Raw genomic sequence first — 57,304 nt, 5'->3', positions numbered from 1 at the left:
GCGGACACGCGGTCAGAGGGCGTCGTGGAAGGCGTGCAGTTCTGAGTTGGGTAGCGGGAGTCCTCGGCCGTCATCGCGACAGTCCTCTGGCTGATGTGGCCTCGTCGTACGTGCTTCAGCATGCGGGGGCGCTCATACCGCTCCGATGATCTTGCGACTCCGGCAGAGTTTCGACCGGTCGTCGCGGTCTCCCGTTGGGCCTGGCAACCGCCTCGCTTCAGCCGCCGTGCTCGCGCAGAAGCTCGATCATGTTGCGGAGCATCGGTATCGCCGAGTCACCGGCCTTGTCCTTATCGTTGAAATGCATCAGCTCGTTGCGGAGCTCACGCAGTTCATCAAGGCGCGCGACGAAGGACTTGCGGTCCAACGGCCAGCCCAGCTTGTCCCACTGCTTTTGATTGCCCAGGACCTGCTGGTAGTCACCGTAGGAAAGCTGATCGAAGGCGGAGAGCTTCCGGAGTCCGTCAGGATCGCAAAGGGTGATCACTTCCGTCAGATCCAGACCCTCCGAGATGACTCGGCGCAGTTGCCGGTCGAGGTCCCCGATGAGCAGGAAAGGCCGGGCCGTGGCGCCGTATTCCGCGGCCACGTCGGCCACCGTGATGATGCCGGCGATCTGGTTCGTCTGGTCCTTGACCAGGAGGAAGCCGAATCGTTCCAGATCGGGCAGCACGTCGATCAGGTGCTCGTCATAGCTGACCGCGTGGGCGGCGACTATGGCTTCGGAGAAGGGTGCCTCGGAGTCCGCGTAGCGCGCTCGTGCGATGGATTCCCAGGTGACGGCACCCCGCAGGTTCCGAGGTCCGTTCAGCACCGGCAGTTGTGAGTACCCGTTGAGGCGCATCTTGGTGAACACTTCCTCGAAGCTCGCCGAGGAAGACACCGACACCACTCCCTTGAGCGCGGAGGGCAGGTTGCCAACCGTCTGGCCCTGAATCGGGTCCTCTTCGTCCTCGTCGCCGCTGGAGGTGGGGACAGGCCCTGGTGTACCGGCCTCCCTGGGCTCTTCCTGCCCTGCCGTCGGCCTCTGCTCGGCCGCCTTCCCCTCATGGTCCTCGTCGTCCCCGGAAGGGCTGGTCAAGGTGACTCGGTCGTCGATCCCGACGGCTGCGAAGTCCGGCACAGTGGACAGGCCATGGTTGGCGAGTTCCGCGGCTACCTGCTCGGTGACCAGGTAGCCGCGGCGGGACGCCCCCCACCAGCCCAGGAGATCCCGAACGGTGACGGTGACCGGCGTGTCGGCGTCCGCCTGCCTCCGGGCGTCCTTCAACCGCGCGTGCCGGGCGGCGGAACGGTGCGCGGTGACGTCACCGGAACGGGGCAACTCCGCCACCGTGTCCAGAAGCTTCTGCCTCACGACGTCCAGCAGGGTCCCGTCGTCCAGTGCCCAGGCGGTCCACCCGTCGTAGGGACCGCGCCCTGTGGCGGCGGCTGCCGCCGCTGAAGGGGATCTGAACCGCTGGCCGTCCTTGAGCTCGATCCTGCCGTCCGAGGTCACCTGAGCAAGGTGCTCCTGCCCGGACCGCCGCTGCCGGAAGGTGAGGCGCGTCCCCGGGTCCAGAAGGCTGGCACGTACGAGGTCAGAGACCAGTACCCGCCGCCCCTCGAACAGATATGAGGCGCGGCCCAGAGGCTCGTCAGCGCTGCCGTCAACTGTGCACTCAGCCATTGATCCCCCCGGTCAACCTGCCTTGGAACGCGGTGATCATCGCAGAGTCGAGCCCGGCCCGGGTGTGGATTCCCGGAAATCGCCTTGCCATGGGTGGTCAGGGACGGTTGGGCCGAGTCACGGTCTCCGGTGCGGAGAACTCCGTGGACCGGGGGCAGTGTGAGCCCACGGCTTCTCGGGCGCTTGCGCCGGTCGGCTGAGCCACGTGAAGGGACCCCTACATGTCCCCAAGGTCGACCGTGAGGGCGAAGGGCGCGGTGGCCTTCACCGTGCCGGTGAACATCTCGCCCTCCCGGTACGCCTTGGTGGCGGGGTCGAGGACGTAGGTGTAGATGATCGGGACACCGGTGACGGCCTGCTCGACGCGCCAGTAGAAGGGGATGCCGGCCTTGGCGTACTGATCCACCTTCACGATCCGGTCCGTGGTCTCCGAGCCGGGTGACACGACCTCGACGACCAGGAGGACGTGCTCGGGGCGAGTGGGCGTGACGTCGATGGTCTCCGCGCGGTAGACCGTGACGTCCGGGCGGCGGTTGGTGAGCGGGACGTCCTGGAGACGCACGTCGAAGTCCGTGTCCGCGTTCCAGTCGGGGCCCGCGGCCGCGTCCAGAGCGTTGGCCAGGATGCGGGCCAGCCGGTTGTGGCGCTTGGAGGCGCTCGGGCTCACGACGACCATCCCGTCCACGATCTCGACGCCGTCACACTGCTCCTCGGACCAGGAGTCGTACTGCTCCGCGCTGATCTGGGTGTGCATCCACGCGGGCGCCACCATCTCGGCGGTCATGGGGTACCTCCTTCGAGGAGCCTCGGCAGGTCCGGCGCTGCTGCGCCCAGCGTACTGTTCCGGTGCTTCGGAGCGTCCGACCAGAAGGGGCATCGGGAGGGCTTCGGCGTCCGGGCCCAGGGAGAAGAACTCACGCCTCCGGCCGGGCGAGGCGGGCTCATGCGGTTTCGGCGGTCGCGGCGGGTGCTGTGAGAGGCTGGATCGCATGAACCGGTTGGCTGGTGTGACCTCCCCGTATCTGCTTCAGCACGCGGACAACCCCGTCGACTGGTGGCCGTGGGAGCCCCAGGCGTTCGAGGAGGCCCGGCGGCGGGATGTCCCCGTCCTCCTGAGCGTCGGGTACAGCGCTTGTCACTGGTGCCACGTCATGGCCGCGGAGTCCTTCGAGGACGAGGCCGCTGCCGCCTACCTGAACGAGCACTTCGTGGCCGTCAAGGTCGACCGCGAGGAGCGTCCCGATGTGGACGCCGTCTACATGGAGGCCGTGCAGGCGGCGACCGGGCAGGGGGGCTGGCCCATGACCGTGTTCCTCACGCCGGACGCCGAGCCCTTCTACTTCGGCACCTACTACCCGCCCGAGCCCCGGCACGGGATGCCGTCATTCCGGCAGGTGCTCCAGGGAGTGCACCAGGCCTGGGCGGAGCGGCGGGACGAGGTGACCGACGTCGCCGGGAAGATCGTGCGGGACCTCGCGGGGCGGGAGATCTCCTACGGCGACGCGCAGGCGCCCGGCGAGGAGCAGCTCGGGCAGGCGCTGCTCGGGCTCACCCGGGAGTACGACCCGCAGCGGGGCGGGTTCGGCGGGGCGCCGAAGTTCCCGCCGTCCATGGTGGTCGAGTTCCTGCTGCGCCACCACGCCCGCACCGGCGCGCAGGGCGCGCTCCAGATGGCGGGGGACACCTGCGAGCGGATGGCACGCGGCGGGATCTACGACCAGCTCGGCGGCGGTTTCGCGCGGTACTCCGTGGACCGTGAGTGGGTGGTGCCCCACTTCGAGAAGATGCTGTACGACAACGCCCTGCTGTGCCGGGTCTACGCGCACCTGTGGCGGGCGACCGGCTCGGACCTCGCCCGCCGGGTCGCCCTGGAGACCGCCGACTTCATGGTGCGCGAGCTGCGCACCGCCGAGGGCGGCTTCGCCTCCGCGCTGGACGCGGACAGCGACGACGGGACGGGGCGGCACGTCGAGGGCGCGTACTACGTGTGGACGCCCGCGCAGCTCACCGAGGTGCTCGGCGCCGACGACGCCGCGCTCGCCGCCCGGTACTTCGGTGTGACCGAGGAGGGCACCTTCGAGCACGGCTCCTCCGTGCTCCAGCTGCCGCAGCAGGAGGGCGTGTTCGAGGCGGAGCGGATCGCCTCGGTCCGGGAGCGGCTGCTGGCCGCCCGGGAGCAGCGCCCCGCACCGGGCCGGGACGACAAGGTCGTCGCCGCCTGGAACGGCCTGGCGATCGCCGCGCTCGCCGAGACGGGCGCCTACTTCGAGCGCCCCGACCTGGTGGAGGCCGCCGTCGCCGCCGCCGACCTGCTGGTGCGGCTGCACCTCGACGAGCAGGCGCGGCTCTTCCGTACCAGCAGGGACGGCCGGGCGGGCGCCCACGCCGGGGTGCTGGAGGACTACGCCGACGTGGCGGAGGGCCTCCTCGCGCTGGCGTCGGTCACCGGGGAGGGCGTCTGGCTGGACTTCGCCGGGCTGCTGCTCGACCACGTCCTCACCCGCTTCACCGACGACTCCGGCTCCCTCTACGACACCGCGGCCGACGCGGAGCGGCTGATCCGCCGCCCGCAGGACCCCACGGACAACGCGACCCCGTCCGGTTGGAGCGCCGCCGCCGGGGCCCTGCTGTCCTACGCCGCCCACACCGGTTCCGCGCCCCACCGCACCGCGGCGGAGCGCGCCCTGGGCGTCGTGAAGGCGCTCGGTCCGCGGGTGCCGCGTTTCGTCGGCTGGGGGCTGGCCGCCGCCGAGGCGCTGCTCGACGGGCCGCGGGAGGTGGCCGTCGTGGGGCCGGCCCCGGACGACGGTGCGACGCGGGGCCTGCACCGCACGGCGCTGCTGGGGACGGCTCCCGGCGCGGTCGTGGCCGTGGGCACGGTGGGGAGCGACGAGTTCCCCCTGCTGGCCGACCGGCCGCTGGTGGACGGGGCGCCGGCCGCGTACGTCTGCCGGAACTTCACCTGCGACGCCCCGACGACCGATCCGGAACGGCTGCGTGCGCGGCTGAACAGCTGAAAGGGCGCAAACGGAAACGATCGGAACGGATCTCGACGGCATTTTGTTCAGACCCGGTCCTCATGGTGAGGAAACACCCTCTTCATCGAAAGAGCTGATGAGCTTCACGAAAACCCCCTAACCTCGTCACCGTGCCGCGGCGGAGTGGCCGCCCGATTCTGGGTGCGCCGCCGCGGCCGGGGGATTTCAAGATCTGGGGGGATCTGTGCTGACGTCCGTCTTCATCGCTGCCGTTTCCCTGGCGCTCTTCTGGATGGCGGCGTTCACGCTGTGGTGGCAGATGCACGCCTGGCGTACGCCGGAGGTTCTCGCCTCCACCCGGTTCAGCAGTCCGGACGGGGACGAGCACGTGTCGTTCTCGCTGCTGCTGCCCGCACGGCACGAGCAGGCCGTGCTCGACCACACCATCCAGCGGCTGCTGACCTCGTCCCACACCGACTTCGAGATCATCGTGATCGTCGGGCACGACGACCCGGGGACCACCGCCGTCGCCGAACGGGCCGCGGACCGTGACCCGCGGGTGCGGGTCGTCGTCGACACCCACGAGAAGAAGAACAAGCCGAAGGCCATGAACACGGCGCTGCCGCACTGCCGCGGCGACGTCGTCGGGGTCTTCGACGCGGAGGACCAGGTCCATCCGGAGCTGCTCGCCCACGTCGACCACGCCTTCCGCACCACCGGCGCCGACGTCGTGCAGGGCGGGGTCCAGCTGATCAACTTCCACTCCAGCTGGTACAGCCTGCGCAACTGCCTGGAGTACTTCTTCTGGTTCCGCTCCCGACTGCACCTGCACGCGCAGAAGGGGTTCATCCCGCTCGGCGGCAACACCGTCTTCGTGCGCACGGACGTGCTGCGGGCGGCCGACGGCTGGGACCCGGACTGCCTGGCCGAGGACTGCGACCTCGGCGTACGGCTCTCCAGCATCGGCAAGAAGGTCGTCGTCGCCTACGACTCCGACATGGTCACCCGTGAGGAGACCCCGGGCACGCTGGTCTCCCTGCTGAAGCAGCGCACCCGCTGGAACCAGGGCTTCCTCCAGGTGTACCGGAAGAACGACTGGCGGCAACTGCCCACCTTCACCCAGCGGCTGCTGGCCCGCTACACCCTGATGACGCCGTTCCTCCAGGCCTTCACCGGTGTGATCATCCCGCTCAACGCGGCGGTCGCGCTCTTCCTGGACGTGCCGGTCGGCATCGCCTTCGTCACCTTCCTGCCGGCCGTCACCGCGCTGGTCACCTTCGTCTTCGAGGTGGTCGGCCTGCACGACTTCGGCAAGCAGTACGGCCTGCGCATCCGCTTCACGCACTACCTCAAGCTGATCGTCGGCGGCCCCTTCTACCAGGTCCTCCTCGCCGGGGCCGCCGTCCGCGCCGTGTGGCGCGAGCAGCGCGGCCGCAACGACTGGGAGCTGACCAGCCATGTCGGCGCACATCTCACGCCCGTGGACCGAGAGGACGTTCCCGCGTGACCTCCACCCTCCCCGCGGCGACCGGCACCAAGGTCCCCGCGCAGCGCAGACCTGCCCACGACACCGGTCCGGCCACCGCACCGGGCACGCCACCGGGCCGTCTGCGGTCGGCCCGCCCGGACCTGCTGCTGTGCGGCACGCTCCTGGTCGCGATCATGATCGTGCAGGGCTGGAACATCTCCGACTACCCGACCCTGAGCGACGACGAGGGCACCTACCTCGCGCAGGCCTGGGCGGTCCAGCAGGGTGAGGGCCTGGCCCACTACACCTACTGGTACGACCACCCGCCGCTCGGCTGGATCCAGATAGCCGTGCTGACCTGGATACCCGCGCTGATCAGCCCCGAGTCGATGACCGTCGGCGCCATGCGCGGCGTGATGCTGCTGATCAGCGCGGTCTCCGCGGTCCTCGTCTACGTCATCGCCCGCCGGCTGTCCCTGCCGCGCTGGGGTGCCGGGCTCGCCATGGTGCTCTTCGGGCTCTCCCCGCTCTCCGTGGTCCTCCAGCGGGAGATCTTCCTCGACAACCTCGCGGTGATGTGGACGCTGCTGGCGTTCGCGCTGGCCGCCTCGCCGAGCCGGCACCTGTGGCACCACTTCGGCGCGGGCATCGCGGCCGCGACGGCCGTGCTCACCAAGGAGACGATGCTCGTCGTCCTGCCCGCCCTGTTCGTCACCGCCTGGCGGCACAGCCACCGGGACACCCGGAAGTTCGCGCTGACCGGCGCCGTCACGGCCTGCGCGCTGATCGGGTTCTCGTATCCGCTCTTCGCCCTGCTCAAGGGCGAGTTGCTGCCGGGCAGCGGGCACGTCTCGCTGTGGGAGGGCGTCGAGTACCAGCTCACCCGGCCCGGCTCCGGGTTCATCCTCGACGAGGGCTCCGGCTCGTGGGGCGTCCTCCAGTCCTGGCTGTACTACGACCGCGTCCTGCCGCTGGGCGGTCTGGCCGGGGCGCTGCTCCTGCTGGCCACCTGGCGCTGGTCGGTCACCGCGCGGGCGCTGGCCGGCCCGGCCCTGACGGTGGGCATCCTCGCCGCCCTCGCCCTGCGTCCGAGCGGCTACCTGCCCGCGATGTACGTCATCCAGGCGCTGCCCTTCCTCGCCCTGGTGCTGGCCGGCGGCACCGCGAGCGTCGCCCACGCCGTGCTGCGCAGACACCGCACCCGCTCCGAGAGACGGGGCCTGACACTCGGCCGGTACGCCGTCGCGGGCGCCCTTGCGCTGGCGGCCTGCGCCTACGTCGTCCCCCGCTGGTACGACGGGGCCCGCACCGCCGTCACCGCCGACGCCAACGCCCCCTACGAGGCCGCCGCGGACTGGCTGGACACCGAGGTGGCGGACCCGGCCGGCACCCGCGTGCTGGTCGACGACGCGCTCTGGCTGGACCTGGTGCACGCCGGGTACGAGCCGGGGCTCGGCGTCATCTGGTTCTACAAGGCCGACCTCGACCCGGCCGTGACGAAGACGATGCCGGGCGGCTGGCGCGACATCGACTACGTGGTCGCCTCCCCGACGGTGCGGCGCGACGCGGTCGACCTGCCCAACGTCCGGGCCGCCATGAACCACTCGACCCCGGTCGCCGTCTTCGGCACCGGCGCGGACCGCATCGAGATCCGCCGCGTCCAGTCCTCCGGAGGCGCCCGATGAGTCACGAGTACACCGTCCCCGGCGAGCTGGGCCATCCGGCCGTCGGCGCCTCGGAGGTGCCCGAGCCGGGTGCCGTCACCATCGTCGTACCGACCTTCAACGAGTCCGGGAACGTACGGCGGTTGCTGCACCTGATCACGGAGTCCGTGCCCGCCCGGCTGCCCTGCGAGGTCGTCTTCGTGGACGACTCCACCGACGACACCCCGGACGTGATCCGCGCGGCGGCGCTCGACTGCCCCTTCCCGGTCACCGTCCTGCACCGCGAGGAGCCGTCCGGCGGGCTCGGCGGCGCGGTCGTCGAGGGCATGAAGGCGGCCGGGTCGGACTGGATCGTCGTCATGGACGGCGACTGCCAGCACCCGCCTTCCCTGGTGCCGGAGCTGGTCGCGACCGGCGAGCGGGCGGGCGCCGGGCTCGTCGTCGCCTCGCGCTACATCAAGGGCGGCAGCCGCGCCGGGCTGGCGGGCAGTTACCGGATCGCGGTCTCCCGGGCGGCGACCTGGCTGACCAAGGCGCTCTTCCCGCGCCGGCTGCACGGCGTCAGCGACCCGATGAGCGGCTTCTTCGCCATCCGCCGCAGCGAGGTCACCGCCGAGGTGCTCAAGCCCCTCGGCTACAAGATCCTCCTCGAACTGGCGGTGCGCAGCCGCCCCCAGACGGTCACCGAGGTGCCGTTCGTCTTCGAGGAGCGGTTCGCCGGCGAGTCCAAGTCCTCGGCCCAGGAGGGCCTGCGCTTCCTGCGCCACCTGACCGGACTGCGCACCGCCTCGCCGCTGGCCCGCATGGTCGTCTTCGGGCTGATCGGCCTGAGCGGTTTCGTGCCGAACCTGGCCGCCCTGTGGGCGCTGACCGAGGCCGGGGTGCACTACCTGCCCGCCGAGGTCCTCGCCAACCAGTTCGGCGTGGCCTGGAACTTCCTGCTCCTGGAGCGGCTGCTCTTCCGCGACCGGCGCCGGCACCGGCACTGGGCCGACCGGACCCTGCGGTTCACGCTGATCGCCAACGCCGACCTGGTGCTGCGCATACCGCTCATCGCCCTGCTGGTCGGGCAGTTCGGGCTGACCGTGCTGCCGGCCACCGCCCTCGCGCTCGTCATCACCTTCGTCCTGCGTTTCGCCGGGACGGAGGCGCTGGTGTACCTCCCGCGCAGGCGTCGTACGTCAAGGAGTGCCGCATGAGAAGAACCCGAAGGAGAAGCTCCGCCCTCCTGGCGGTGTCCGCCCTCACGGGCGGCCTCCTGCTCACCGCACCGCAGCCCGCCTCCGCCGCCAACCTGATCACGAACCCGGGCTTCGAGACCGCCGGCACCGGCGACATGCCGTACTGCTGGTCGAAGTCCGGCTGGGGGGACAACGACTTCACCTTCGAGACGGTCGCCGACGCCCACTCCGGCGACAAGGCGATGAAGGTCGAGCTGACCCGCCGGGCCGACGGCGACCGCAAGGCGCTGATCACCGAGTCCACCGCGTGCGCGCCGGTGGTGACGGTGGGCAAGCAGTACGACCTCTCGCTCTGGTACAAGACGACGACCCCGGACGCCTCCCTCACCCTCTTCCGGCACGACGCCACCGCCGGCTGGCAGTACTGGACGGACCTGAAGACCCTGGACCTGGCGGCCGACTGGACCGAGGCGAGCGTCCGCACCCCCGAGGTCCCGGCCGGCACCGACCGCATCAGCTGGGGCGTCTCGGTCTACGGCACCGGCTCGGCGACCACCGACGACTACACGATGGAGCAGGTCGCCGACCCCGTCCCGGTCCCGGGGTGCACCGGGACCGCCGACGAGTGCGCGAACGGCCGCTGGGACGTGCTGCCCACGCAGAACCCGGTGCGTTCGATGCACTCGGTCGTCCTGCACAACGGCAAGGTGCTGCTGATCGCGGGCTCCGGCAACGACCCGGAGAAGTTCGAGGCGGGCACCTTCACCTCGGCCGTCTACGACCCGCAGACCGGCACGTACGAGACGATCCCGACGCCCAAGGACATGTTCTGCGCCGGGCACGTGCAGCTCAAGGACGGCCGTGTCCTCGTCATGAGCGGCAACAAGGGCTACCCGTCGGCTGACGGCACGGTCGGCTACCAGGGCTACAAGGACTCGTACGTCTTCGACCCGGAGACCGAGACGTACACGAGGACCAACGACATGAACGACGGCCACTGGTACCCGTCGGCGACGATCCTCGGCAACGGGGACGTTATCTCCTTCGGCGGCCTGCGCGAGGACTCCACCGGTTCGGTGACGGCCGAGCGGTGGTCGGACGAGCAGCAGAAGTGGCTGCCGACCTGGCAGGTCAACCAGACCTGGTCGTACTGGGGTCTGTACCCGTCGATGATCCTGATGCAGGACGGCCGGCTCTTCTACTCGGGCAGCCACGTCTTCGGCAACAACATCCCGGGCACCGGATCGGCGATCTACGACTACGAGGGCAACACCATCACGCAGGTCCCGGGCCTCCAGGACAAGGACGTGCGGGACCAGTCCGCCAGCGTGCTGCTGCCCCCGGCGCAGGACCAGAAGGTGCTGACGGTCGGCGGCGGCAACATCGACTCCAACCCGGCCGCCAACCGCCTCACCGACATCATCGACCTCAAACAGCCCGACCCGGCGTACGTCGCCGGACCGCCGCTGCCGCAGGGCACCGTCGACCTGGGCAACGGCCCGGTCCCGCAGACCGGCGGCCAGGGCAAGATGTACCTGTCCACGGTCCTGCTGCCCGACGGGAAGGTGCTGGAGACCGGCGGCGCCCTGCACAACCGGGCGGACCCGGTCTACGAGACCTCGCTCTTCGACCCGCAGACCGAGACCTTCGACCCGGTCGCCCCCGACCCGGAGGCCCGCGGCTACCACTCCTCGGCCTTCCTGCTGCCCGACGGCCGCGTCATGACCACGGGCGACAACCCGGGCAACGGCTCCTGGAACCACGACGTGTCGGTCTACACCCCGCCCTACCTGCTCAAGGGCGAGCGTCCGGCGATCACCTCGGTCATCGACACCGAGTGGACCTACGGTGACACCCAGCGGATCACCGTGGACCGGCCGATCGCCAAGGCGGAGCTGATCCGCCCGGCGGCCGTCACCCACTCCTCGGACCCGAACCAGCGGTTCGTGGACCTGCCGCTGTCGGTGGACGGCGCCAACGTCGACCTCAACGTCACCAGCAACCCCAACCTCGCCCCGCCCGGCTGGTACATGCTCTTCGCGGTCGACGCGAACGGGGTGCCCTCGGTGGCGAAGTGGGTGCACCTCGACGGGCCGCGGGCGCTGAGCACCAAGGACGCCTCGGCGCACGTGCACTCCTTCGCCGACGCCCCGCGGGGCAAGGTGTCGAAGCCCGGCAGGAAGCGCGCCTCGCAGCCGGTCGCTCCCACCGTCTCTGGCTGCGACCGCCACTACGGTTCCGCCAACGTCTGCGTGCCGACCGTCTTCCCGGCCGAGGTGAAGAAGACGACGGCCGCCCGCTGCGACTGGCTGAAGCGCAACGAGTACGGCCGCCTCGCGGTCAACGGCAAGGACGATCCGCTGCGCCTGGACCCGAACGGGGACGGCGTCGCCTGCGGCAAGGGGGACGTGCCCGGGAAGCGCCGCTAGCGCCCCTGGGCGAACTCGGCGAGGGCGCGCTCCACGACGGCTTCCAGCTGCTCGTGGTGCGCGCCCTTCCAGTAGGCGCGTCCACAGGCGCGGCACCGCGCGAACACGTCGTACGACCGTTCGGTGCCGCCCTCGAGCTGGTCGGCCACCTCCTCCTTGGTGGCCTCCTCCAGCAGGCCGTTGCAGGCGGTGCACCGGGTCCACGGGCGCAGCTCGGGCCGGAACCGGGACAGGACCTCCCGAAGCTGCTCCTCGGGGCGGGTGCTGTAGACGTAGCCGCCGGCCCACAGCTCACGGCGGCGCAGCAGGCCGCGGTCGCGGCTGAGCAGGACCCGCTTCTCTGCCGCCGACAGCGCGGCGAGCGCCGGGTCGCCGAGGTCCGTCGACTCGTACGCCGTGTCCACGCCGAGCAGCCGCAGCCGGCGGGCGAGAGTGCCGAGGTGCACGTCGAGCAGGAAACGCAGGGGAGCGCCTGGGACCTTCTGCGGGTGCTCGACGGGCCGTACGCTGACCGACTCGCCGCCCCTGGGGACGTGTCCGGGCGCCACCTCGCGGCCGTCCACGAGGAGCGCGCCCACCTCGGTCAGCGGGACGCCGAGGGACTCGACGACGTGACCGAGCGTGGAGACGCCGTCGGTGGCGGCGCGGGCGGTGCCGGTGGGGCGGGCCCTGGGGACGAACAGGCGCAGCTCGGGGGCGAATTCGACGTCGATCTCGGGTCCGTTCACCCGGTCAGGATGCCACGGCGCGAGGCCGTGGCCTCAGCTTTTCCCGGGGGCGGGCAGGCCGTGCTCCAGGACGTCCAGGGCGCGCTCCACCAGGTCGGCCAGGTCTTCCTCGTGGCCGTGCTCGGCCCAGTACCGGGTGACCTCCGTGAGGCCACCGGCCAGGGACATCGACAGGACCCGCACCTCCAGCCCTTCCGGGTCGAGACCGGTGCGGTCGGCGAGGGCGCGGCCGAGCAGCCGTCCCGTGACCGACATGCTCTCCAGCATCCGCGCGCGTACGGCGGGCACTTCGGCCAGCAGCCGGGTCCGCAGCCGGGTCAGCTCGGCCTCCTCGCCGACGCCGTGTTCCACGGCCCTGCGCAGGGCGTGCCGCAGGGCGGTCGGCCACGGCTCGTCGCCGGGCCGGGCGGCCAGCTCCGCCGCCAGCACGGGGTCGTACGCGTCCGTGAGGACGATGTCCTCCTTGACCGGGAAGTAGCGGAAGACGGTCGACGGCGACACCTCGGCCCGGTCGGCGATCTGCTCGATCGTCGTCGCGTCGTAGCCCTGCTCCCGGATCAGCCCGTAGGCCGCGGCGCGGATCGCCTGGCGGGTCCTGGTCTTCTTGCGCTCCCGCAAGCCCGGTCGGGGGCCGTCGGCGCGGGAACGGGGGGATGGTGCGGCCGTCATGGGGTCATTGTCGGCCACACCGTCCCGCGGGGGAGCGGCCCGCCTAGTAGGCGACGAGCGAGATCCCCACGTAGTGCGCGATGAAGGCGGCCAGGGTGAAGGAGTGGAAGACCTCGTGGAAGCCGAACCAACGGGGTGAGGGGTTGGGCCGCTTGAGGCCGTAGATCACGCCGCCCGCGCTGTAGAGGAGGCCGCCCACGATCACCAGGACGAGCACCGCGACGCCGCCGGCCCGCATGAACTCGGGGAGGTAGAAGACGGCGGCCCAGCCCATGGCGAGGTAGCAGGGCGTGTAGAGCCAGCGCGGGGCGCCGACCCAGAAGACGCGGAAGAGGATGCCGGCCACGGCGGCGGCCCAGATGCCCCACAGCAGCCACTGGCCCTTGGCCTCGGGCAGCAGCAGCATCGTCAGCGGGGTGTAGGTGCCGGCGATGATCAGGAAGATGTTGGCGTGGTCGAGGCGGCGCAGGATGCCGTCCATGCGCGGGCTCCAGTCGCCCCGGTGGTAGAGCGCGCTGACGCCGAACAGCAGACAGGCCGTCACGACGTAGACCCCGCAGGCGATGCGGGCCTCGGACGACTCGGCGAGGGCGGTGAGCACCAGGCCGGCGATGAGCACGGCCGGGAACATGCCGAGATGCAGCCAGCCGCGCAGCTTCGGCTTGACGGGGTGCGGCAAGGAGAGCGCCACCGGGCCGTGGCCTGCGGCCTGCGTGTCCCTGGGCGCGTCGGAGGCGGACGCAGTCATGCACTCATCGTACCTACGGAACCGTAAGTTACGCATCAGTACGGGTGCTTGCCGACAGGGAGTGGCCAGCATCTCACGGGGGGTCCCGTCCCGCATCCCGATCTTCCGGACGTGGCGATCCTCACGCCGCTCAGGTGTGACGCCCTCTGGACAGATGGGCGCTCTCGTCGGATGATCAAATGAGTGCGGTCGACACCGGATGAGCGCCCAAGAGGACGACGTCACGCATCCGGGTCGCAGCCCCCACGGGGCCTCCCAACAAAAAACCCCTCATTTAGGAGCAATCGTGGCGCGCGACATCGCTGCTCCCCCCGTCCCCACCGACCATCAGGAGCTGATCTCGTGGGTGAACGAGATCGCCGAACTGACCCAGCCGGACGAAGTGGTCTGGTGTGACGGATCCGAGGCCGAGTACGAGCGCCTGTGGGAGGAGCTCGTGGCGAAGGGCACCTTCCGCAAACTCGACCCCGTCAAGCGCCCCAACTCCTACTACGCGGCCTCCGACCCCTCCGACGTCGCGCGCGTCGAGGACCGGACCTTCATCTGCTCCGCCAAGGAGGAGGACGCCGGCCCGACCAACCACTGGAAGGACCCCGCCGAGATGCGGGAGATCTTCCGGGGCACGGGCGGCGAGGGCGGTCTGTTCCGCGGCTCCATGCGCGGCCGGACCATGTACGTCGTGCCCTTCTGCATGGGCCCGCTCGGCTCCCCGCTCTCCGCGCTCGGCGTCGAGATCACCGACTCCGCGTACGTCGCCGTCTCCATGCGCACCATGACCCGCATGGGACAGCCGGTCCTGGACGAACTCGGCGACCAGGGCTTCTTCGTCAAGGCCGTGCACACCCTCGGCGCCCCCCTCGCGGAGGGCGAGGCGGACGTGCCGTGGCCGTGCAACAGCACCAAGTACATCTCGCACTTCCCCGAGGACCGCGAGATCTGGTCCTACGGCTCCGGCTACGGCGGCAACGCCCTGCTCGGCAAGAAGTGCTACGCCCTGCGCATCGCCTCCGTCATGGCCCGCGACGAGGGCTGGCTCGCCGAGCACATGCTCGTGCTGAAGCTGACCCCGCCCACCGGCGCGCCCAAGTACGTGGCCGCCGCCTTCCCGTCGGCCTGCGGCAAGACCAACCTCGCCATGCTGGAGCCCACGATCTCCGGCTGGACGGTGGAGACCATCGGCGACGACATCGCCTGGATGCGCTTCGGCGAGGACGGCCGCCTGTACGCCATCAACCCCGAGGCCGGCTTCTTCGGCGTCGCGCCCGGCACCGGTGAGCACACCAACGCCAACGCGATGAAGACCCTGTGGGGCAACTCGGTCTTCACCAACGTCGCCCTCACCGACGACAACGACGTGTGGTGGGAGGGCATGACCGAGGAGACGCCCGCCCATCTCACCGACTGGAAGGGCAACGACTGGACGCCCGAGTCCGGCACCCCGGCCGCGCACCCCAACGCGCGCTTCACCACGCCCGCCGCGCAGTGCCCGATCATCGCGCCGGAGTGGGAGGACCCGAAGGGCGTGCCGATCTCGGCGATCCTCTTCGGCGGACGCCGCGCCACCGCCGTACCGCTGGTCACCGAGTCCTTCGACTGGAACCACGGCGTCTTCCTCGGCGCCAACGTGGCCTCCGAGAAGACCGCCGCCGCCGAGGGCAAGGTCGGCGAGCTGCGCCGCGACCCCTTCGCCATGCTGCCGTTCTGCGGCTACAACATGGGCGACTACATGGGGCACTGGGTCGACGTGGCCAAGGACAAGGACCAGTCCAAGCTGCCCAAGATCTACTACGTCAACTGGTTCCGCAAGGACGACGAGGGCCGCTTCGTGTGGCCCGGCTTCGGTGAGAACGGCCGCGTCCTGAAGTGGATCGTGGAGCGCCTGGAGGGCACGGCGGACGGCGTCGAGACCCCGATCGGCGTGCTGCCGACCAAGGAGTCCCTCGACACCGACGGCCTCGACCTCGCCGACGCCGACCTGGACTTCCTGCTCAGCGTCGACAAGGAGGTCTGGCGCGAGGAGGCGGCGCTCGTCCCCGAGCACCTGAACACCTTCGGCGACCACACCCCCACCGAGCTGTGGGACCAGTACCGGGCGCTGGTGCGGCGCCTGGGCTGAGTCCGCACACCGCCAGACTCCGTGGCCGGTCCGACTAGCCCTGACCCGCGAAGTCGTCACGAAGGCCGGTCACGAGGGGGGCTCCCCGCGCTCCAGTAGCTCGCAGTACCCCGGAGCGCGGGAGGTTCCCGCTCGGGCCGGGTCACCGCACAACGGCGTGCGGAGGACCCGGCCCTTCGGCATGTCCCGCCCGCGACCCCACCGGACAGAACCCGCCGTTCCTCTTGCGCCACGCCGCGGAAACCACGCCGTGTCGCCGGGTGGGCCGGGGTACGCTCCCGATCTTGCACGACCCGAACGGCTGTTCCCCGCCCTGCGGGGGAGGGGGTGCCTGCCGTGGTCCACCGGGTCGCCGACACAGCCTGTGGGGGGCACAGTTGAACAGAGTCCGGAGCACCAGAGCCACCGCACGTCTCGCGGCCACGCTGCTCACCGCCGCGCTCGCGGCCGGCGGGCTGACCGTCGCCGCCGCACCCGCCGCGCACGCGGCGGCCTCCGACGTCGTGGCCAAGCTGCCGATCTCCTCGTTCTCGGCGCTGACCATCGACTCCGCGCACCAGCGCGTGTACGTCGCCGACAGCAACCTGGGCTACTACGAGAACAAGGGCATCGTCGCCGTCTACGACTTCTCCGGCGAGCGCGTCACGACCATCACCACCCAGCGCCACGTCTCCGGCCTCGCGCTGAACGCCGACGGCAGCGTGCTGCACGTCGGCGGCCGGGACGGCATCCTGCGGTACGACACCAGCACCTACCTGCCGGTCAGCTCCGCGGTGGCGGGCACCGACACCTGCGGCCGCAGCATGGCCTTCGCGGGCGGCAGGGCGTACCACACCACGCCGTACGCCAACAGCATGTCCGACTGCGAGACGACGCTCACGTACCTGGACTACAACCAGGCCGACAACACCTGGCAGCGCAGCGGCTGGCAGGACCAGGGCAAGCTCCAGCTGGAGGCGGGGCCCGGCGACCGGCTGATGATGGGCCAGCCGTCGAACGCCAAGGCCGCCGACCCGTTCCTCGCGGTGTTCGACGCGAGCGGAACGACCCTGGTGCGCACGGCCGAGCGCCGCTTCGCCGACGCCGAGGGCAAGGGCGCCCTGAACTTCAAGGACATGGCGTTCTCCGCGGACGGCACCAGGATCGCCGTCGCCGACGCGGCCGCCGGCACCCGGCTGCTGGACGGCGCCGACCTGTCCGACGCCGAGACCGGCTACCCGGCGCTGCCGTCCGGGGCCACCGCCTCCGCCGTCGCCTTCAGCGGTGACGGGAAGTACCTCGCGCGCGGCGCCTCGGCCAGCGGCGCGACGCCCGACCTGCTGCTCTCGCCCGCCGACCCGGCCGACGCGACCCCCGCGCTGGAGTTCGCCTTCGAGGGCAGCCTCGACGGCGACCGGGTCGCGCCGCGCGGACTGGAGTGGTCCGCCGACGGCTCCCGGCTGTTCGCGGTGACCACCAACGCCACCGGAGGCCAGTACTGGCTGCACGTCGTCCAGCCGCCGGCGGTCCAGTACGACACCCGCTTCACGGGCGGTCTGGCCCACAGCCCCGCCCAGGCCGTCGCGGGTGAGGCGCTGGCCGTACGCGGCAGGCTGGAGCTGGACGGACCGGCCCCCGCCGAGCCGCTGAGGGTGACGGCGACCCGCACCGACGCGAGCGGCACGCACCGGCTCGGCACGGCGACCGTCAAGGCGGACGGCACCTTCAGCGTGCTCGACGAGCCGGACCTGGTCGGCGAGGCCGCGTACACCGTGTCGTTCCTCGGCGACCTCACCCACCGCCCGGCCACCGACGTCACCCACACGGTGTCCGTCGGCAGGGCGGCCAGCTCGATCACGCTCACCGGGCCGGCGGAGGCGCCGAAGAACGCCGGTGTCCACCTCACCGGCACCTTCACCGCGCAGGGGAAGGCGCTGCCCGAGCGGGCCGTGCTGAAGGTGGAGCGCACCGACCGGCTGGGCACGGGCACCCTCTCGTCGGTGACGGTCTCCGCCGACGGTACCTTCACCATCGACGACCTGCCGCGCACCCGCCGGAACACGACCTACACGGTCAGCTGGCCCGGCGACGACCTGCACCTGGGGTCCACCGCGTCGGCGACGGTCCGCATCACCGCCTGATCACGCGCCTGCGTGCCGGGGCTCCGCGGGCAGCACGCCCACGGGGCCCCGAGCACGGGCCGCGGTGAGTGGCGCCCGGTCCGCGCGTCGCTGCGGGTGCGCGCGGACCGGGGCCGTACGGGAGAGCCCGGAGGGCTCAGCGGGACGCCAGCTCGCGCGGCTCCAGGGCCGCGGCGTGCGCGTCCATGCGCTCGGCGGTCAGGATCGCGACCGCCGTGTCGGCGTTGGAGGCCGCCACCACCAGGGCGCGGCTCGCCAGGGTGTGCGCCCGCCGGTGCAGGGCCGTCGGGTGCGGCCCGGAGTGCGCGGCGGTCAGCGGCGCGCGGACCGGCGCCCGGCCTCCCCGGAGCCGGGCCACCTGCTCGGCGAGCCGGTCGGCGGCGGTGTCCAGGTCGGGGGAGGGGGCCAGCGCGCGCAGCTCGTCCGTGGCGGTGAGCAGCGCCGCGAGGTGGCCCGCGAGCTGGATGTCCAGCTCCTCCTCCCGGGACCGGTGGGGGAAGTCCGAGGTGCTGCCGCCCGTCGTGGTGTGGACGGACCTGGTGCGGATCGGTTCGTACATGGGACGGCCTCCAGAGTGCTTCAGGAAACCATCCTACATTGGATTCAATCTAAAGTTGAGAAGGATCGGAGTCTGGCTCGGTTCGACCTCAGTGCTGGCCGTAACCGTCCAGGAAGTTCCCGATCCGGCCGACCGCCTCGCGCAGGTCCCCGGCGGTCGGCAGGGTCACCACCCGGAAGTGGTCGGGTTCGGGCCAGTTGAAGCCGGTGCCCTGGACGACCATGATCTTCTCCTGGCGCAGCAGGTCGAGGACCATCCGCCGGTCGTCCTTGATCTTGAAGACCTTGGGGTCCAGCCGCGGGAAGAGGTACAGCGCGCCCTTGGGCTTCACGCAGGTCACCCCCGGGATGCTGGTCAGCGCCTCGTGGGCGGCGTCCCGCTGCTCCCGCAGCCGCCCGCCCGGGAGCACCAGCTCGTTGATGGTCTGCCGCCCGCTGAGTGCCGCGACCACGCCGTGCTGCCCCGGCATGTTGGCGCAGAGCCTCATGTTCGCCAGGACCGTCAGGCCCTCGATGTAGGACTCGGCGTGCGCGCGCGGCCCCGAGATCGACATCCACCCGACCCGGTAGCCGGCCACCCGGTACGCCTTCGACATGCCGTTGAAGGTGAGCGTGAGCAGGTCCGGGGCGATCGCGGCGGTCGGGGTGTGCGTGGCCTCGTCGTACAGGATCTTGTCGTAGATCTCGTCGGAGCAGATCAGCAGGTTGTGCCGGCGGGCGATGTCGGTCAGCCCGCGCAGCATCGCCTCGTCGTAGACCGCGCCCGTCGGGTTGTTCGGGTTGATGATCACGAGCGCCTTGGTGCGGTCGGTGATCTTCCGTTCGACGTCGGCCAGGTCCGGCATCCAGTCGGACTGCTCGTCGCAGCGGTAGTGCACCGCCGTGCCGCCGGACAGGGAGACGGCGGCCGTCCACAGGGGGTAGTCGGGCGCCGGGACGAGGACCTCGTCCCCGTCGTCCAGCAGGCCCTGCATCGCCATCACGATCAGCTCGGAGACGCCGTTGCCGATGAAGACGTGCTCGACGTCCGTCTCGATGCCGAGGGTCTGGTTGTGCATGACGACGGCCCGGCGCGCCGCCAGCAGGCCCTTCGCGTCGCCGTAGCCGTGGGCCGTCGACACGTTGCGGAGGATGTCCTCCAGGATCTCCGGCGGGCACTCGAAGCCGAAGGCGGCCGGGTTGCCGGTGTTCAGCTTGAGGATGCGGTGTCCGGCCGCTTCCAGCCGCATCGCCTCCTCGAGCACCGGGCCCCGGATCTCGTAACAGACGTTGGCGAGCTTGGTCGACTGGATCACCTGCATGTCCGTGAGCTTACGACCCGGTGCCGTGCGGCGGGCCGTGTCTTCCGCCACGTGAGACGTGTGGTTCGGGTGGATTTCCCCGAGCCGCCGCGGAGGCGGCCGGGGAAACCACCCGGGAGGGTCACGGGAGGTCCACGGAAGGACGACGGGAGGACCGTCGGAGGATGCCGGAGGGCTCCCGGGTGGCTGTCGGACGGCTGACGGGGGCTCCCGGGTGCCTACCGGGGGGTCCGCCGCACCGAGCGCCCCGCCAGCACGTCCGTGCGCCGCCCGTCCCGCATCACGAACCGCCCGTCGACCAGCACGTGCGGGATGCCCGTCGGCAGCACGCGCGGGTCCTCGTAGGTGCTGCCGGCCGCGACCGTCGCCGGGTCGAAGAGGACCAGGTCGGCCCGGTACCCCTCGCGGACCAGCCCGCGGTCGGGCAGCCGCAGCCGGGCCGCCGGGCGCGAGGTGAGGTGGGCCACGCACTCCTGGAGGGAGAGCACGCCCAGCTCGCGTACGTAGTGGCCGAGGTAGTGCGGGAAGGTGCCGTAGGCGCGCGGGTGCGGCTTGGTGCCCTGGAGGATGCCGTCCGAGCCGCCGGTGTGCACGCGGTGGCGCATGATCGCGCGCACGTTCTCCTCGTGGCCGACGTGCTGGAGGATGGTCGGCGCCAGCCGGTCGGCGAGCAGGAGGTTTCGGGCGACCGTCCACGGGGTCTCGCCGCGCCGCCGGGCCGACTCCAGGACCGTACGGCCCACGTACTCCCCGAACGCGGGGTCGCCCGTGCCGGAGATCTCGATCGTGTCCCACTCCATGCGGACGCCGTGGCAGCCGTCGGAGCCGATCTCCTCGATGTGGTGCCGGATGCGCTCGGCGGTGTCGTCGTCCGCCAGCCGCTTCATGATCTGCTCCGGGCCGCCCTCGCTCGCCCAGCTCGGGAGCATCGCCACGAGGGTGGTGCAGCCGGGGGTGTACGGGTACGTGTCGAGGGTGATGTCGGCCCCGGCGGCCAGCGCGTCGTCGAGCAGCGTCAGCAGTTCGGGGGCCTTGCCCTTGTTGACGCCGAAGTTCATGGTGGCGTGCGCCAGGTGCAGCGGGCAGCCCGCGTCCCGGGTCAGCTCGACCATCTCCTCGTACGCCTGGAGCGCCCCGGCACCGTACGAGCGGTGGTGCGGGCAGTAGTAGCCGCCGTAGGACGCCACCACCCGGCACAGCTCGGTCAGCTCCGCGTCCTTGGCGTACATGCCCGGCGTGTAGGTCAGGCCGGACGACATGCCGACCGCGCCCTGCTCCATGCCCTCGGCGACCAGCCGTCGCATGTGCTCCAGCTCGGCCTCCGTCGCCTCCCGGTCGTCCCAGCCGACGGCGAGGGCGCGGACCGTGCCCTGCGGGATCAGGTAGGCGGCGTTGACGGCGATGCCCCGGTCGAGGCGGTCCAGGTACGCGCCGACCGAGCGCCAGTCGAAGTCGATGTCGTCGCCGGGGCCGTTCCACCCGGCGATCGCGCGGCGCACCTCGGCGAGGGTGCGGTCGTCGACCGGGGCGTACGACAGCCCGTCCTGGCCGATGACCTCCAGCGTGACGCCCTGCGCGGCCTTGGCGCTGTGGTCGGGGTCCCGCAGCAGCGCCAGGTCGCTGTGGGCGTGCATGTCGATGAAACCGGGGGAGAGGACCAGGCCCTCGGCGTCCAGCTCCTGCCGGGCCCGGGGGCGCTGGCAGCCCGCGGCCGCCGCCTCCTTGACGATCGACACGATCCGGCCGCCGTCGATCACGACGTCGGCGCGGTAGGAGTCGGCGCCGGAGCCGTCGACGACGTCCGCGTCCCGGATGACCAGCTCTTCCATGGCAGACCTCCTAGAAGAACGTACGGATGTAGTCGACGACCGTCCCGTCCGCTTCCGCGACCGGGATCAGCTGCCACTTGTCGAAGGACGTGCACGGGTGGGACAGGCCGAGCCCCACCCAGTCGCCGACCTCCAGCTCCGCCTCCGGGGCGGTGCGCAGCCAGGCGTGCTGGTCGGACAGGCCGGTCACCGTGATGCCGGCGGCCGGGCGCTCCGGCCCCCCGTCGGCCGGGCGGACCGCCTGGGGGAAGGGCAGGTCGAGGTCGTAGGCCGCGTCCCGCTTGCCGGCGTTGGCGAAGGCCTGCTCGGCGGAGGGGCGGGAGACCACCTGGGTCCACAGCCGGAAGGCCGGTTCGAGGGCGCCCTCGGCGGGGACGCGGTTGAAGGGCGTCACCTCGCGGTAGTGCCCGTCGTCGTGCGAGACGTACGCGCCCGAGCGCAGCAGCTTCAGCACGGGCAGCGAGAGGTCCGGGACCTCGGCGAAGACGTCGGCGACCGCGTCGAACCAGGCGCTGCCGCCCGCGCTCAGCACGATCTCCTCCAGCCCGGCGAAGCGCCCGGCCCTGTCGAACTCCACGGTCAGCGCGACCAGCCGCCGCAGCCACGCGCGCACCTTCTCCGGGTCGGCGTCCGGTACCTCGCCCTCGTACCCGGCGACCCCGGCCAGCCGCAGCGTCCGCGTCCCGGCCACCGCGTCGGCGACGGCGGCGCACTCCGCCTCCGTGCGCACCCCGGTGCGGGCGCCCTCACCGGCGGCCAGCTCGACCACGACGTCCACCGGGCGGCCGGCGCCCGCCTCGGTCAGCGCCGCGTCCATCAGCGCTACGCCGCGCACGGAGTCGACGTAGCAGACGAAGCGGAAGTCCGGGTCGGCGTCCAGCTCCGCGGCGAGCCGGCGCAGCGCCGCGGGGTCGACCAGCTCGTTGGCGAGGAAGATCCGCCGGACGCCGAAGGCCCGCGCGACCCGCACCTGGTGCGGCACCGCCAGGGTGATGCCCCAGGCGCCGCGCTCGATCTGGCGGTGGAAGAGCTGGGGGGCCATGGAGGTCTTGCCGTGCGGGGCGAAGGCGAGGCCGTGCCGGGCCGCGTACGTCTCCATCAGCGCGAGGTTGTGCTCCAGGCGCTCGGCGGACAGGGCCAGCACCGGCGTGGTGAAGCCGCCGGTGAAGAGGTTGCGGCGCTGACCGGCCAGCTCGGCGACGGTCAGGCCGTCGGCATCCGGCGGCAGGCCCTTGAAACGGTGGTCGACGTGCTCCTCGGCCAGACGGGCGAGGGCTTCGGTGCCGGTGTCGAGGGCCATGGAGCCTCCATGAGGTGCGGTGTCGCGTCGGGTGCCGCGACAGGTGGAGCGGCGGGGGAGCGTCGGGATACGCCGTACGTTGCATTGTGTGCAACGGGCATTGCGTATGTCGCTTACTGCTGTCTAACATCTCGGCCAACGCGGGGTCAACGGATCCGCCGGGGCCCGCGAAGAGCCGCAAGGGAGCCCTCACCATCGTGACCGCCACCGGACCCACCAGCACCGCCCCCGGCGTCGTGGACGTCGTCGCGCTCGGCGAGTCCATGGTCACCTTCCTCCCCTCCCGTCCCGGGCGGCTCGCCGACGTCCCCTCCTTCGACCGGGGCATCGGCGGCGCCGAGTCCAACGTGGCCTGCGTCCTGGCCGCCGCCGGCCACTCCGCGCGCTGGGCCGGCCGGGTCGGCGCCGACGGCTTCGGCGACCACCTCGTCGAGGCGATCGGCGCCTACGGCGTCGACGTCTCCGCCGTGCGCCGCGACCCCGACCGCCCGACCGGCGTGTACTTCCGCACCGCCGGGGACCGGGCCACCGACGCCCACGAGGTGGCGTACTACCGGGCGGGGTCGGCGGCCTCCGCGATGTCGGTGCGGAACATGGACCTCGACGCGATCCGCGCCGGACGCGTCCTGCACCTCTCCGGCATCACGCCCGCCCTCTCCGCCGACTGCCTGGACCTGATGCGCGAGCTGACCGCCCGCCGCCCCGGCCGGCCCCTGGTCTCCTTCGACGTCAACCACCGCCCCGGGCTGTGGCGCGGGCAGAGCGACGGCTCCCGGGTGCTGCTGGAACTGGCCCGCGGCGCCGACCTCGTGTTCGTCGGCGACGACGAGGCCTGGGGCCTGGACGGCCCCGAGGCCGTGCGCGCCGCACTGCCCGAACCCGAACTGCTCGTCGTCAAGCAGGGCGCGACCGGCGCCACCGCCTTCCACGGCACCGAGGTCACCTCGGTCCCCGCCCTCACCGTCGACGTCGTCGCCGCCGTCGGCGCGGGCGACGCCTTCGCCGCCGGGTTCCTCTCCGCCACCCTGCGCGGACTGCCCGTGCGCGAGCGCCTGCGCCACGGCCACCTGATGGCCGCCGCCGCCCTCACCGTCCCCGGCGACCTCGCCATCCCCCCGGCCCGCGACCACGCCGACCGCCTCGCCGCCCTGGACGACGCCGCGTGGGGGAGACTGCGACTCGGCCCCGGCTGGACACAGGCCGCCGAGAGGGCCGAGGAGGAGGTACGCACACCATGAGCCAGACCGTCGACCGCGCGCTGAGCATCCTGCCGCTGCTCGCCGAGGGCCCCGCCGACCTGGGCCGGGTCGCCGACCGCCTCGGCGTCCACAAGTCCACGGCGCTGCGCCTGCTGCGCACCCTCCACGAACACGGCTTCGTCTACCGCCAGTCCGACCAGCGCTACCGCCTGGGCGCCCGGCTGATCGCCCTCGCCCAGGAGGCGATGGAGAACCTCGACGTCCGCGAGATCGCCCACGCCCACCTCGTACGCCTCAACGAGAGCTGCGGACACACCGTCCACCTCGCCGTCTACGAGGAGAACGAGGTCCTCTACATCGACAAGGTGGAGAGCCGCTACCCGGTCCGCATGTACTCGCGGATCGGCAAGCCCGTCGCCATCACCGTCGCCGCCGTGGCGAAGCTGCTGCTGGCCGACCTCCCCGAGAACGAGCGCCGCGCCCTCGCGGAGAAGCTCGACTACCCCCTGTACACGGCCCGTTCGACGCCGAACGCCGACAGTTTCGTCAAGGAGCTGGCCAAGGTGCGCGAACAGGGCTGGGCCACCGACCTCGGTGGCCACGAGGAGTCCATCAACTGCGTCGCCGCGCCCATCCGGGGCGCCGACGGCCGGGTGGTCGCCGCGATGTCGGTCTCCGCGCCGAACGTCGTCGTCACCGCCGACGAACTCCTCACCCTGCTCCCGCTGGTGCGCCGTACGGCGGACGCGATCAGCGGCGAGTACTCCGGCAGGACCCCCGTGCAGCACCCCGAGCACCACCCCGAGAAGGACACGGTATGACCGACAAGACCGCCCTCACGCCCGCGACCCACACCGTCCCGCCGGCGAAGTTCTCCCACGGCGTGCGGAAGGGCAACATCCTCCAGGTCGCCGGCCAGGTCGGCTTCCTCCCCCACGAGGAGGGCAAGGCCCCCACCCCGGCCGGCCCGACCCTGCGCGAGCAGACCCTCCAGACCCTCGCCAACGTCAAGGCGATCCTGGAGGAGGGCGGCGCCTCCTGGGACGACGTGATGATGATCCGCGTCTACCTCACGGACGTGGACCACTTCGCCGAGATGAACGAGATCTACAACGCCTACTTCGAGGAGCAGGGCCTCACCCAGGCCCCCGCCGCGCGCACGACCGTCTACGTCGGTCTGCCCGCCGGCCTCCTCATCGAGATCGACGCGCTGGCCGTCCTGGGCTGACCCCTCCCCGGTCGCCCTCTTCGTTCCGTCTGCCTGTCTGTCGCACGGCACGGTGCCCCCACCCCCTCCGGGGGCACCGTGCCGCGCCCCGCCCTGCCCGAAAGCAGTATGTGTTTACCCAGAGGACCCCCGTATGTCCTACCCGTCCCTCCAGCTCGCCGCCTCCGCTCCCGCCGAGACCCCACCGCACACCGGAGGCCTGCTCCACCTGATCGACGGCACGGCGGGCCTGCTGACCGTCGCCGCGATCGGCATCGGGCTCCTGCTCTTCCTCATCATCAAGGTGCGGCTCCAGCCCTTCGTCGCGCTGCTCGCCGTCTCCATAGCCGTCGGCCTGCTCGCCGGCCTGTCGGTCACCGAACTCTTCGGCACCGTCCAGAAGTCCGACGCCGTCTCCACCATCGAGTCCGGCATGGGCGGCATCCTCGGCCACGTCGCCATCATCATCGGCCTGGGCACCATGCTCGGCGCCATCCTGGAGGTCAGCGGCGGCGCCCAGGTCCTGGCAGGCCGCCTGCTCGGCCTCTTCGGCGAGAAGCGCGCCCCGCTCGCCATGGGCCTGACCGGCCTCATCTTCGGCATCCCGGTCTTCTTCGACGTCGGCATCTTCGTCCTCGCGCCGATCGTCTACGCCGCCGCCAAGCGCTCCGGCAAGTCGATCCTGCTCTACTGCCTGCCGCTGCTCGCCGGCCTGTCGATGACCCACGCCTTCCTGCCGCCGCACCCCGGCCCGGTGGCCGCCGCGGGACTGCTCCACGTGGACCTCGGCTGGGTGATCCTCATGGGCGTGATCTGCGGCGTCCCGGCCGTGCTCGCCGCCTGGGTGTTCTCCGCCTGGATCGGCCGCCGCATCTTCGTGCCGGTGCCGCAGGACATGGTCGAGGCGGCCGAGGAGGCCAAGCAGGCCGTCATCGACGAGCAGTCCAAGGCCGGCGTCGCCCCGCACGAGAGCCCGGTCGCCCTCGGCACGGTCATCGGCATCATCGGTACCCCGCTGGTCCTGATCCTCGCCGCGACCTTCTCCTCCATCGCCCTGGACCCGTCCACCCTCCGCTCGGTGATCGAGTTCTTCGGCAACCCGTTCGTCGCGCTGACCATCGCCCTGTTCCTCGCCTACTACCTGCTCGGCATCCGGCGCGGCTGGTCCCGCAAGTCCCTGGAGACCGTCTCGACGGCCTCGCTGAAGCCGGTCGGCAACATCCTGCTGGTGGTCGGCGCGGGCGGCGTCTTCGGCGCCGTCCTCAAGGCCAGCGGCGTCGCCCAGGCACTCTCGGACACCTTCAACGACGTCGGCCTGCCGGTGATCGTCCTCGCCTACCTGATCTCGCTGGTCCTGCGGGTCGCCCAGGGCTCGGCGACGGTCGCCATCGTGACGACCGCGGGCATCGTGGCGCCGCTGCTGGCCGAGGGGGACCACTCGCAGGCGTTCGTCGCCCTGGTCATCATGGCCATCTCGGCGGGCTCCATCTTCGCCTCGCACGTCAACGACGGCGGGTTCTGGATGGTCGCGAAGTACTTCGGCATCAGCGAACGGGACACCCTGAAGACGTGGACGGTGCTGGAGAGCGTGCTGTCGGTCGCCGGCTTCGTGGTCGCGGCGCTGCTCAGCCTGTTCGTGTAGGCGACTCGTGCGGGCGCCCGTGCGGGCGCCCGCACGAGCGCCCGCACGGACGTCTCGTGTAGGCGTCTGATAACGAAGTTGGGGCTGGCTGTGTCCGGCACAGGATCGTCGACCATACTGCCCGCTGTGGAGCAGCGCAGAGGATCGACGAGCCAGCCCCTGGAAGGCGCCGGATTCGACCCGGCCTTCATCCCCGGGCTCACCGCGCCCGTGACCCGTGAGCCGGAGGACGCGAAAGCGGACGAGCCGGAGGCGGAGTCCGGGACGGGGCCCGGGGAGGTCCGCGACGCGGCGGAGGCCCCGGTCGGGGACCCGTCCGCCGCGGAGCCCGCCGGGGAGTCCGCCGAGCAGTCCGGTGAACCGGACGAGGAGGTCCCCGACGGCCCCGTCTTCGAGGCGTCCGACCGCCGCGCCAGGATCGTCGCCGACCACAAGGGCGTACGCCTGTCCCTCGACGACCAGAGCTGCGAGTTCCGCTGGGACGAGGTCGGCGCGGTGGAGACGGAGACGGGACGCTTCGGCAAGCGGTTCACGGTGACGGTGCACACGCCCGACCGCCGCTGGTACCCGATCGAGATCGAGGCGAAGTCCAGGAGCCTCTTCCCCGAGTGGGAGTCCGCCCTGGACGAGGTCCTGGACGCGTACTTCGAGGACGACGCGACGTCCGACGCGCAGGACGACGCGGAGCCTGACGCGAAGTCCGACGCGCGGGACGACGAGAAGTCCGACGCGACGTCCGACGCGCAGGGTGACGCCAAGCCCGATGCCCAGGCCGGTGCGGAGCCCGATGCGCAGAACGGCGCCAAGGGCAAGGCCGACAGCGACGAGTAAGCGCATCGGGTGAAGATCCGCGCACGCCCTCTTGTCCCACCGGCGGTCATCGGCTTGGTTGGCCCGCATGGCGGACACCACGGGCAACATCGCAGACACCGGCGGGCCGGGCGGCACCGACGCGGCTCCCCGTAAGTCCAGTTGGCGCTACATCGGCCCCGGCATCGTCGTGGCGGCGACCGGCGTGGGCGCCGGCGACCTCGTCGCCACCCTCATCGCGGGCAGCAACTTCGGCTACACCCTGCTGTGGGCCGCGGTCCTCGGCTGCCTGGTGAAGATCTCGCTCGCGGAGGCCTGCGGCCGGTGGCACCTGGCCACCGGCCGCACGCTCTTCGACGGCTGGGCGAGCCTCGGCCGCTGGACCACCTGGTTCTTCGGGGTCTACACCGTGATCTGGGGCTTCGTCTACGGCGCGGCCGCGATGTCGTCCAGCGCCCTGCCGTTGCAGGCGCTGTTCCCCGACGTGATCGACCTGGAGTGGTGGGGCATCGCGTGCGGCCTGGTCGGCCTGGTCTTCGTCTGGTTCAACAAGTACGCGGTCTTCGAGAAGGTCATGACCGTCCTGGTCGGCGTCATGTTCGTGGTGACGGTGTACCTCGCGATCCGGGTGACGCCCAACCTCGGCGACGCCTTCGCCGGCCTCCTCCCGGTCCTTCCCGACGAGAAGGACTCCATCCTCAACACCCTCGGGCTGATCGGCGGCGTGGGCGGCACCATCACGCTCGCCGCGTACGGCTACTGGGTCAACGCCAAGGGCTGGACCGACACCGGCTGGATGAAGGTGATGCGCCTGGACAACCGGGTCGCCTACGCCACCACCGGCATCTTCGTCGTCGCCATGCTCTTCGTCGGCGCGGAGCTGCTGCACTCGGCGAACATCGCGATCGCGAGCGGGGACAAGGGCCTGATCCAGCTGGGCGACATCCTGGAGGACGAGTACGGGACGGCGACCGGCAAGCTCTTCCTGGTCGGCTTCTTCGCCACCTCCTTCACCTCGCTGATCGGCGTCTGGCACGGAGTCAGCCTGATGTTCGCCGACTTCCTCTCCCGGCAGCGGGGGGAGCGGCAGGCGAGGGGCGAGGAACTGGCCTCGGGGCGCCGCGAACGCTCCTGGGCCTTCCGCGCCTACCTGCTCTGGCTCACCTTCCCGCCCATCGTCCTGCTCTTCCAGGACGAGCCCTTCCGCCTGATCATCATCTACGGCGTCCTGGGCGCCGCCTTCATGCCCTTCCTCGCCCTCACCCTGCTGTGGCTCCTCAACTCGGGCCGCACACCGCGCGAGTGGCGCAACGGATGGCTGAGCAACGGCATGCTCGCCGTCGCCGGCCTGCTGTTCCTGGTGCTGTGCGTGAAGCAGGTCTGGGACCAGCCGTGGTCGGAGTTCTTCTAGCCGGAGTCCTTCCAGCAGTCTCGTTCCCGCCCGGCGCCCTGTCGACGAGGACCGCCGTCGACAGGGCGGCCGCCGCGCCCCTCGATGTTCAAGACCATGAACGACAATCACGTACACAACCGTTGACGTGTCCGCAACACAGTCGTAGCTTGCGTGGGTGAAAGCGCTTTCCCTTCCCGCGGCTCACCCATGGCTCATCGACGATCCGGAGACCCACGATGCTTCGCAGACCCGTCATCGCCAGTGCCGGCCTCCTGGCCGGAACGCTCGTCGCCCTGTCCGGCAACCCGGCCCAGGCCGCCACCACCCGCTACGAGGCCGAATCCGCCCCGGCGAGCTGCACGGGCACCGTCGACTCCGACTGGTCCGGCTACTCGGGCGCCGGGTTCTGCAACGGCACCAACGCGGCGGGCGCCCACGCCCAGTTCACGGTCGACGCCCCCGCGGCGGGCACGGCGACCCTCCGGGTGCGCTTCGCCAACGGCACCGGCACGCAGCGCCCCGCGAACATCGTCGTGAACGGCACGACGGTCGCCTCCGCGCCCTTCGAGGGCACCGGCGCGTGGAGCACCTGGGCGACCCGGGAGTTCGAGGTGCCCCTGCGGGCCGGCGGCAACACCGTCCGCCTCACCCCGACCACCTCGGCCGGCCTGCCCAACATCGACTACCTGGAGGCGGAGACGGACGGCGGCACCACCACCCCGCCCCCCACCACCGGCACCCTCCACGTGTCCCCGAACGGCACCGACGGCGCCACCGGCACGGCGTCCGACCCGACCACGCTCACCTCGGCGCTCACCCGAGTCGCCCCCGGCGGCACGATCTACCTGCGGGGCGGCACCTACCGCCACTCCCAGACGGTCACCATCCCCCAGGGCAACGACGGGACCTCGGCCGCCCGCAAGACCCTCGCCGCCTACCCGGGGGAGACCCCGGTGCTGAACTTCTCCGCCCAGAGCGAGGACCCGGCGAACCGGGGCCTCGCGGTGAACGGCTCGTACTGGCACGTCAAGGGCCTCGTCGTCGAGCGGGCCGGCGACAACGGCATCTTCGTCGGCGGAAGCAACAACATCTTCGAGCGCACCGTGACCCGCTTCAACCGGGACACCGGCCTCCAGCTGTCCCGGATGCTCTCCAGCACGCCCAAGGCCCAGTGGCCGTCGAACAACCTCGTGCTGAGCGCGGTCTCGCACGACAACGCCGACTCCGACGGCGAGGACGCCGACGGCTTCGCCGCGAAGCTCACCTCCGGCCCCGGCAACGTCTTCCGCTACGCCGTCGCCCACAACAACATCGACGACGGCTGGGATCTCTACACCAAGTCCGACACCGGCGCGATCGGAGCGGTGACCATCGAGGACTCCCTCGCCCTCGAGAACGGCACCCTCAGCGACGGCTCCCAGGCGGGCAACGGCGACCGCAACGGCTACAAGCTCGGCGGCGAGGACATCGAGGTCGACCACGTCGTCCGGCGCAGCATCGCCTACGGGAACGGCAAGCACGGGTTCACCTACAACAGCAACCCGGGCACGATGCAGGTGTCGGACAACGTCAGCGTCGGCAACGAGGAACGCAACTTCAACTTCGACGACGGCGACTCAGTGTTCCGGAACAACACCTCGTGCGACAGCGGGTCCAAGGACCGGATCATCGGCAACGCCGACGGGACCAACCAGTTCTGGTCCGGCTCGAACGGCTCCCGCTGCTCCGCGTACGCCGGAGCCCCGCGCTGGTCCTTCGCCGCGGACGGCCGCCTGGTGGTGACCTTCACGGGGTGACGGCGCCCCCTCGCCGGCGCCGGCACCGACGTCGATGCCGACGCCGGCGAGGGGCCGGGGGCGCCTACCGCAGCGCGTCCCACTCCGGGCTGAGGGCGATCTCCCTCAGCTGCCGCACGGTGAGCGCCGGGGCGGAGCGCGTCGGTTCGCCCTGCAGCGTGGCGCTGTTGAAGGCGCTGACCACCACGCGGAACCCGTCCTCGCCGGCGCGCAGGGTGTCGGCGGTCCACATCACGACCCCGGGGACGCGGTCGTCGCCGGGGCCCTGCCGGGTGGCGACGCGGGTGCCGTCGGGGAGGGTCTCGGCGGAGCCGTAGAGCTGGTCGGCGACGTCGTCCATGCCGTGCTGGACGTTGATCTGCACGAGGCTTGCGCCCTTGCCGTCGTCGACCACGACGTAGGCGTACTCGCTCTCCTGGCCGCCCTTGCCGGTCACCTCCACGCCGTCGGGAATCAACCGGGCGAGGGTCGCGCCGACCGTGTCGCCGGGCACCCCGGGTGCCTCCTCCGCGGGGCTCGGCCGCCCGGTCGGCTCCGGGATCGCGTCCACGACCCCGTGCCACACGTCGGCCGACACGACCGCCTTCATCTGCGCGGGGGTCAGGGGCGGCTCGGGGCGGCTGACCGCCGCGCCCTTCTCCGCCGGGGCGTTCCACTCGTTCAGGGAGACGTGCTGTCCTTCGGCCGTGACCAGTTCGGCGTGCCAGCGCTTGGTGTCGGCCCGCCGGTCCGGATATTCGTAGCCCTGGAACAGCATCAGCACCGACCCGTCCGGCAGCCGGCTCGTGGTGCAGCTGTCGTGCGGCACGGTCACCTGGTCCGGACACCGGGTCGCGTCCCGGGCCGCGCGACCGCCCGGCTCGACCTGGCGCATGCTCAGGCCGATGGCGGCCGCGCCCGCTCCGTCGTCGTACACGAGACGTGCCGACGGGCCCAGCGGGTGGTCGGTGCCCCGGGCTTCCTCCTGGCTGAACTCGCCCTTCGGCAGCAGCTCCTCGAGCGCACGGAGGATCCCGTCGCCGGAGACGGGGGCCGGAGCGGGTGCCGCCGAGGCGGTCGCCGACGGGGCGGTGGCGGGCGCCCGTCGGGTGTCGGGCGCATCGCCGGGAACGACGAGCAGGCTCCCGCCCACCCCGACCGCGGCGATACCGGCCGCGCCGCCCACCACGGCGGCCCGCTGCCGCAACCGGAGCCGTCGCCGGCCACGGGTCTCGCCGGCGGCGGCCAGCGCGGACCGGTCGGTGTCGAAGCGGTCGCCGGTCTCGTGCAGGGCGGCCACGAGCCGGTCCTCGAAGGGTTCCTGGTGCCGGGTTCCGGGCATGGCGAACCACCCTTTCCTCAGGTGTGCGCGGGAGGGAGTGAGCTGGTGAAGCGGTACGGATCAGGGTCTGGCGTACTCCGCGAGGTCCTCGCCGAGCAGCTCACGCAGCCGGCCCAGCGCCCGCGAGCACCGGGTCCGTACGGCCGCCGAGCTGACGTTCATGGCGTCGGCGGTCTCCTCGACGGACCGGTCCTCCCAGTACCGCAGGACGACGACGGCCCGGTCCTTGGCGGGCAGCCGCGCGAGCGCGTCCAGCAGCGTCAGCCGCAGCGAGGGGTCGCCGTCCCCGGAACCGGGCAGGTCCGGGAGCACGTCCGTCGCCCGCTCCCGGCTGCTGCGCCGCCGGTGGTGGGCGAGGAAGGTCCGGGTGAGCACGGTCTGCGCGTACCCGGCGGGGTTCCCCACCCGCGACACGCGTCCCCACCGCACGTACAGCCGTCCGAAGGTCTCCTGCACGAGGTCCTCGGCCAGATGCGTGTCCCCGGCGGTGAGCAGACAGGCGGACCGGTACAGATGCCCGGCCCGCGCCACCGCGAACTCGGCGTACTCGTCCGCCCGCCTCTGCCTCATGTCCGTCTTCCCCCGTGTCCGCCGCGGCCGCGCCCTGCTTCCACTTCACTGATGCGGTGGACCCCGGGAAATGTTTCATCCGGATCCCACCACGACCGGATCGGCTACGAGACCGCCGGCGCCACGGCCCCCGAGGGCACGGTGGTGGGACCCGGAAGAGGCGGACGGGGAACGGGAAGGCCCCCGGTGCCTGAGGCGGCACCAGGGGCCCGGGTCGGACCGATCGGAGCTACGGCAGCGCGTGCACGTGGGCGCCGACCGCGTTGGACCAGGCGTTGCCCGCCGTCGCGTCCCAGTTGGTGGACCAGGTCATCGCGCCCCGCAGATCGGGGTAGGTCCTGGACGGCTTGAAGGAGCCGCAGTTGCTGCCCTTGGTGAGGCAGTCCAGGGCGGCGTTCACCACCGACGGCGCGACGTGGCCGCCGCCCGCCGCGCGGGTGGAGGCCGGCAGGCCGAGGCCCACCTGGGAGGCGTCGAGGCCGTTCTCCAGCTGGATGCAGGCCAGCGCGGTGAGGAAGTCGACCGTCCCCTGGGAGTAGACCTTGCCGTCGCAGCCCAGCATCGAGCCGCTGTTGTAGTACTGCATGTTGACGACCGTGAGGATGTCCTTCACGTTCAGCGCGGTACGGAAGTACGAGCCCGAGGTCGACTGCATGTCGATGGTCTGCGGCGCCATCGTGAGGATCATGTCCGGGCCGGCCTTCGCCGACAGGGCGCGCAGGGCCTGCGTCATGTAGGTCGGGTTGAGGCCGTTCTCCAGGTCGATGTCGACGCCGTCGAAGCCGTACTCCTGCATCACGGCGTACACCGAGTTGGCGAAGTTGGTCGCGGAGGCGGAGTCGTTCACCGAGACGGTGCCCTTCTCGCCGCCGACCGAGATGATGACCTTCTTCCCGGCGGCCTGCTTGGCCCGCACGTCGGCCTTGAACTGGTCGACGGTGTAGCCGCCGAGTCCGGCCGAGTCGAGGTTGAAGGTGACCGCGCCCGGCGTGGTCGTCGCGTCCGCGAAGGAGACCGCGATGATGTCGTACTGGGACGAGACGTCGGAGATCCGCTGGACCGCCGCCCCGTTGTTGAAGTTCTGCCAGTAGCCGGTCACCGCGTGCTTGGGCAGGTCGCCGCCCCCGCCGCCGCCCTGCTCGGTGGTGCGGGCCGTCACGGCCGTCGACTTCACGGACTCGCCCGCCGCGTTCGTCGCCGTGACCTGGAAGGAGTACGAGGTGGCCGCCGCGAGGCCGGTCACCGTCGCCGAGGTGCCGGTCACCGCGGTCACCTTCGTACCGTTGCGGTAGACGCTGTAGCCGGTGGCGCCGGAGACCGCGTTCCAGGCCAGGGACGCCGACGACGAGGTCGTACCGGTGACGTTCAGGCCCGCCGGGGCGCCCGGCACCGTGGGTCCGGGACCGTCGCCGCCCCCGCCGCCGTCCGGACCGAAGACCGACAGGTCGTCGACGTGGTAGGCCGCCTGCCCGTACCAGCCGTGGGTGTACACCGTCACCGAGGTCGTCGAGGAGCCCGTGGTGAACCTGGTCGACAGCTGCTTCCAGGAGGCCGAGTCGGGGGTCCAGGTGGACACGTCCGTCGTGCCCGTGCCCGTCACGCCCAGGTAGGCGTACCCGCCCTGCACCCAGGCGCCCAGGGTGTACGTCGAGCCGGGCTTGACCTTCACCGTCTGGGAGCAGCGGGCGTTGTCCTGGCCGTTCGGCGTGGCCTTGAGCGCGGCCGAGCCGCCGTGCACCGGCGAGGAGACCGTCGTGCCGCTGTTCGCGGTACAGGTCCAGTCACTCAGTCCGGCCTCGAAACCGGCGTTCTTCGCGTTGTTGACGTCGGCGGCGGACGCCTGGCCGACGGCCGTGACCGAGAGGGCGAGGGCGGCGGTGACGGCTCCCGCCCAGAACTTCGTCCGTCTGCCGGGCCGTCTGCGTACGGGCTCCATGAGGGCCTCCGCTGGGGGTGTGGGGGCGTTGCGGTGTGTCCGCCCAAGGTGGTCCAGACCAATTGAGGGTGTCAAGAGGTAGGTCCGGACCAAGTTGGCCGTCGGGTCGCGGAGTTGGCGTGCGTCGGGAGGGGAAGGCCGGGTGGGAGGGGAGGTGGCCGGGAAGGTGACCGGAGAGACGACCGGGGAGGCGGCCGGAGAGGCGACCGGGAAATGCTCAACCTGTCCTGATTTGGCGCACCTTGTACATCACAAGTTGTCCCACAGCTGTAGGAAACGCTGTTCTCCGGTCACAGGCGCGTGGATACAGTGCTCAGGTAGTCACGCAGTGAAGTCATCCGGGTGTGCCGGAGTAACGCCGGTGGACCGACGGGCATGGGGAGACGGGGAGCCGCGCGTGCCAACTGCCATTGCCGTGACCAGTGCCGACATGGCGCTGCCGCCGCACGACGAACGGACGCTGCCCGCGGTCGTGCTCCAGGACGTGGACCGGCGTCCGCTGGACCAGGTGCTGGCCGAGCTGCAGTCCCTGGTCGACCTGCACGGGCACCTGATCGTGGTGTGCTCCCGGGCCGTCCCGACGAGCGTCGAGCGGCGGCTGCACACCGTCCGCGCCCTCCTGGAGACCGACCGCATCGCCCTGTTCCGCCCACCGCTCCCGCCGCTCGGACTCGCCGTGCTGGCCCGCCAGTTGCGCCAGCTCGCCTCCTGCGACCTCAGCCCCGGCGTGCTCGCCTCGGCCGGCCGGCTGCTCACCCACTACCTCCACGCCGGTGCGCTCCTCGGCTCCGTCGCCCGGCTCGACCACGTCCCCGTCGGCCTCAAGTCGCACGCCAGGTCCTGGATGCCCGGCAGCCAGTTCGGGGTCGTGGCGCACCCCGTGCCGCAACTGGTGAGGATCGGCCCGGAGGCCGCCCTGGACGGGCCCGAGTTCGGCACGTGGCTGCTGGTCGCCAAGGGGCAGCTCCCCTCCGACTGGGTCACCGGCACCCTCGCCCCCTCCTGGCGCGCGCAGGGACTGCGCGAGGCGCCGCTGCCCGCCGAGTCCGCGCGCTGGTGGGGGACCGGGAAGCTGACCGAGTTCTGCGCCTACCTGCCCGACCTCTCCGTCCTGTACCAGCTGGTCACCTCGGTGCGGCAGAGCCGGTGCCACTGGTGCGGCATCGACGTCATCGGCGACCGCTGCGTCTTCTGCTCCGCGACACCGCCGGAGTACGAGCGGCGGCCCGACTCCGGCCGCTCCCTCCAGCACCGGGAGAGACGCGCGCTCACGGGATAGGCCCGCACGGCATTCGCTCCCGCCCGCCCCGCCATCCGATCCGGCTCGACCGATTCCCCCAATGAGGTTGCACGGTTCATGAACTCCCGTCAGCGCCGCGGCATCATCCTGCTGATCCTGTCGGTCCTGTGCGCCCTCGGCGCCTTCGCCGGCGTGCTGTCCGTCGTCAACGACGTGAAGTCCAAGGTCGGGCCCGAGGTCACCGCCTATCGGCTCAAGAACGAGGTGCAGCCCTACACGCCGCTCGACGCGGGGCAGTTCGAGAAGATCGAGATGCCCGAGCGCTGGCTGTCGGAGAACGCCGTCACCGACCTCGGACAGGTCCGCGGCAAGATCGCGGTGACGACGCTCAAGGCGGGCTCGCTGCTCCAGAGCGACATGATCGTCGACCAGCCCGCCCTGCGGCCGGGGCAGCAGGAGGTCGCCATCATGATCGACGCGGCGACCGGCGTCGCCGGCAAGATCACGCCGGGCTCCACCGTCAACGTCTACGCCACCTTCGAGGGGGCCCGCGAGGGCGACCCCGCCCAGTCCAAGATCATCGTGACGAACGCCCGGGTCATCGACGTCGGCGACCTCACCGCGCTGAAGCCCGACGAGGACAGCCGCGACCGCGAACCGACCGACGCCGTCCCCATCACCTTCGCCCTGTCCACCATCGACGCCCAGCGCATCACCTACGCCGAGTCGTTCGCCCAGCGGGTCCGGCTCGCGCTGGTGGCGCCCGGCGGCGGCACCACGGTCCCGGACAAGGACCGGACGTACGAACTCGCGAAGGACAAGTGAGACCCGTATGCCCACGAGGATCCTCCCGGCAGTCGGCGACGCGGACGCCGTACGGTCCGTCACGACCCTGCTCAGCCAGCTCCCCGACGCCGAACCGGTGGCCCCGGTCGTCGACTCCACCCAGCTCGTCGACACCCTCGCCCGGCTGGCCGCCGAGTCGGTCGACGAGCTGCCCGAGGTCGTCGTCGTGCACGAGCGCATCGGCCCGGTGCCCGCCCTGGAGCTGATCCGCGAGGTCGCCCTGCGCTTCCCGGCCGTCGGCGTCATCCTCGTCACCTCCGATCCCGGTCCCGCCCTCTTCCAGGCCGCCATGGACCACGGCGCCCGCGGCCTGGTCGCCCTGCCGCTCAGCTACGAGGAACTCGCCAGCCGCGTCCACGCGGTCGCCCAGTGGTCCGTGGGCGTCCGCAGGCACCTGGGCAGCGGCGGCGACGCGCTGACCGGGGCCGGCGGCACCGTGGTCACGGTCAGCGGCGCCAAGGGCGGGGTGGGGACCTCCCTGACGGCGATCCAGCTGGCCCTCGCCGCCCAGGCGTCCGGCCGCCCCACCGCCCTGGTCGACATGGACCTCCAGACCGGCGACATCGCCTCCTACCTGGACGTCCAGTTCCGCCGGTCGGTCGCCGACCTCGCCACCATCACCGACATCTCCCCGCGCGTCCTGGCCGACGCCGTCTTCCGCCACGACACCGGACTCGCCCTGCTGCTCGCCCCCGGCGAGGGGGAGCGCGGCGAGGAGGTCACCGACCGCGCCGCCCGCCAGATCGTCGGCGCCCTGCGCTCCCGCTACGAGGTCGTCGTCATCGACTGCGGCGCCCAGCTCGGCGGGGCCGGCGCGGCGGCCGTGGAGACGGCGGACACGGCACTGCTGGTCACCACCCCCGACGTGGTCGCCGTGCGGGGCGCCAAGCGGGCGGTGCGGATGTGGGACCGGCTGCAGATCCGCAAGGCCGAGGAGACCACCGTGGTCGTCAACCGGCACACCCGCAGCACGGAGATCCAGCCCGCGCTGATCCAGAAGATCACCGGCACGCTGGTCGCCGCCACCGCCGTCCCCGCCAACTTCAAGGAGCTCCAGGGTGCCGTGGACGCCGGCCGCGTCCACGAACTGGACAGCCGGAGCACGGTGAAGCAGGCCCTGTGGGCCCTCGCGGGCGAGCTGGGCCTGGTCCGGGCGGCCGAACCCGACCGCAAGGCCGGCCGGTTCCGCGGCGACCGGGGGGCCACGGGCGCCCGACGGCGGAAGGACGGCGGGGGATGAGCGCATCACGGGCCCGCGTCCGCGGCGAGGCACTCCGGCGTGGAGACCGGGGCCGCGTCCGTGGCGAGGTGTTCCGGCGTGCGGACCGGGGCCTGGGCCGCGTCCGTGGCGAGGTGTTCCGGCGTGGAGACCGGGGCCTGGGCCGCGTCCGTGGCGAGGTGTTCCGGCGTGCGGACCGAGGCCTGGGCCGCGTCCGCGGCGAGGTGTTCCGGCGTGCGGACCGGGACCGGGGTCAGGTCACCGTCGAGTTCCTCGGCATGCTGCCGACCATCATCGTCACGCTGGTCGTGCTGTGGCAGCTCGCACTCGTGGGATACACGTACACGCTCGCGGGTAATGCTGCGGACGAGGCGGTACGGGCGGCGACGGCCGCCGACCCGGGGGCCCGGCAGAGCGCCTGCCAGGAGGCGGGCCGGGACAAGCTGCCGGGGGCGTGGGAGGGGGGCGCCGGCGTGGACTGCGGGACCGGAGGCGGGTACGTCACCGCCGACGTACGCATCGAGGTGCCCATCCTCTTCCCTGGCACGGTCAGCTTCCCCTACACCGTGCACGGGCACGCCGGTGCCGTCGAAGAGGAGGAGGGCGACTGAGATGCCGTACTCCGTGCTGCCGTACTCCGTCCGCGCCCGGGCGAGAGACCGGGGCCAGGTGGCCATCGAGTACCTCGGCTTCCTCCCGATCCTGATCATCGTCGGCATGGCCGTCGTCCAGCTCGGTCTGATCGCCTACACCGCTCAGCAGGCCGGGACCGCCGCCCGGGCCGGCGCGCGCGGGGCCTCGCTCGACCGGAGCGCGGAGGCGGCGTGCGGGGTGGCCGTCAGCGGCTGGCTGGCCGACGGCACGCACTGCACGGAGTCGCAGGGCGGCGACGAGGTGACGGTCACCGCCACCGTCGACATCCCCTCGATCGTGCCCGGCTGGGACTTCGGGGACGCCACCAGGACCGCCACCATGCCGCTGGACCACTGACCGAGGAGCCGGAGACGCATGAGCCTGCGCGCACGCATCCACTCCCCCGAGGAGCACGGCAGCCGGGGCGAGGACACACACCTGGTCGCCTCCTACCGGACCAAGCTCCTGGAGGAGATCGACCTCGCCGAGATGAGTTCGCTGGCGACGGCCGAGCGCCGGGCCCGCCTCGAGAGGGTCCTCGGCCACATCATCAGCCGTGAGGGCCCGGTCCTCTCCACCGTCGAACGCTCCCAGCTGATCCGCCGGGTCGTGGACGAGGCCCTCGGCCTCGGCATCCTGGAACCGCTGCTGGAGGACGCCTCGATCACGGAGATCATGGTCAACGGCCCCGACGCGATCTTCGTCGAACGCGGGGGACGGGTCGAGCAACTCCCGCTGCGCTTCGCCTCCGAGGACCAGCTGATGCAGACCATCGAACGCATCGTCTCGACGGTCAACCGCCGCGTCGACGAGTCCAACCCGATGGTCGACGCGCGCCTCCCCTCCGGCGAGCGCGTCAACGTCATCATCCCGCCGCTGTCCCTGACCGGCGCCACCCTCACCATCCGCCGCTTCCCCCGCTCTTTCACCCTCCAGGAACTGATCGGCCTCGGCTCGCTCGACGAGCACATGCTGTACCTGCTCGCCGGCCTGGTGCGGGCCCGCTTCAACATCATCGTCTCCGGCGCGACCGGCACCGGTAAGACCACCCTCCTCAACGCCCTCTCCGGCCTGATCCCCGAGCACGAACGCATCATCACCATCGAGGACTCGGCGGAACTCCAGCTCCAGCAGGCGCACGTCATCCGCCTGGAGTCCCGCCCGCCGAACGTCGAGGGCCAGGGCCGCGTCACCATCCGCGACCTCGTCCGCAACTCCCTGCGCATGCGGCCCGACCGCATCGTCGTCGGCGAGGTCCGCGGCGGCGAGTCCCTGGACATGCTCCAGGCCATGTCGACCGGCCACGACGGCTCCCTCGCCACCGTCCACGCCAACAGCGCCGAGGACGCCCTGATGCGGCTCCAGACCCTGGCCTCCATGTCGGACGTCGAGATCCCCTTCGTCGCCCTGCACGACCAGATCAACAGCTCCGTCGACGTCCTCGTCCAGCTCACCCGATTCGCCGACGGCGCCCGCCGCATCACCGAGATCGCCCTGCTGGCCAGCCACGGCGGCGAGCCGTACCGCCTGGCCACGGTCGCCCGCTTCAACGCCCGGCCGATGTCCGCCGACGGCCGCGTCGACGGCGGCTTCGAGTACTACCCCCTCCCGCGCCGCACCGCCGAACGCCTCTACATGGCGAGCCAGCCCATCCCGCAGGCCTTCGGCGTGGCCCACACCGCGGACCAGCTCGCCACCCGAGAAGCCAGGTAGGAACCGAACCGATGGAAACCGAGTAGGTACCGCCCGATGGAACTGGACACGCTCGTCACGCTCACCACCGGCATCACGCTGCTCACCTGCACCCTGGCGGTCGTCGGCCTGCACTCCTGGGCCGCCGGCAAGGCCCAGCGCGACGCCCTGGTCGACCGTCTCTCCGCCACGGGCCGGCTCACCCCCTCCGGCCGTCCGCGCCGCTTCCGGACCCTGGACCGCCGCCTGCGCCGCACCAAGCTCGGCCGGCAGCTGGAACTGCGCCTGGCGGCCACCGGTCTGGACGTCACGCCCGGTGAGTTCTTCGCGTACATGCTCGCGGCGGTGGCCGGCCTGTGGCTGATCGGCCAGGCCGCCCTCGCGCCCTTCTTCGGCCCGCTCGCCGGCCTGCTCGGCATCGCGGTGGCGGTGCAGTTCCTCAACTGGCAGCGCCAGAAACGCATCGAGAAGTTCATCAACCAGCTCCCCGAACTCGCCCGCATCCTCGCCAACGCCACCCAGGCGGGCCTCGCCCTGCGCACCGCCATCGGCATGGCCGCGGAGGAGCTGGAGGCCCCGGCGGGCGAGGAACTCGGCAAGGTGGCCGACCAACTGGCCCTCGGCGCCTCGATGGACGACGCCCTCGGGGAACTCGGCGAGCGACTCCCCTCCCGCGAACTCGTCGTCCTGGTCACCACCCTTGTCCTGTCCAACCGCGCGGGCGGCCAGGTGGTCAGCGCCCTGCGCAACCTGACGGAGACGCTGGAGGAGCGCAAGGAGACCCGGCGCGAGGTCCGCACCCAGCTCTCCCAGGTCAGCATGACCTCGTACGCCGTCCCCGTCCTGGGGGTCGGCTCGTTGTTCCTCATGAACGGCGTCAAGGACGGCGCCCTGGAACGCATGACGGGGTCCCCGGCCGGCCAGGCCGCGGTGATCATCGCCTTCGCGCTCTACGCCGTCGGTTTCGTCCTCATCCGCCGCCTGTCCCGCATCGACGTCTGAGGAGGTGACGCCATGACCTTCGGTCTCCTGCTCGCCCTGCTCATGGCCCTGAGCGTCTGGGGGGTCTTCGCCGGCATCCGCATGTACCGGGCCGACGCCAAACTCCCCGGCGACCTGGCCCTCGCGCTGGAGGTCGGCTCCACCCGCACCGGCGCCGTCGACTCCCTCATCGACCGCATGGGCATGCGGTACGCGCCCGCCGTGCTGCGCCTGATGGGCCCGGCCCTGGTCGCCCGGTACCGCCGCCGCATCGACCTGGCCGGCAACCCCGGCGGCCTGACCATCGACCGCTACGCCGCCCGCCGCGCGGTCTACGGCTTCCTGGGCGCGCTGGGCTTCCTGGTCTTCCTTCTCCGTGGCCAGTTCGTGGTCGCCCTGCTCCTCCTCGCCTTCGGCGCGTTCTGGACGGAGGTCGGCATCTGGTCGGCGATCCGCATCCGCAAGGACGTCATCGAGCGGACCCTCCCCGACTTCCTGGACGTGCTGGCGGTCGTGGTGAGCGCGGGCCTCGGCTTCCGCCAGGCCCTGGACCGCGTGGCCACCCACTACGAGGGTCCCTGGGCCGACGAACTGCGCATCACCCTGCGCCAGATGGACCTCGGCATGAGCCGCCGCGAGGCCTTCGCGGAACTGCGCCGGCGCAACGACTCCGAACAGGTGGCGATGTTCGTCACGGCCCTCCAGCAGGGCGAGGAACTGGGCGCGCCCATCGTCGACACCCTGGTCTCGCTGGCCAAGGACATGCGCCGCACGGACGCCCAGAACGCCCGACGCAAGGCCGCCCGCGCGGTCCCCAAGGCCACGATGATGATCACGACCTTCATGGTCCCGGCCACGATGATCCTCCTCGGCGCAGGCCTGATCCTGGGCTCGGGGACGGACTTCGGCACCATCACCGGGGAGTAGGGGAGGTGGACCAGGTGGACCACATGCCGGCCACGCGACCGGGGACGAGGGAGGAAGTCAACCAACAGAGTGCGACTGCACACGAAACAAAGGAATCAACACCCCCTGATCCATTGCCCACTAGCACCACATCCATCCAAATCCTTTCGCAGCTGCAATCAACTGTGAGACAGTCGTCGTCTGGTGTTCCCGACCGGCCGGGGACCCGACCGGAGTCAGGGGAGGTGGAGACCGTGGCCCCCGTCGCGCCCGGCACGACCCCCGCGGACCTCCACCACCCCGCCCTGCCTCCGGGACGGACCCCGATGGACCGGCTCACAGCCCGAGACACAGCCTGCGAACGGGCCCCGCGGCCCTCGGACCCGAGGACCGCCCACCCTGGAGGGGAACACCATGACCAACTGGCTCCGCACCACCACCGCTTACCTGCACACCCGCACCCACGCCCGCGACGACAGGGGCCAGACGGCGGTGGAGTACCTGGGGATCATCGCGGTGGTGGTGGCGATCGTGCTGGCCATCACGGGGACGGACATCGGGGAGACGATCTACAACGCCATCACCGACAAGATCGACGAGGTCATCGGCTGATCGGTGGTAGCGACGAGGGGCAGGCCTTTCCCATCTACGTCATGGTGGTGGCGGGTCTGCTCTTTCTCGCCTTCGCCTATCTCGCCGTCGGGCAAGCCGCGACCAGTCGCAATAGAGCCCAGACGGCGGCCGACGCGGCAGCGCTCGCAGCGGCGCAGGAGACCCGCGACGAGCTGGCGGGAGAGTGGGCGGAGAACCTAGGGGACCCCTCGACCTGGGTCGACATCTTCGATGGTGTGGTGCCCGGCCTCGCCGACTCGTGCTGGCGAGCCGACCAACTGGCGGCCCAGAACGACGCACAGGTGGACTCGTGTGCCTGGGACGGCCCGCTCGGCTACAGCGTCGAAGTCACGGCGAGCGAACCGGTTGGGGAAACCATCGTCCCAGGCACGGAGAACGACTATGCGCGGGCTTCCGCCACTGCCGTGATCGAACCGAGTTGCACGGTCGAACTTCCCGAACCCGACGCCGGGGACGATGCGCTGCCCAGACTCACCTGCGACGAAGGGCAATGGGAACTGGACCCGGAAGAACTCCCCGAGCTGCCGAAGCCCGAGGACCTGTTTGACGTCCACCTGGCCGACTGACAAGCGAGCGACGAGTGATGAGGGAAGCGAAGTCATGAGCATTCGGTTCACAGAGAAGGCCCGGAGGGGGGCGGCCGCGTTGGTCGTCGTGGCCGGACTGGCCCTCGGTGTCGCCGGTTGCGGTGGTGGGGGCAGCGACGACGACAAGAAGCCGGAAGCCTCGGCGTCCCGCACAGCGGAAGGGGAAGGGGACCCCAGCGCACAGCAGGGCACGGAAGAACCGCAGGCGGAACTCAAGGGAGAGGACGGTCTGGTCCTGGCGGTCACCTCTGCGGCGCGGGACGCGGGCGGATTCGTGACCGTGAGCGGTGAGATCAAGAATGACGGCGCCGAGGCGGCTCGTGTCCCGATCCAGACCCGGGGCGACGAGACCGAGATCATGCGGCACGGCGGATCGCTCGGTGGGGCAACGTTGGTGGACCCCGCCAACAAGAAGCGCTACTACGTACTGCGGGACACCGACGGTCGTCCGCTGACAACCACGGACATGCCCCGCATCAAGCCAGGTGCCTCCATCCCCGTGTTCATGCAGTTCCCGGCGCCGCCCGCCGACACCACGAAGGTCACCTTCCAACTGCCCACCTTTGCGGCCGCCCCCCTTGAGATCTCCGGGTGAGGCCGCCGATGAACCCGACTCGCTTGACGGTTCTCCTCACGACGTCCACGCTCATCGCCATGAGCGTCGTAGGGACGTCATCCGCCCACGCCGACGACCCCAACGACCCCCCCGGCACCGAACCCTCCGCCTCCGCCCCCGTCGAGGTGGACCCCAACGACCCGGACCTCAAGATCCCGGACGGTGCCACGCTCGCGCAGGCGAAGGTGCTGGACATCAAGTCGGTCGTCGAGGACCAGAGCGGCGACGAGCGCCGTGAGGACACCAACACGAACGTCACCTTCGCGCTGCAGGCCGAGGTGCTGTTCGGCAAGGACAGCGCGAAGCTCGGCGCCGAGGCGAAGTCCCGCATCGCGGGGATCGCGGAGGAGGTCAGCAACCAGAACGCCACCAGGGTCCGCGTCTTCGGCTTCACCGACGACCTCGGCTCCTCCGCCCACGGCGACGTCCTGTCCAAGAAGCGCGCCAACGCCGTGCACGACGTCCTCACCCAGACCCTGAACGACGCCGACATCACCTACGAGGTCCGCGGCTACGGCGAGCAGTACCCCATCGCCGACAACTCCACGGAGGCCGGCCGCAAGAAGAACCGCAGGGTCGAGGTCTCCTTCCCCCGCACGGAGGCCTGACGGACCGACACCGCAGCCGCGCGACGCCGTACCGCGCCTACTCCTCCGCGACCTCCACCCGTACCCCCACCCGCACGCCCCACCCGGCCATCGCCCCGGCCTCCGCCTCCAGCACGTGCCGGGCGCGCGGGCGCGGTGCGCCCAGCCGGCCCGGCCGCATGGTGCGCACGGCGATGACGGTCAGCCGCCGGTCGAGGTAGGCGACGTCGATGGGCATCCGCATACGGAAGGTGTGCACGTTGTTGGCGGGCGACAGCAGCATCGCCCCCTCGACGGAGTCGCGCCCCAGCAGCCCTTTCGTGCGGGCGCGGTAGGACCCGGCGATCTCCAGCGGAACGCGGACACCCGCGCCGCCGCCCTCTCCGCCTACGACCAGGACACCCTTCCCGTCCCGCCAACGACGCCCCATGCCGAAGCCCCCTCCCGCCCGTCCGGTGTGCGTTACGCAACCGTAATGGCCCGAGAAGACACACGTACGGCGGATGCGGAGCCCTGTGGCAGCGCGGGGTCGCGCTCTCCGCTCTGGTGCCCCCGTATCCCGGTGGATAGCGTTACCCCGCTCGACAGAAGCCCCGCCCCACCCAGGAGCCACCGTGAATCGCCGCCGCCCCACCCTGCTCGCAGCGCTCACGCTGACCGCCGCAGCGGCCCTGACGCTGTCCGCGTGCGGCAGCGACGACGGCCCGTCCGGCGACAACGACAAGATCGCGGGCGCGGACACAGGCGGTGAGCAGACGTCGTCGCCCAGCCCGTCCGCCGCGTCTTCCGCAGCGGACGGGCGGCCGGAGATCAAGCTCCCGTCGGATCTGAAGCTGGTCTTCGAGGGCGGCGAGACGGGTGATCCCGTGAAGGACGCCGTACTCGCCGACAACGCCGAGCGGATGCGAGCCGTGGACGCCGCGATCGCCGGCACGGACCCCGACGGGGAAGCGCTCGGCTTCTACAACACGGGGAAGGCCATGGAAGCCGCCGTCTCGTGGGTCGGGCAGTTCGAGAAGGCCGGTGCCACCGTGACCGGGGAAGTCCGGTACTACGACCGGAAGGTGACTCTCCAGGGGGATGCCTCAGCCGCTCTCACGTTCTGTGCCGACGAGAGCAAAGGCTTCAGCAAGGACAAGAAGACCGGCGAGGTCGACAGGACGCCCGTCACCAAGAACAGCTACGTCCTGTACAACACGAAGCTCGACAAGAACGCCGCCGGCGTCTGGCAGACGTCGCAGATCATCTCGACGAGGGGGGCGGCCCAGTGCCAGCCGTAGCGAGGAAGGCGGTGTACGCGGCCGCCCTGGCGGGCGTCACCGTGCTGGCCGTCGGTCCGACGGCCCGGGCCGACATCGTTCCCGGTGGCCAGGGCACGGGGTCCGAGACCCAGGTGGGTGGCGGTCAGAAGGACGAGACCGTCTCGGCGACCGCCGGCGCTGTCGTCTTCGACCGGTCCCGGAACGGCTCGGGGCAGTCCGCCGGGCCCGTCACCGCGGCCTCGAACTGGACACCACCCGCCTGCTACTACGCCCCGAAGTACACGCCCGAGCAGTTGCAGAAGTACCTGGAACCCATCTGGGAGGCGGGCTCCACGGGTCACGAGTGGGACGCCAAGCAGCGCGCCAAGTACAACGCCGACGACGAGGAGAAGGCGTTCAACAAGGACAGGACCGGAGAGGGCTACTGGTGGGACTCCTACGTCACGCCGGGCCGAGAGGGCGATCCGGGAGCGCTCGACTGCACGAGGGAAACCTTCTGGGTCGACACCGGTGACGACCCCCCGGCGGACATCCCGCAGGCCATCACGCCCGAGATGCTCGCCCGACTCGCCTACGCCGAGATCCGCGTCCCCACCACCGAGGTGGACCTCGCGCCGGACAACGCCACGAAGGTGAACCTCCCGACCTGGGCGTGGCTCGACGCCGCCACGTTCAAGCCGGTGTCCGTGACGGCTCGCGTCCCCCTGCTGGACGTCGAGGCGACCACCACCGCGGAACCGGTGTCGGTGCGGATCGACCCGGGCACGGCGGACGCCGAGACCTACCCCGCCTCCGGCGTGTGCGAGATCGCCGGCGGCAGGATCGGCGAGCCCTACGCCAAGGGACGGGCCGAGGAGACCCCGCCCTGTGGGGTGAAGTACCTGCGCTCGTCCGGTGACGGCTCGTACCGGCTCAATGCGACCGTCACCTGGAAAATCCACTGGACCGGGACCGGTGTGGCCGGTGAGCAGCTCCTGCCGGACGGTGAATTCGGTGGGGACCAGGCCGTCACCGTCCAGGAGATCCAGGCCATCAACCGCTGACGCCCCCGCCGCCCCGCCCGAATCCGGTTGTCCGGTGCCCCCTGCCGGAGGTAGGAAGGCCCCATGACCGGACTCGGCGCGGTGTTCCGCCCCCAACTCGCTCCCGAGCGGCTGCGTGCCGTCGCGCAGGCCGCCGATGACGCCGGGCTCGAGGAGCTGTGGCTCTGGGAGGACTGCTTCCGCGAGGGCGGCATCTCCTCGGCCGCCGCGGCGCTGGCCTGGACCGAGCGGGTGCGGGTCGGCGTGGGGCTGCTGCCCGTCCCGCTGCGGAACGTGGCCCTCACCGCGATGGAGGCCGCCACCCTGCACCGCATGTTCCCCGGCCGCCCGATCCTCGCCCTCGGCCACGGTGTGCAGGACTGGATGGGGCAGGTCGGAGCGCGGGCCGAGTCGCCCGTCACCCTGTTGCGGGAGCACCTGCACGCGCTGCGGGCGTTGCTGGACGGGCGGCGCGTGACCACCGAGGGCCGCTACGTCCGGCTCGACGACGTGGGCCTCGACTGGCCGCCGGACCGGGACGTCCGGGTCCTCGCCGGCGCCACCGGACCCCGTTCGCTCCGGCTGGCCGGTGAGGCCGCCGACGGGACCGTGCTCACCGCGTCCACCCCGCCCGACGGAGTACGGCAGGCCCGTCGGCTCATCGACGAAGGGCGCGCGGCGGCCGGGCGGACCGAGCCGCACGAGGTGGTCGTGTACCTCCTCGCGGCGACCGGCCCCGGCGCAGGCGAGCGGCTGCGGGCCGACCTGGCCGCCGAGGGCGTCGGCTCGGTGCCGGACCTCGGGGTGGCCGGGGACGCCCGGGCCGTCGCCGAGGCCGTGCGGCGGCTGGCCGAGGCGGGGGCCGACACCGTCGTCCTCCAGCCGACCGGCGACGAGCCCGACCCCGAGGGCTTCGTGCGGTTCGCCGCCGAGCAGGTCAGGCCCCTGGTCGGCTAGACCGCGCCGCGCTCCAGGTCTCCCCCCCCCGAGAAGCTGAACGGATCCGCCCCCATGGCACACCCACCCGCCCCGCACCCCCGCACCTTCGACGAACTGGTGGCCGAAGGCGCCTCCGTCCCCACCGAGGGGTGGGACTTCTCCTGGTTCGAGGGCCGGGCCACCGAGGCGCGGCCCTCCTGGGGGTACGCCCGGTCCCTGTCCGCGCGGCTGGTGGGGGCCGGCGCGGTGCTGGAGGTGCAGACGGGGGGAGGGGAGGTCCTCGATCAGGCGCTCGCGGTCGCCGCACCGCACCGCCCGCCGCTCGTCGTCGCCACCGAGGGCTGGCCGCCCAACGTCGCCGAGGCCACGAGGCTGCTCCGCCCGCGCGGCGTCCCCGTGGTCGCCTCGCCCGACGACGCGCCCTTCCCCTTCGCGGACGGCGCCTTCGACCTGGTCGTGAGCCGCCACCCCGTCCGGCCGCACTGGGCGGAGATCGCCCGGGTGCTCGCGCCGGGCGGCACGTACTTCGCCCAGCACGTCGGCCCCGCCAGCGTCTTCGAGCTGGTCGAGTACTTCCTCGGGCGCCTGCCGGAGGAGAACCGGAACCACCGCCACCCGGACCGTGAGCGCGCCGACGCCGAGCAGGCCGGGCTGGAGGTCGTCGACCTGCGTGCGGAACGGCTGCGGATGGAGTTCCACGACGTCGGAGCCGTCGTCCACTTCCTGCGCAAGGTCGTGTGGATGGTGCCCGGCTTCACCGTCGACGGGTACCGGGACCGGCTGCGCGAGCTGCACGAACGCATCGAGAGCGAAGGCCCCTTCATCGCCCACAGCACGCGTCACCTCTTCGACGCCCGCAAGCCGCACGCCTAGGGCCTGTCTGACGATTCCCGCCTGCCTCGCGACGCCATGCACGCACTCTCGCCGCACCGGGCGCAGAGCCAAACACATCCAGTACGAGGCTCTGCGCCCAGCGGGTCACGCGTGCGCGCCCGTCGTCACCTCGCCCACCACCAGCTCCGCCCGCGCCTCCAGGACCTCACCCACCCGCTCCACCCGTGCGGACAGCTCGCGCCGCTGCCGGGCCGTCAGCCGTCCCAGCGGTTCGACCGTGACGGTCGTGAGCCGTCCCCGGCGCCGCTGGTGCCACACGCCGGCCACGACGCCGTCCACCAGGAGGACCGGGAAGTTGCCCGCCTGGCCGCCCGCCAGCGCCCGTCGGTACGCGGCTCCGGGGAAGAGCAGCTCCCGAGGCTGCGCGGCGATGACGTAGGCGTCGAAGTACGGCAGCAGCCGCACCCCGCGCAGCAGGTCGTCCCGCGCGGGCCCGTCGGGGAAGACCGTGTCGCCCGCCACCACCCAGGCGGGCGCCCCCTCGAAGCGGACCTCCTCGATCTCGCCCGCGGCGGCCAGGCCGTCGTACAGCGCCCGCGCCCAGCCCGCGGGCGCCGCCAGCCACCTGGCGAAGTGCTGCGGGGTGGCGGGGCCGTACGCGTGCAGGTAGCGGCGTACCAGGAGCCGCAACGCCTCCTCGGGCGGCAGAGGGGTGAAGCGGGGCGGGCGGGTGCAGGTCACCTTGCGGCCCCGGTTCGGGCCGAAGGAGAGCGCGCCGGACTGGCCCGCCCGGTGCAGCACCTGCCGCCAGCGCGGCCACAGGGTCTGGAACGCGGGCATCACCAGGTCGGCGGCCCACGGGCCCGTACGGGCGACGACCTCCTCGCCGAGTTCGTCGACGGTCAGGAACGCGCCGTCCAGGGCGTCGCCGATCGCGGCCACGACCTGATCGGCCTGTTCCTCGTCGAGGCGTACGTCGGGGGCGAAGGACGCGGCACCGGAGGGGATCGCGGGCAGCGCCCCGCACCACATCGGCAGTGCGCGGGTGGGCAGGAGGTGCACCGTCCCGCGCGGACCGTGTGTCTTCACCAGTGAGGCCGGCGGGGCGGCCGTGCCGGTCGGCCACAGGGCGTCCCGTACGTCCGCGCGGGTCACCCCGTCCGCCCGCAGCCCGAGCGACAACTCGGCCGCGGACAGCACCTGCGCGTGGGTTCCGAGCATCGCGTCGGCCACGTCGGCGAGCGCCGTGCCCGTTCGGGCGGACTTGGCCAGGAACTGCCGTTCGAGCCGTCGGGCGCTCACCGCGCCCCAAGTGGTCGCCACTGTCGTCGTCATGAGGCGACGTTAGAGGAGCAGTAGGACAGAAATTGTCCCAGTGGAGTCGGGCGGGAAGGGATCTTCGGGGCGTAAACGGCGCACCTTCGCAAATCTCCACGGGTTCGGCGGGAGGTGCGGAATCACCCCTCGATCCTCACAGGGTTTCCACATCGTTATCCAGCGGGGGCCTCGGCGGGTCGAATCGAGCCCGTCCGATCACGTAAGTTCGAGGCCAGGTAATTCGCGTGAGCAAAGCTGCGCGTGTGGCACCGCGCGGCGGAGGGGGCTGCGCGGTGCCCGGTCAAGCGGGCGTTCGCCGGTGGTGTCACCCGGTCGGACGAGTCGCGGGCGGCCCGCGGTGTGCGACCCGCCGTCCGCCGGGCCTTCCGCGGCGTCGCCCGGATCGCCCCTCTCGGAACCCTCGGCGCCTCCCCGGTCCCGCCCGCCACCCCGTTCACCGGCGCATCCGCCGCGTTCCGGCCACCGCGCGAGGCGGAATGAGGGCTTCCATGGCCACTCCCGCGTTGTCGGACGATTTCGGAGAGTAGTTGTGGCACGCCGATGCGCGCGACATCCCTCACGAAGGGTTATGGTGGAAACCCCCCCTCGGGCCGGTCCGTCTCCCCCCCACGGACCGGCCCGTTTTTTCTGCCTCCCGCGCCCCGGCTCCTCGCGCCGCTCACTCCCGCTCCGCGCGGGACGCCCGTCATGAGGAGTTCACCGGTGCGTCGTCCGGGGTCGTGGCATGGCTGCGCTCGTTCCCGGGCATAAGCCAAGCAGGTCGACGCCCGAACCACGGGTGTCGGATCTCAGCGGACGGCACGGAGCCGTCCGCCCGGGAGGCCCTTTGCACCAGCCCCACCGTGCGGTCACGGCACGGAAGACGCGGCGGAGGGCCGGTCCGCGGCCCGCGCCGGTGCAGGGCGGTCGTCGATCGGTCGGCTCATTGCGGCGCTCCCGGCCCAGCGTCCACTCCGTCGCTCCCCGACCTCTTCCGAGGGGGTACGTCCTTCCGTGGTGACCAGCACAAAGCGCCACAAGCCAGATAGGCGCACCTACGTTCTCGACACCAGCGTCCTGCTGGCCGACCCGAACGCCCTGAACCGCTTCGACGAGCACGAGGTCGTGCTGCCGATCGTCGTGGTGACGGAGCTGGAGGCGAAACGGCACCACCCCGAACTCGGCTACTTCGCCCGGCAGGCCCTGCGTCTGCTCGACGAGTTCCGGGTGCGGCACGGCCGCCTCGACGCCCCCATCCCGATCGGGGACCTCGGCGGCACCGTACGGGTCGAGCTCAACCACTCGGACCCCAGCGTGCTGCCCACCGGCTATCGCCTGGGGGACAACGACTCCCGCATCCTCGCGGTCGCCCGCAACCTGCAGGCGGAGGGATTCGACGTCACCGTCGTCTCCAAGGACCTCCCCCTCAGGATCAAGGCGTCCTCCGTCGGCCTGCTCGCCGAGGAGTACCGCGCCGAGCTCGCCATCACGGACGCCTCCGGCTGGACCGGGATGTCCGAACTCACCCTGCCGGGTGAGCAGGTGGACGTGCTCTTCGAGGAGGGCCGGGTCTACGTCCCCGAGGCCGCCGAGCTGCCCGTGCACACCGGTCTGACCCTCCAGTCGGAGCGCGGCAAGGCACTCGGCCGGGTCACGCCCGACGGCAACGTCCGCCTGGTGCGCGGCGACCGGGAGGCGTTCGGAATCAAGGGCCGCAGTGCCGAGCAGCGGATCGCGCTCGACCTGCTCCTCGACCCGGACGTCGGCATCGTGTCGATGGGCGGCCGGGCCGGCACCGGCAAGTCGGCGCTGGCGCTGTGCGCGGGGCTGGAGGCCGTGCTGGAGCGCCGGCAGCACCAGAAGGTGATGGTCTTCCGTCCGCTGTACGCGGTGGGCGGGCAGGAGCTGGGCTATCTGCCCGGCTCCGAGGCCGAGAAGATGAGCCCGTGGGCGCAGGCGGTCTTCGACACTCTGTCGGCGGTCACCAGCCGGGAGGTCATCGAAGAGGTGACCGCGCGCGGGATGCTGGAGGTCCTGCCGCTCACCCATATCCGCGGCCGCTCGCTCCACGACGCCTTCGTCATCGTGGACGAGGCCCAGTCCCTGGAGCGGAACGTCCTGCTGACCGTGCTCTCCCGGATCGGGGCCAACTCGCGGGTCGTCCTGACCCACGACGTGGCGCAGCGGGACAACCTGCGGGTCGGGCGGTACGACGGAGTCGTCGCCGTCATCGAGAAGCTGAAGGGGCATCCGCTCTTCGCGCACGTCACCCTGACCCGGTCCGAGAGGTCGCAGATCGCGGCACTTGTGACCGAAATGCTGGAGGACGGCCACATCTGAGGAAACAGGTCCCGAGAGGGCCGATTGTGTGACGGTTGGCGCCGTCCGGAAGGCGAAGAGCCTAGCCGGGCGGCGTCGTCGCGTGTGGGGGTTTCCGGAATTCCCTTGAGCCAAACGGGATGTGAGCTTTCACACGCAACACAGAATTGCCTCACCCCGTCGGGTTACGGCAGAGTCTCCTTCCTGTCAGGCCCCGCATACGACTCAGCTGTACCCCCAGCGGTACGGCGCCCCAGAAGCACCTGCCAACTCCATAGCAGCGTCGTATGCCGCCCGAGCACCACACGGCGCTCCCCCCGCGGGAGTTGTCCACCGGGCCCGTGCCTCCCGTGACCCGTAGTTGGGGAGGCCTGTGCCAGGGGCACGATTGCGTCCGCGAGGGTCACCGAAGCGGGCGATGCTGGAAGGAAACCGTGTGAGCCGGATCTCGGTCCGGGGATTCGCAGTGGCCTCGGCCACGGCGGTCACCGCAGTCGGAAGCGTCGTCGGCGTTGCCTCGGGCAGCACCGCGCAGAACAACGACGCGGAGGCGACGGCAGCAGGCACGACGCTGCTCGCGGACATCCCCATGGGCGAGCAGGCGCAGGTGCAGACCGCGTCCCTGACGCAGCAGGCCGACGTACAGGCCATCGCCGCGGACGTGAGCGCCAAGAAGGACGCCGAGGAAGCGGCCCGCAAGGCAGCCGCCGAGACCGCCGTGGCCAAGCAGGAGAAGGCCAAGAAGGCGGCCGCGGAGGCCAAGGAGCGCGAGGCGGAGCAGGAAGCCGCCAGCCGCGACGCCAAGCGCGAGTCGACCACCTTCGCCGTCCAGAGCTCGTACAGCATCAGCCAGATCCAGGCCATGGCCCGCCAGATGGTGCCGAGCGGCCAGTGGCAGTGCTTCAGCAACATCGTGGACCACGAGTCCAGCTGGAACTACAAGGCGGTCAACCCCTCCTCCGGCGCCTACGGCCTCTTCCAGGCGCTGCCGGCGGGCAAGTACTCCTCCGCGGGCGCCGACTGGCGGACCAACCCGGCGACCCAGATCAAGTGGGGCCTCAACTACATGGACAGCCGCTACGGCAGCCCGTGCGAGGCCTGGGGCTTCTGGCAGAACAACCACTGGTACTGAGCCCGCCCGGGCACGGTCCCGCCCCGCTCAACCTCGCGCAGCCCCTCACCGTCCTACGGTGAGGGGCTTTCGCGTCCCCGCCATGTACGGTCGTGCCGAAGCGACTCCAGGGGGGAGTGGTGAGGAGAGACGGGGGAAGAGGACGGATCATGTCGCGAGTGCCAGGGTGGCTCGGCCGGCTCGGCGCCGGACTGACGCAGATGAGCAAGCGGTTGGACCAGCGCCGCGAGGAAGCGCGGCGCGCGGAGGCCGACGACGGACCGGTGCCGGACGCCGGCCACGGGCCGCCGTCCGCGCCGGACGTGACGCTGGAGCACCTCGGCCCGCACCAGCAGCTCGTGGTCCAGACCCGCCCCGACCCGGCGCTGGCCGTGCCCTGGGGCGTACGGGTCGCCGCGGAGGTGGGATGGCGGCTGCTGATCCTCGCGGGCACCGTATGGGTGCTGATGAAGGTCATCAGCGCCGTGCAGCTGGTGGTGCTGGCGTTCGTGGCCGCGCTGCTCATCACGGCGCTGCTCCAGCCGACCGTGGCGTGGCTGCGCCGGCACGGGGTGCCCCGGGGGCCGGCCACCGCCCTGACCGCGATCCTCGGGTTCGTCGTGATGGGGCTGATCGGCTGGTTCGTGACCTGGCAGGTCATGGAGAACATCGACAACCTCTCCGACCAGGTCCAGGACGGCATCGACGAGCTGCGCAACTGGCTGCTCAACAGCCCCTTCCACGTCACCGACAAGCAGATCAACGAGATCGCCAAGAACCTGCGCGAGGCGGTCGGCGCCAACACCGACCAGATAACGTCCGCGGGCCTGGAGGGCGTCACGGTCGTCGTCGAGGCGCTCACCGGCATCCTGCTGGCGGCCTTCTCGACGCTCTTCCTGCTCTACGACGGCAAGCGCATCTGGCAGTGGACGCTGAAGCTGGTGCCGGCCGCGGCCCGGCCGGGCGTCGCCGGAGCCGGCCCGCGCGCGTGGCGGACGCTGACGGCGTACGTGCGGGGCACGGTGATCGTGGCGCTGATCGACGCCATCTTCATCGGCCTCGGCATCTACTTCCTGGACGTGCCGATGGCCGTCCCACTGGCCGTGTTCATCTTCCTGTTCGCCTTCGTGCCGCTCGTCGGCGCGGTGGTGTCCGGCGCCCTCGCGGTCGTCGTGGCGCTGGTGACGCAGGGCGTGTTCGCGGCCGTCATGACCCTCGTGGTGGTGCTGGCGGTGCAGCAGATCGAGGGGCACATCCTCCAGCCGTTCATCCTCGGGCGCGCGGTGCGGGTCCACCCGCTGGCCGTGGTGCTGTCCGTGGCCGCCGGCGGCATGATCGCCGGCATCGGCGGCGCGGTGGTCGCCGTACCGCTGGTGGCGGTGACGAACACCGTCGTGGGCTATCTGCGGGCGTACTCGCGGGAAGCGGCCCTGCGGCAGGCCCCGAAGCCGCACGGGGCGACGTCGACCGACGCGTCCCCGGCGACGGACCACCCGCCGCGGCCCGCCGAGGCCGAGGCGCCACCGCCGGACACGACACCGGCGTAGCGACACGCGAAGGGCCCCGCCCACCGGATCGGTGAGCGGGGCCCTCGTCGTGTGCCGCGGCGCGGGACTACTGCGCGGCCAGCACCGCCTCGGCGTCCAGCGTGACACCGACGGCCTCGACCACGGCGGCGATCTTGAACGCCTCCTGGATCGTGTCGCGGTCCACACCGGCCTTGCGGAGCACCTGCTCGTGCGAGTCCAGGCACATGCCGCAGCCGTTGATGGCGGACACCGCGAAGGACCACAGCTCGAAGTCGACCTTGTCGACGCCCGGGTTGCCGATGACGTTCATCCGCAGACCGGCGCGCAGGGTGCCGTACTCGTGGTCCGACAGCAGGTGCCGGGTGCGGTAGAAGACGTTGTTCATCGCCATGACGGCGGCGGCCGACTTGGCGGCCTGGTACGCCTCCGGCGACAGGTTCGCCTTCGCCTCCGGCTCCAGCTCACGCAGCACGATGGGGGAGCGCGAGGCGATGGCGGTCGCCAGCACGGTGCCCCACAGCTGCTGCGCCGGGAGGTCGGAGTTGCCGATGACCGAGCCCAGGTTGAGCTTCAGGTCCTTGGCGTAGTCGGGGACGGCGGACTTCAGGGAGTCGAGGGACATCTCGGATCACTCTCCGGAGAGCAGCGCGACCGGGTCGAGGGTCTCGTCGCCCTTGCTCCAGTTGCACGGGCAGAGTTCGTCGGTCTGCAGGGCGTCGAGGACCCGCAGGACCTCCTTGGGGTTACGGCCGACCGAGCCGGCGGTCACCATGGTGAACTGGATCTCGTTGTTCTGGTCCACGATGAACACGGCGCGCTTGGCGAAGCCGTCCTCGCCCTCGATGCCGAGGTCGCGCATCAGCTCGTGCTTGGAGTCCGCCATCATCGGGAACGGCAGGTCCGTCAGGTCCGGGTGGTCCTTGCGCCAGGCGTGGTGCACGAACTCGGAGTCGCCGGAGAAGCCGAGGACCTGGGCGTCGCGGTCGGCGAACTCGTCGTTCAGCTTGCCGAAGGCGGCGATCTCGGTCGGGCACACGAAGGTGAAGTCCTTGGGCCACGCGAAGACGACCTTCCACTGACCCTCGTAGGTCTTGTGGTCGATCTGCTGGAACTCCTTGCCCTTCTCCAGCGAGACGCAGGCGGTCAGATCGAACTCGGGGAACTTGTCACCGACAGTGAGCACGCGCTCTCCTTGCAGCGAAGAAACACCCGGATTGCGGGCGTTTCCCATGGGTTGGACGGTCTTGATGTTGGCACAGGGTGCATTGATTAGTGAAATAGCTACACTCGGTCGAGTTGATCGGAGGTGGCTATTAGTGTCGGGTAAGAAGAGGCAACCCAGCCTCGCCCAGCTGCGGGCCTTCGCCGCGGTCGCCGAGCATCTGCACTTCCGCGATGCCGCCGCCGCGATCGGGATGAGCCAGCCCGCGCTCTCGGGAGCCGTCTCGGCCCTGGAGGAGACACTCGGTGTCACCCTCCTGGAGCGTACGACGCGCAAGGTGCTGCTCTCGCCCGCGGGTGAGCGGCTCGCCGTACGGACGAAGGCGGTGCTGGCGGAGGTCGGCGCGCTGCTGGAGGAGGCGGAGGCGGTACGGGCGCCGTTCACGGGGGCGCTGCGCCTCGGGGTCATCCCGACGGTGGCGCCGTACCTGCTGCCCACGGTGCTGCGCCTGGTCCACGACCGCTACCCGGCCCTCGACCTCCAGGTGCACGAGGAGCAGACGGCGAGCCTGCTGGAGGGGCTCACGTCCGGCCGGCTCGACCTGCTGCTGCTCGCGGTGCCGCTCGGCGTCCCCGGCGTGACCGAACTCCCCCTCTTCGACGAGGACTTCGTGCTCGTCACCCCCCTCGACCACCCGCTGGGCGGGCGGGAGGGCATCGAGCGCTCGGTGCTGCGCGAACTGAACCTGCTGCTGCTCGACGAGGGGCACTGCCTGCGCGACCAGGCGCTCGACATCTGCCGCGAGGCGGGCCGCGCGGGCGTCCCGGCGACGACCACGGCCGCCGGCCTGTCGACGCTGGTGCAGCTGGTGGCGGGCGGCCTCGGGGTGACGCTGCTGCCGCGCACGGCCGTCCGCGTGGAGACGTCCCGCTCCAGCCAGCTCCTCACCGGCGCCTTCACCGACCCGGCCCCCACCCGCCGCGTCGCCCTCGCCATGCGCACGGGCGCGGCCCGCTCCGCGGAGTACGAGGAACTGGCGGGCGCCCTGCGGGAGGCGATGCGCGAGCTGCCGGTGCGGATCGTCACCGGCTGACGCACGCGCCGGCGCCCGTCCCCGGGGGAGCCCCCCTCCCCCGGGGCGGGTGTTTTTTTGGCTGGGGCGGTAGGGGCCCTCCCCTCGCCGAACCTCCGGGGGAGTCAGGAGCAGCAGGGGGGGGGGGGGGGGTGGGGGGAACAA

51 protein-coding genes (1 of these 51 cut by a window edge) are annotated in these 57,304 nt (G+C 71.5%); 35 read left to right on the top strand and 16 right to left on the bottom strand.

The window, feature by feature from the left end:
• Positions 1-45, top strand: partial view of a hypothetical protein gene (locus tag AC07FV_RS18990; protein WP_479088573.1) — the final stretch only. The gene continues 210 nt to the left of window position 1, outside the view; the window shows 45 of its 255 coding nt (coding positions 211-255); the start codon falls outside the window, past its left edge; the stop codon is at positions 43-45.
• A gap of 172 nt (positions 46-217) precedes the next feature.
• Here the strand turns inward: AC07FV_RS18990 and AC07FV_RS18985 are convergent, their stop codons facing one another.
• Both AC07FV_RS18985 and AC07FV_RS18980 read right to left on the bottom strand, forming a co-directional pair.
• Complete coding sequence (locus AC07FV_RS18985; RefSeq protein ID WP_479088572.1) at positions 218-1,669, bottom strand: restriction system modified-DNA reader domain-containing protein; 1,452 nt, start codon at positions 1,667-1,669, stop codon at positions 218-220.
• Positions 1,670-1,886: 217 nt separating this feature from the next.
• Positions 1,887-2,453, bottom strand: coding sequence for a Uma2 family endonuclease (locus tag AC07FV_RS18980; RefSeq protein ID WP_479088571.1), 567 nt, complete (start codon positions 2,451-2,453; stop codon positions 1,887-1,889).
• Between the two features lie 205 nt (positions 2,454-2,658).
• On the opposite strand from AC07FV_RS18980, the gene AC07FV_RS18975 reads away from it, so the two are divergent.
• The 5 genes from AC07FV_RS18975 to AC07FV_RS18955 all read left to right on the top strand — a co-directional run bounded on the left by AC07FV_RS18975 (position 2,659) and on the right by AC07FV_RS18955 (position 11,389).
• Entirely contained in the window at positions 2,659-4,686 is a 2,028-nt protein-coding gene (locus AC07FV_RS18975) for a thioredoxin domain-containing protein (protein ID WP_479088569.1), read from the top strand.
• Positions 4,687-4,891: 205 nt separating this feature from the next.
• On the top strand, positions 4,892-6,154 hold the full coding sequence (locus tag AC07FV_RS18970) for a glycosyltransferase (RefSeq protein ID WP_383648199.1): 1,263 nt from the start codon (positions 4,892-4,894) through the stop codon (positions 6,152-6,154).
• Positions 6,151-7,800, top strand: coding sequence for an ArnT family glycosyltransferase (locus AC07FV_RS18965; RefSeq protein WP_479088567.1), 1,650 nt, complete (start codon positions 6,151-6,153; stop codon positions 7,798-7,800). Before AC07FV_RS18970 ends, AC07FV_RS18965 begins: the two co-directional genes overlap by 4 nt.
• Positions 7,797-8,978, top strand: coding sequence for a glycosyltransferase (locus AC07FV_RS18960; RefSeq protein ID WP_479088565.1), 1,182 nt, complete (start codon positions 7,797-7,799; stop codon positions 8,976-8,978). Before AC07FV_RS18965 ends, AC07FV_RS18960 begins: the two co-directional genes overlap by 4 nt.
• Positions 8,975-11,389, top strand: coding sequence for a galactose oxidase-like domain-containing protein (locus AC07FV_RS18955; protein ID WP_479088563.1), 2,415 nt, complete (start codon positions 8,975-8,977; stop codon positions 11,387-11,389). Before AC07FV_RS18960 ends, AC07FV_RS18955 begins: the two co-directional genes overlap by 4 nt.
• On the opposite strand, the gene AC07FV_RS18950 is transcribed toward AC07FV_RS18955, so the two are convergent.
• The 3 genes from AC07FV_RS18950 to trhA are packed head-to-tail and all read right to left on the bottom strand — an operon-like array spanning position 11,386 to position 13,534.
• Positions 11,386-12,117 (bottom strand): Mut7-C RNAse domain-containing protein, encoded by a 732-nt coding sequence (locus AC07FV_RS18950; RefSeq protein ID WP_479088562.1) that lies wholly within the window; start codon positions 12,115-12,117, stop codon positions 11,386-11,388. The two genes, AC07FV_RS18955 and AC07FV_RS18950, sit on opposite strands and share 4 nt — an antisense overlap.
• 33 nt (positions 12,118-12,150) lie before the next feature.
• Positions 12,151-12,786, bottom strand: a complete 636-nt coding sequence (locus AC07FV_RS18945) for a TetR/AcrR family transcriptional regulator (protein ID WP_479088560.1) — start codon at positions 12,784-12,786, stop codon at positions 12,151-12,153.
• Positions 12,787-12,829: 43 nt separating this feature from the next.
• Positions 12,830-13,534, bottom strand: coding sequence for a PAQR family membrane homeostasis protein TrhA (gene trhA / locus AC07FV_RS18940; RefSeq protein WP_479088558.1), 705 nt, complete (start codon positions 13,532-13,534; stop codon positions 12,830-12,832).
• Between the two features lie 286 nt (positions 13,535-13,820).
• Between trhA and AC07FV_RS18935 the strand changes: the two genes are divergently transcribed.
• The gene (locus tag AC07FV_RS18935) at positions 13,821-15,650 is read left to right on the top strand and encodes a phosphoenolpyruvate carboxykinase (GTP) (protein ID WP_479088556.1); all 1,830 of its coding nucleotides are present in this window, start codon (positions 13,821-13,823) and stop codon (positions 15,648-15,650) included.
• Between the two features lie 377 nt (positions 15,651-16,027).
• On the top strand, positions 16,028-17,770 hold the full coding sequence (locus AC07FV_RS18930; RefSeq protein ID WP_479088554.1) for an Ig-like domain repeat protein: 1,743 nt from the start codon (positions 16,028-16,030) through the stop codon (positions 17,768-17,770).
• A gap of 136 nt (positions 17,771-17,906) precedes the next feature.
• Here AC07FV_RS18930 and AC07FV_RS18925 read toward each other — a convergent pair whose 3' ends face one another.
• The 4 genes from AC07FV_RS18925 to AC07FV_RS18910 all read right to left on the bottom strand — a co-directional run bounded on the left by AC07FV_RS18925 (position 17,907) and on the right by AC07FV_RS18910 (position 22,758).
• Positions 17,907-18,329, bottom strand: a complete 423-nt coding sequence (locus AC07FV_RS18925; RefSeq protein ID WP_479088552.1) for an SCO4983 family protein — start codon at positions 18,327-18,329, stop codon at positions 17,907-17,909.
• 88 nt (positions 18,330-18,417) lie between these two features.
• Positions 18,418-19,629: a pyridoxal phosphate-dependent aminotransferase gene (locus tag AC07FV_RS18920; RefSeq protein ID WP_383648226.1), complete on the bottom strand. Its 1,212-nt coding sequence runs from the start codon at positions 19,627-19,629 to the stop codon at positions 18,418-18,420.
• A gap of 218 nt (positions 19,630-19,847) precedes the next feature.
• Positions 19,848-21,458 (bottom strand): N-acyl-D-amino-acid deacylase family protein, encoded by a 1,611-nt coding sequence (locus tag AC07FV_RS18915; protein ID WP_479088550.1) that lies wholly within the window; start codon positions 21,456-21,458, stop codon positions 19,848-19,850.
• Positions 21,459-21,468: 10 nt separating this feature from the next.
• Positions 21,469-22,758, bottom strand: coding sequence for an amino acid deaminase (locus AC07FV_RS18910; RefSeq protein ID WP_479088548.1), 1,290 nt, complete (start codon positions 22,756-22,758; stop codon positions 21,469-21,471).
• 197 nt (positions 22,759-22,955) lie between these two features.
• Here AC07FV_RS18910 and AC07FV_RS18905 point away from each other — a divergent pair, with 197 nt between their 5' ends.
• The 7 genes from AC07FV_RS18905 to AC07FV_RS18875 all read left to right on the top strand — a co-directional run bounded on the left by AC07FV_RS18905 (position 22,956) and on the right by AC07FV_RS18875 (position 30,805).
• On the top strand, positions 22,956-23,996 hold the full coding sequence (locus AC07FV_RS18905; RefSeq protein WP_479088547.1) for a sugar kinase: 1,041 nt from the start codon (positions 22,956-22,958) through the stop codon (positions 23,994-23,996).
• Complete coding sequence (locus AC07FV_RS18900; protein WP_383648234.1) at positions 23,993-24,778, top strand: IclR family transcriptional regulator; 786 nt, start codon at positions 23,993-23,995, stop codon at positions 24,776-24,778. The genes AC07FV_RS18905 and AC07FV_RS18900 overlap by 4 nt, the downstream gene beginning before the upstream one ends.
• The gene (locus AC07FV_RS18895; protein ID WP_479088545.1) at positions 24,775-25,185 is read left to right on the top strand and encodes a RidA family protein; all 411 of its coding nucleotides are present in this window, start codon (positions 24,775-24,777) and stop codon (positions 25,183-25,185) included. The genes AC07FV_RS18900 and AC07FV_RS18895 overlap by 4 nt, the downstream gene beginning before the upstream one ends.
• A gap of 133 nt (positions 25,186-25,318) precedes the next feature.
• Positions 25,319-26,806, top strand: coding sequence for a GntP family permease (locus AC07FV_RS18890; RefSeq protein WP_479088543.1), 1,488 nt, complete (start codon positions 25,319-25,321; stop codon positions 26,804-26,806).
• A 126-nt stretch (positions 26,807-26,932) separates the two neighbouring features.
• Positions 26,933-27,637, top strand: coding sequence for a hypothetical protein (locus tag AC07FV_RS18885; protein ID WP_479088542.1), 705 nt, complete (start codon positions 26,933-26,935; stop codon positions 27,635-27,637).
• Between the two features lie 67 nt (positions 27,638-27,704).
• Positions 27,705-29,027: an Nramp family divalent metal transporter gene (locus tag AC07FV_RS18880; RefSeq protein WP_479088540.1), complete on the top strand. Its 1,323-nt coding sequence runs from the start codon at positions 27,705-27,707 to the stop codon at positions 29,025-29,027.
• Between the two features lie 218 nt (positions 29,028-29,245).
• Entirely contained in the window at positions 29,246-30,805 is a 1,560-nt protein-coding gene (locus AC07FV_RS18875) for a CBM35 domain-containing protein (protein WP_479088539.1), read from the top strand.
• A 64-nt stretch (positions 30,806-30,869) separates the two neighbouring features.
• Here the strand turns inward: AC07FV_RS18875 and AC07FV_RS18870 are convergent, their stop codons facing one another.
• The 3 genes from AC07FV_RS18870 to AC07FV_RS18860 all read right to left on the bottom strand — a co-directional run bounded on the left by AC07FV_RS18870 (position 30,870) and on the right by AC07FV_RS18860 (position 34,632).
• Complete coding sequence (locus tag AC07FV_RS18870) at positions 30,870-32,126, bottom strand: hypothetical protein (protein WP_479088537.1); 1,257 nt, start codon at positions 32,124-32,126, stop codon at positions 30,870-30,872.
• 60 nt (positions 32,127-32,186) lie between these two features.
• Complete coding sequence (locus AC07FV_RS18865; RefSeq protein ID WP_479088535.1) at positions 32,187-32,696, bottom strand: SigE family RNA polymerase sigma factor; 510 nt, start codon at positions 32,694-32,696, stop codon at positions 32,187-32,189.
• 229 nt (positions 32,697-32,925) lie between these two features.
• A complete protein-coding gene (locus tag AC07FV_RS18860) occupies positions 32,926-34,632 on the bottom strand; it encodes a chitinase (RefSeq protein WP_479088533.1) in 1,707 nt (568 codons plus the stop codon).
• Between the two features lie 430 nt (positions 34,633-35,062).
• On the opposite strand from AC07FV_RS18860, the gene AC07FV_RS18855 reads away from it, so the two are divergent.
• From AC07FV_RS18855 to AC07FV_RS18800, 12 genes are all read left to right on the top strand, one after another.
• The gene (locus AC07FV_RS18855; RefSeq protein ID WP_479088613.1) at positions 35,063-35,911 is read left to right on the top strand and encodes a hypothetical protein; all 849 of its coding nucleotides are present in this window, start codon (positions 35,063-35,065) and stop codon (positions 35,909-35,911) included.
• 78 nt (positions 35,912-35,989) lie between these two features.
• Entirely contained in the window at positions 35,990-36,697 is a 708-nt protein-coding gene (cpaB, locus tag AC07FV_RS18850) for a Flp pilus assembly protein CpaB (protein WP_479088531.1), read from the top strand.
• A 7-nt stretch (positions 36,698-36,704) separates the two neighbouring features.
• Positions 36,705-37,958, top strand: a complete 1,254-nt coding sequence (locus AC07FV_RS18845; protein WP_479088529.1) for a CpaE/TadZ family protein — start codon at positions 36,705-36,707, stop codon at positions 37,956-37,958.
• Between the two features lie 257 nt (positions 37,959-38,215).
• Positions 38,216-38,548, top strand: a complete 333-nt coding sequence (locus AC07FV_RS18840) for a pilus assembly protein (RefSeq protein WP_383648310.1) — start codon at positions 38,216-38,218, stop codon at positions 38,546-38,548.
• A gap of 1 nt (position 38,549) precedes the next feature.
• On the top strand, positions 38,550-38,927 hold the full coding sequence (locus AC07FV_RS18835) for a TadE/TadG family type IV pilus assembly protein (RefSeq protein ID WP_479088528.1): 378 nt from the start codon (positions 38,550-38,552) through the stop codon (positions 38,925-38,927).
• Positions 38,928-38,945: 18 nt separating this feature from the next.
• Positions 38,946-40,283, top strand: a complete 1,338-nt coding sequence (locus AC07FV_RS18830; protein ID WP_479088526.1) for a CpaF family protein — start codon at positions 38,946-38,948, stop codon at positions 40,281-40,283.
• 36 nt (positions 40,284-40,319) lie between these two features.
• A complete protein-coding gene (locus tag AC07FV_RS18825) occupies positions 40,320-41,264 on the top strand; it encodes a type II secretion system F family protein (RefSeq protein WP_432879993.1) in 945 nt (314 codons plus the stop codon).
• A gap of 12 nt (positions 41,265-41,276) precedes the next feature.
• Positions 41,277-42,170 (top strand): DUF5936 domain-containing protein, encoded by an 894-nt coding sequence (locus AC07FV_RS18820; protein WP_479088524.1) that lies wholly within the window; start codon positions 41,277-41,279, stop codon positions 42,168-42,170.
• A gap of 393 nt (positions 42,171-42,563) precedes the next feature.
• The gene (locus AC07FV_RS18815) at positions 42,564-42,761 is read left to right on the top strand and encodes a Flp family type IVb pilin (RefSeq protein WP_361017708.1); all 198 of its coding nucleotides are present in this window, start codon (positions 42,564-42,566) and stop codon (positions 42,759-42,761) included.
• Positions 42,758-43,348: a pilus assembly protein TadG-related protein gene (locus tag AC07FV_RS18810; protein WP_479088612.1), complete on the top strand. Its 591-nt coding sequence runs from the start codon at positions 42,758-42,760 to the stop codon at positions 43,346-43,348. Before AC07FV_RS18815 ends, AC07FV_RS18810 begins: the two co-directional genes overlap by 4 nt.
• 34 nt (positions 43,349-43,382) lie before the next feature.
• Positions 43,383-43,964, top strand: coding sequence for a hypothetical protein (locus AC07FV_RS18805; protein WP_479088522.1), 582 nt, complete (start codon positions 43,383-43,385; stop codon positions 43,962-43,964).
• 8 nt (positions 43,965-43,972) lie between these two features.
• Positions 43,973-44,593, top strand: coding sequence for an OmpA family protein (locus tag AC07FV_RS18800; RefSeq protein WP_479088520.1), 621 nt, complete (start codon positions 43,973-43,975; stop codon positions 44,591-44,593).
• A 37-nt stretch (positions 44,594-44,630) separates the two neighbouring features.
• On the opposite strand, the gene AC07FV_RS18795 is transcribed toward AC07FV_RS18800, so the two are convergent.
• A complete protein-coding gene (locus AC07FV_RS18795; RefSeq protein ID WP_479088518.1) occupies positions 44,631-45,002 on the bottom strand; it encodes a DUF192 domain-containing protein in 372 nt (123 codons plus the stop codon).
• Positions 45,003-45,186: 184 nt separating this feature from the next.
• Between AC07FV_RS18795 and AC07FV_RS18790 the strand changes: the two genes are divergently transcribed.
• The 4 genes from AC07FV_RS18790 (at position 45,187) to AC07FV_RS18775 (ending at position 48,668) form a co-directional block, all read left to right on the top strand.
• A complete protein-coding gene (locus AC07FV_RS18790; protein ID WP_479088517.1) occupies positions 45,187-45,852 on the top strand; it encodes a hypothetical protein in 666 nt (221 codons plus the stop codon).
• The gene (locus AC07FV_RS18785; protein WP_479088515.1) at positions 45,840-46,877 is read left to right on the top strand and encodes a hypothetical protein; all 1,038 of its coding nucleotides are present in this window, start codon (positions 45,840-45,842) and stop codon (positions 46,875-46,877) included. The genes AC07FV_RS18790 and AC07FV_RS18785 overlap by 13 nt, the downstream gene beginning before the upstream one ends.
• A 63-nt stretch (positions 46,878-46,940) precedes the next feature.
• Positions 46,941-47,813, top strand: a complete 873-nt coding sequence (locus tag AC07FV_RS18780; RefSeq protein ID WP_479088514.1) for an LLM class flavin-dependent oxidoreductase — start codon at positions 46,941-46,943, stop codon at positions 47,811-47,813.
• Positions 47,814-47,867: 54 nt separating this feature from the next.
• On the top strand, positions 47,868-48,668 hold the full coding sequence (locus AC07FV_RS18775; protein WP_479088512.1) for a class I SAM-dependent methyltransferase: 801 nt from the start codon (positions 47,868-47,870) through the stop codon (positions 48,666-48,668).
• Positions 48,669-48,773: 105 nt separating this feature from the next.
• On the opposite strand, the gene AC07FV_RS18770 is transcribed toward AC07FV_RS18775, so the two are convergent.
• Positions 48,774-49,964 (bottom strand): winged helix DNA-binding domain-containing protein, encoded by a 1,191-nt coding sequence (locus AC07FV_RS18770; protein WP_479088510.1) that lies wholly within the window; start codon positions 49,962-49,964, stop codon positions 48,774-48,776.
• 996 nt (positions 49,965-50,960) lie between these two features.
• Between AC07FV_RS18770 and AC07FV_RS18765 the strand changes: the two genes are divergently transcribed.
• The 3 genes from AC07FV_RS18765 (at position 50,961) to AC07FV_RS18755 (ending at position 54,923) form a co-directional block, all read left to right on the top strand.
• Positions 50,961-52,286, top strand: coding sequence for a PhoH family protein (locus AC07FV_RS18765; RefSeq protein ID WP_479088509.1), 1,326 nt, complete (start codon positions 50,961-50,963; stop codon positions 52,284-52,286).
• Between the two features lie 415 nt (positions 52,287-52,701).
• A complete protein-coding gene (locus AC07FV_RS18760; RefSeq protein WP_479088507.1) occupies positions 52,702-53,397 on the top strand; it encodes an aggregation-promoting factor C-terminal-like domain-containing protein in 696 nt (231 codons plus the stop codon).
• 149 nt (positions 53,398-53,546) lie between these two features.
• Positions 53,547-54,923 (top strand): AI-2E family transporter, encoded by a 1,377-nt coding sequence (locus AC07FV_RS18755; RefSeq protein WP_479088505.1) that lies wholly within the window; start codon positions 53,547-53,549, stop codon positions 54,921-54,923.
• Between the two features lie 67 nt (positions 54,924-54,990).
• Here the strand turns inward: AC07FV_RS18755 and AC07FV_RS18750 are convergent, their stop codons facing one another.
• Both AC07FV_RS18750 and AC07FV_RS18745 read right to left on the bottom strand, forming a co-directional pair.
• A complete protein-coding gene (locus AC07FV_RS18750; RefSeq protein ID WP_356604133.1) occupies positions 54,991-55,527 on the bottom strand; it encodes an alkyl hydroperoxide reductase in 537 nt (178 codons plus the stop codon).
• 6 nt (positions 55,528-55,533) lie between these two features.
• Entirely contained in the window at positions 55,534-56,088 is a 555-nt protein-coding gene (locus AC07FV_RS18745; RefSeq protein WP_361017728.1) for a peroxiredoxin, read from the bottom strand.
• A 133-nt stretch (positions 56,089-56,221) separates the two neighbouring features.
• Between AC07FV_RS18745 and AC07FV_RS18740 the strand changes: the two genes are divergently transcribed.
• Positions 56,222-57,160 carry a LysR substrate-binding domain-containing protein gene (locus tag AC07FV_RS18740; protein ID WP_479088504.1) on the top strand — a complete coding sequence of 313 codons (939 nt, stop codon included), beginning with the start codon at positions 56,222-56,224 and terminating at the stop codon, positions 57,158-57,160.
• The last annotated feature ends 144 nt before the right edge of the window (positions 57,161-57,304 follow it).

Source organism: Streptomyces sp. NPDC045956 (genome assembly GCF_056430705.1).
Note: the sequence above shows the minus strand (reverse complement) of the source record. Positions and strands in the feature narration are given on the sequence as shown.

Excerpts from the sequence above, each read along its gene's own strand:
- AC07FV_RS18910 (WP_479088548.1), bottom strand. The coding sequence starts at position 22,758 with ATGGCCCTCGACACCGGCACCGAAGCCCTCGCCCGTCTGGCCGAGGAG.
- trhA (WP_479088558.1), bottom strand. The coding sequence starts at position 13,534 with ATGACTGCGTCCGCCTCCGACGCGCCCAGGGACACGCAGGCCGCAGGC.
- AC07FV_RS18805 (WP_479088522.1), top strand. The coding sequence starts at position 43,383 with ATGAGCATTCGGTTCACAGAGAAGGCCCGGAGGGGGGCGGCCGCGTTG.
- AC07FV_RS18980 (WP_479088571.1), bottom strand. The coding sequence starts at position 2,453 with ATGACCGCCGAGATGGTGGCGCCCGCGTGGATGCACACCCAGATCAGC.
- AC07FV_RS18985 (WP_479088572.1), bottom strand. The coding sequence starts at position 1,669 with ATGGCTGAGTGCACAGTTGACGGCAGCGCTGACGAGCCTCTGGGCCGC.
- AC07FV_RS18855 (WP_479088613.1), top strand. The coding sequence starts at position 35,063 with ATGGCGCTGCCGCCGCACGACGAACGGACGCTGCCCGCGGTCGTGCTC.
- AC07FV_RS18945 (WP_479088560.1), bottom strand. The coding sequence starts at position 12,786 with ATGACGGCCGCACCATCCCCCCGTTCCCGCGCCGACGGCCCCCGACCG.
- AC07FV_RS18750 (WP_356604133.1), bottom strand. The coding sequence starts at position 55,527 with ATGTCCCTCGACTCCCTGAAGTCCGCCGTCCCCGACTACGCCAAGGAC.
- AC07FV_RS18920 (WP_383648226.1), bottom strand. The coding sequence starts at position 19,629 with ATGCAGGTGATCCAGTCGACCAAGCTCGCCAACGTCTGTTACGAGATC.
- AC07FV_RS18870 (WP_479088537.1), bottom strand. The coding sequence starts at position 32,126 with ATGCCCGGAACCCGGCACCAGGAACCCTTCGAGGACCGGCTCGTGGCC.
- cpaB (WP_479088531.1), top strand. The coding sequence starts at position 35,990 with ATGAACTCCCGTCAGCGCCGCGGCATCATCCTGCTGATCCTGTCGGTC.
- AC07FV_RS18820 (WP_479088524.1), top strand. The coding sequence starts at position 41,277 with ATGACCTTCGGTCTCCTGCTCGCCCTGCTCATGGCCCTGAGCGTCTGG.
- AC07FV_RS18840 (WP_383648310.1), top strand. The coding sequence starts at position 38,216 with ATGCTGCCGACCATCATCGTCACGCTGGTCGTGCTGTGGCAGCTCGCA.
- AC07FV_RS18825 (WP_432879993.1), top strand. The coding sequence starts at position 40,320 with ATGGAACTGGACACGCTCGTCACGCTCACCACCGGCATCACGCTGCTC.
- AC07FV_RS18865 (WP_479088535.1), bottom strand. The coding sequence starts at position 32,696 with ATGAGGCAGAGGCGGGCGGACGAGTACGCCGAGTTCGCGGTGGCGCGG.
- AC07FV_RS18890 (WP_479088543.1), top strand. The coding sequence starts at position 25,319 with ATGTCCTACCCGTCCCTCCAGCTCGCCGCCTCCGCTCCCGCCGAGACC.
- AC07FV_RS18875 (WP_479088539.1), top strand. The coding sequence starts at position 29,246 with ATGCTTCGCAGACCCGTCATCGCCAGTGCCGGCCTCCTGGCCGGAACG.
- AC07FV_RS18880 (WP_479088540.1), top strand. The coding sequence starts at position 27,705 with ATGGCGGACACCACGGGCAACATCGCAGACACCGGCGGGCCGGGCGGC.
- AC07FV_RS18800 (WP_479088520.1), top strand. The coding sequence starts at position 43,973 with ATGAACCCGACTCGCTTGACGGTTCTCCTCACGACGTCCACGCTCATC.
- AC07FV_RS18775 (WP_479088512.1), top strand. The coding sequence starts at position 47,868 with ATGGCACACCCACCCGCCCCGCACCCCCGCACCTTCGACGAACTGGTG.
- AC07FV_RS18925 (WP_479088552.1), bottom strand. The coding sequence starts at position 18,329 with ATGTACGAACCGATCCGCACCAGGTCCGTCCACACCACGACGGGCGGC.
- AC07FV_RS18830 (WP_479088526.1), top strand. The coding sequence starts at position 38,946 with ATGAGCCTGCGCGCACGCATCCACTCCCCCGAGGAGCACGGCAGCCGG.
- AC07FV_RS18955 (WP_479088563.1), top strand. The coding sequence starts at position 8,975 with ATGAGAAGAACCCGAAGGAGAAGCTCCGCCCTCCTGGCGGTGTCCGCC.
- AC07FV_RS18770 (WP_479088510.1), bottom strand. The coding sequence starts at position 49,964 with ATGACGACGACAGTGGCGACCACTTGGGGCGCGGTGAGCGCCCGACGG.
- AC07FV_RS18860 (WP_479088533.1), bottom strand. The coding sequence starts at position 34,632 with ATGGAGCCCGTACGCAGACGGCCCGGCAGACGGACGAAGTTCTGGGCG.
- AC07FV_RS18900 (WP_383648234.1), top strand. The coding sequence starts at position 23,993 with ATGAGCCAGACCGTCGACCGCGCGCTGAGCATCCTGCCGCTGCTCGCC.
- AC07FV_RS18780 (WP_479088514.1), top strand. The coding sequence starts at position 46,941 with ATGACCGGACTCGGCGCGGTGTTCCGCCCCCAACTCGCTCCCGAGCGG.
- AC07FV_RS18915 (WP_479088550.1), bottom strand. The coding sequence starts at position 21,458 with ATGGAAGAGCTGGTCATCCGGGACGCGGACGTCGTCGACGGCTCCGGC.
- AC07FV_RS18845 (WP_479088529.1), top strand. The coding sequence starts at position 36,705 with ATGCCCACGAGGATCCTCCCGGCAGTCGGCGACGCGGACGCCGTACGG.
- AC07FV_RS18755 (WP_479088505.1), top strand. The coding sequence starts at position 53,547 with ATGTCGCGAGTGCCAGGGTGGCTCGGCCGGCTCGGCGCCGGACTGACG.
- AC07FV_RS18975 (WP_479088569.1), top strand. The coding sequence starts at position 2,659 with ATGAACCGGTTGGCTGGTGTGACCTCCCCGTATCTGCTTCAGCACGCG.
- AC07FV_RS18960 (WP_479088565.1), top strand. The coding sequence starts at position 7,797 with ATGAGTCACGAGTACACCGTCCCCGGCGAGCTGGGCCATCCGGCCGTC.
- AC07FV_RS18795 (WP_479088518.1), bottom strand. The coding sequence starts at position 45,002 with ATGGGGCGTCGTTGGCGGGACGGGAAGGGTGTCCTGGTCGTAGGCGGA.
- AC07FV_RS18835 (WP_479088528.1), top strand. The coding sequence starts at position 38,550 with ATGCCGTACTCCGTGCTGCCGTACTCCGTCCGCGCCCGGGCGAGAGAC.
- AC07FV_RS18815 (WP_361017708.1), top strand. The coding sequence starts at position 42,564 with ATGACCAACTGGCTCCGCACCACCACCGCTTACCTGCACACCCGCACC.
- AC07FV_RS18895 (WP_479088545.1), top strand. The coding sequence starts at position 24,775 with ATGACCGACAAGACCGCCCTCACGCCCGCGACCCACACCGTCCCGCCG.